This window comes from Rhodoglobus aureus (assembly GCF_039527955.1).
Classification (GTDB): domain Bacteria; phylum Actinomycetota; class Actinomycetes; order Actinomycetales; family Microbacteriaceae; genus Rhodoglobus; species Rhodoglobus aureus.
Map to the genome: position 1 here is coordinate 1 of NZ_BAAAKW010000034.1, position 55,936 is coordinate 55,936.

Sequence of the window (55,936 nt, forward strand, 5' to 3'; positions counted from 1 at the left end):
GCTGACGACCAGCAAGAAAGGACCAGCAGCCAGACCATCCTCGCGCGCACTCTCAAATGATTCCACGAATCAATCCTCGCGCGCATCTTGACATGATTCCTCGGGCCCCCCGCGTTGCCTCACAAGAAACCCCCGCGTTGCCTCACAAGAAACCTCCGCGTAGCCCTCTGCGTTGCCGGACGCGAAAATGAGGGTTGGTGTGCACTTTGGCAGCGTGCCGGAGTGATCTGACGTCGTTGGCGGCAGGTCGTCTTTGCTGTCGGCGGTCACGTGGCTGTCGAGGCTGAGACCCGAGACCAAGTGGTGGCCGGAGGCGACCGAAAGGGCCGGAGAGAACGACGAAAGTCGCCTCCCCGGCCCCGATACTGCCCTGCGGAATACCTACTTCGCGGGCTCCGTGATGATGCTGCTCTGCAGCGTGACCGCGGTCTGGGCTAGCAGTCGGCCGTTGATCGATGCGCCTGTGTTCATGGCGATAAGGGTCTTACTCAGGATGGTGCCCTCGAAGTGGGCTGTGGTGCCGAGGGTCACGGAACCGGCGGTCTGCCAGAACACATTCTTGGCCTGAACGCCGCCCGTGAGGATCACGTTCTTGGCCGGCGCCTCGGAGATATTTCCCGCGATCTGGAAAATGAAGACGTCGTCAGGTCCACCAGCGAGTTTGACGTCGTTGGAGATAGAAACGTCGGTGCTCCACTTGTAGAGGCCGGGCTGGAGGGTGCGCCCACCGATCTCGCCGGCGCCGAGGTTGACGAAGTCGGGGTTCGAGCGCCCGGCGGCGTCGGTGTATGCGATGCCCATGTCGCCGATGGCCGTGGTGAGCATGGTGGCATCCGTCACCTTGCAGGCCGGGCCACCGGCGTCTACCGAGAAGATCGTGCCGGTCACCTCCGGGCAGGTAAGCAGGATGGCTGCACCCGTGATCGGGCTCGCCCCGACGTTGCCGGTGACGACAGATGAGGGGACATCCGTCACGCCAGTCTGCGACAGGATTGCGAACGTACCGGCAACTCCGAGCGCAACGGGCGCTTGGGGGAGCGGGCCTGCGACGGCGGATGCGCCGAAGCCGGCGGTGCCGATTCCCACGACGGCGACGGCGACGGCGGCGGCCAGGAGGCGTTTGCGCGAGGCGGATAGCTGGTGGAATTTGGTCATGGTGTGTTCCCTCCCTACGGACCCACAAGGTGCGGGTCCAGGCGGGTCCGCAGTGGGTGCGGTCGCCGATGCTACACATCGGGTTTCGGGGTGTTGGCCGGGTCCGTCCCGGCAGAGTTCACCCAAAAGAGAGAGGCCCCCCGGTCCCCCGAAAACAGACGTCCACCACGCACGAATTTGCGCGCCCCACGGGACCGGTTCCACTTAATCTAATCTGTCTACCCCAATATAGGAGGGACACTACCCTGTGTCAATGGAACGACAAGACTCCCGTAAAGTGCTCGCAAAATGGGGTGCGAGTCGGGAGATTACGAAGAAGGCAAAGTGTGCGAGGTTGGGCCCGTTGGTCGCAACGACTGGATGCTGAAACCGACCAGGAATGGTGCCCAACTTGTCGGCCTGTCGGGGACCAGGCCCGGGCCGTTGCTCCACAACTCGATTCAGGTGAGTAAGGCCGGAGATGAGCATGAGAAGACGCGCGTCTCCGACAAACCACGCACCCCTTACCAGCGAGTCCCTGCTCAGGGATCCTCACCGACACGAAAGCTGCCGAGCTGGCCCGAAAGATCAACGCGATTCAACCTCGCCTCTTGACATGAGGCACTACCCCACTTTCAAGTGGTCTACCTAGGCGTCTAGTCGTGCCAATGCTGCGCCCAAAAGCACTGCGACAGACGGCTCTGCGGCCAAGATAAATTCCTTGCCTGCCGCGTTATTCCCACGGCCTTTTACCGTCGCCCCAGCCTCTCGGGCAATGAGTGCGCCGGCTGCGTGGTCCCACGGATTCAGGCTGCGCTCGAAGTACGCGTTTACGCGCCCGGATGCCACCATGCAGAGGTCTAGTGACGCCGTGCCCATGCGGCGAATGTCGCGCACTTGGGAAAGCAGCCCTGCAATCACCTGGCCTTGCTCAACGCGCATTTCTTCTAGATAAGAGAATCCTGTGGCGACGAGGGCCTCAGAGAGGTCCACTGCTTCCGCGACCTGCAACCGCTCACCGTCGAGAAACGATCCTCCCCCGACACTCGCCGTGTAGGTCTCACGAGCGCCCGGATTCACTACCGCACCGGCAAGAGCGCGCCACGTTGCGGGGTCGGGTTCTCCCTCAACCACCGCAACACTGACGGCATAGTGCGGGATGCCGTAGAGATAGTTCACGGTGCCATCGATCGGGTCAACCACCCAGGTCAGCCCGCTCGTGCCGACGGATGCGCCACCCTCTTCTCCGAAGAAACCATCGTCGGGGCGCGCTTCGGCCAGCAAGATTCGGATGAGCTGTTCGCTTTCGCGATCGGCGTGGGTTACGACATCCACCGATGAAGTTTTGCGATCAGCGACGGCAACACCTTCGCGGCGACGGCGGGCGACCATGTCAGCGGCTTGAGTTGCAACGCTGGTGGCAAGATCAAGAAGTTCGGTGTGAGGCATGCCTTAAGCCTAGGGCGAGCCAGCGTGCGTGCGTGCCGCAACTAGGCACCCAACGCCCGAGTGGGCTACGCGGATGGCGCAGCACTGTTCCGCTGCTAGTGACGATGATGTAAGTGGTGGCGAGTGAGGGATTCGAACCCCCGAATGCGATGCAGTCTGATTTACAGTCAGATCCCTTTGGCCACTTGGGTAACTCGCCGAGACGCCTCCGGCCACATGTATTCATCTGACCGAACGCGCTGAACCAGAATACAAGGAATCCGAGCACCGTGTGACCACATCGCCAAAAGCTGGCAATGGGAGTTCTGCACGCTGCGCGGGTAACATGGGCGCATGGCTGATTCCTCGTTTGACATTGTGAGCAAAGTTGACCAAATGGAGGCGGAAAACGCCGTCAACCAGGCACAGAAGGAGCTCGCTCAGCGCTACGACTTCAAGGGCGTTGGCGCCTCGGTGGAGTGGACTGGCGAAAGCCTCCTCCTGAAAGCAAGCTCCGAAGATCGCGTAAAGGCCGTTCTTGAGGTGCTCGAAGCCAAGTTCATCAAGCGCGGAATTTCTTTGCGCAGCCTTGACGCAGGTGACCCTTTCCCCAGCGGCAAGGAGTACCGCATCGAGATCAGCCTCAAGAACGGCATCTCGTCTGAAGATGCAAAGAAGATTTCGAAGATCATCCGCGACGAGTCCCCTAAGACCGTGAAGTCGCAGATTCAGGGCGAGGAGCTGCGTGTGCAGTCCAAGAGTCGTGATGACCTTCAGGCGACGATGGCGCTACTGAAGGGCAAGGACCTCGAAGTCGCCCTCCAGTTTGTGAACTTCCGCTAACAGCCTCCCCCAGCGTGGATATCTTCCTGCTGATTTTTGCGGCAACCCTCCTGGTTGCGGTGCTCTTTTCTGCGCTCGCAGGGCGCACGGTGCTGTCAGCAGCCGTGTTGTTCTTGGTTGTGGGGTTCGTGATTGGCTCAGAGACTACGGGCATCCTGAACTTCGATTCCACCTCAGAAGAGGTCTCGACGATCGCGGAAATAGCTCTGTTCGTAGTGCTGTTCACGGATGGTATGAAGATGGGCTGGCCGGACCTGCGCAAGGCGTGGCGGCTTCCCGGTCGCGCCCTGGGTTGGGGTTTGCCGCTCACTCTCGGTATCACGGCAGTGCTGGCGCACTACCTCGTGGGTCTCGACTGGCCTTCCGCGTTGCTGATTGGCGCAATTCTGGCGCCCACTGACCCGGTATTTGCGGCGGCGCTTGTCGGCGACAAACGGGTACCTCAGCGTCTGCGCCAACTGCTCAACGTTGAGTCTGGCGTGAATGATGGTCTCGCCCTGCCATTCGTTGTGGTGTTCTTGGCGGTCAGTTCTGGTGCGGAAGATTTGCACTTGGGCGAGCTGGGGCTTGAGTTGCTCGCCGGCACCGCGATTGGCATTGCGGTGCCGTGGCTTGTAATCAAGGCATTGCACACCAAACTGTTCGCCGCCGCCGGTGTGTTCGAGCCGATCGTGCCTATCGCGATCGGGTTGCTCGTCTTTGCTCTCTCGATCACCGTGCACGCCAACCTGTTCTTGGCAGCGTTCGCCGCCGGTGTGACGGTAGCGACCGTCGGACAGAAAGAGCGCGAAGCTTTCGAGGAGTTCGGCGAGATCATTTCCGAACTGCTCAAGCTGCTTGCCCTCATGATCTTCGGCGCACTGTTGTCCTTTAAGTTTCTTGGCGAGATCGAGTGGACCGGATGGGTTTTCGCGATCCTCGCGCTTCTCGCTGCCCGGCCCGCAGCGCTCTACATCTCGTTCCTCGGCTCCGGGCTCTCTATGCGCGAGCAACTGGCCGCGATGTGGTTCGGCCCCAAGGGGTTCGCTTCGGTGGTCTACGTGCTCGTCGTCGTCACCGCGGGCATCCCTGAGGGAGATCTGATCTTCCACCTCGTCGCCCTCACCATTGCGCTGTCGATCATCGCCCATTCATCGACGGATGTGGTGGTCGCCCGGTCATTCAGTAGGCCAGATGAGACGCCGGCGTGGCAGGGGCCGCCGATCAACAACGGGTCCCCACCGTCTAGCTCCTGAGCGGGCCCTAAAGCTGGCTAGACTTCGAGCCATGGACGTCGGCGGCATCACCATCAATTTCACAACCATTGTCGCCGCTGCTCTTCTCTTGCTCGACTTCACGATTCGAGTGCTTTCACTCATCTACGTGCCCCGCAATCGCCGGCCGCAAACTGCGATGGCGTGGTTGCTGGCGATATTCTTCCTCCCGTATGTCGGCATCCTGCTGTTCCTGATGCTCGGCAGCCGCAAGTTGCCGAAGGCTCGCCGCGACAAGCAGAACGAGATCAACGACTTCATCCTCGACTCCACCGAGGGCATGGATCAGGTCAGGAGAGATCAGCCATGGCCATCGTGGCTTGAGCCTGTGGTTGAACTCAATCGCACCCTCGGCGCCATGCCGCTGGTTGGTGGAAACTCGGCCAAACTTTATTCCGAGTACCAAGAGTCACTGGACGCGATGACCAAAGCCGTCAACGAGGCCACAAATTATGTGCACGTTGAGTTCTATATTCTCAGTCTCGACTCCACCACCGCGCCATTCTTCGATGCGTTAGAGGCGGCACACAATCGCGGTGTTCGAGTTCGCGTGCTGCTCGACCATCTCGCGTCTCTGCGTGCTCCCGGCTACTTTACGACCATTCGTCGCCTGAAGCACATGGGCGTGCAATGGCAGGTAATGCTTCCCTTGCAGCCACTGAAGTGGAAGTTTCAGCGACCGGATCTGCGCAACCACCGCAAGCTGCTCGTCGTCGACAACAAGCTCGCATTTACGGGTTCGCAGAACATGGTGGATTCCGCGTATAACAAGCGTGTCAACAAGAAGCGCGGCCTCGAGTGGAAAGACCTCATGGTGCGCTTTGAGGGCCCCATCGTTGCCGGAATTCACGCGCTCTTCATCACCGACTGGTACAGCGAAACCGACGAACTATTGGTGCGCGAGGGCTCGCTAGCGCCTCCGTCGGCAACCGAAACTAACCTCGATGCTCAAGTTGTGCCGAGCGGCCCCGGCTTTGAGGGCGAGAACAACTTGCGCCTGTTTAACTCGCTGCTCTATGCCGCTCAGGAGCGCGTGATCATCACGAGTCCCTATTTTGTGCCTGACGACTCGATGCTCTACGCCATCACCACAGCAGCCCAGAGTGGTCTCGACGTGCAGTTGTTCGTTTCTGAAGTTGGCGATCAGGCTCTGGTTTACCACGCGCAGCGCAGCTACTACGAGACACTCCTGCGTGCTGGAGTAAAGATCTGGCTCTACCCGTCTCCGACAGTGCTGCATGCCAAGCACTTCACTATCGACGATCAAGTCGCAGTCATCGGATCAAGCAACATGGACATGCGCTCGTTTAGCCTCAACCTCGAGATCTCGGTCATGGTGCGCGGAGCCGAATTCATCGCAGACATGCGCGAACTCGAAGGTCAGTACCGCAGCGTCAGCCGCGAGCTCACTCTCGAGGAGTGGATGGAACGCCCGCGACGCACCAAAGTGCTCGACAACATCGCACGACTTACCGCAGCTGTTCAGTAGACCAGGTCGGCTGAATAGGCCAGCGGCGAGTCACGCCCGGCGCAGTTGAGCTAGTTGGCGCAGCGCTAGCTGCTGCCGGAAGCTATCGATGCGACAATCATCTCGTCGCGATCGACCAGCTTGATGCGCGCACGGCCCTCGGGCTCCCCCAGGGCGATTTCGCGGGCATCCAACCGCTGCCAGCCTTGCAGGTTGGTGTACTCAACGTCACGGCTCTTAAGAAGGTCGACAACGGCCTGCTCTTCTGGATGTTCGGGGCTCCACCAGTTGGCCTGGTCATTCATGACGTGCTTGATGGTTTCCATCGCGTCTGACTTGGTGTGGCCGATGAGGCCGACAGGTCCGCGCTTGATCCAACCGGTAGCGTAGACGCCGTGAACGGGCTCGTCGTTGTCGTCGATGACCTGACCTTCGCGGTTAGGAATCACACCGCGGTGGTCATCGAAGGGGATACCGTCGAGCGGCGACCCGAAGTAGCCAACAGCGCGATAAAGGCTCTGCACCGCAACCTCGCGGAACTCGCCCGTGCCGACAACCCCGCCCTGTCCGTCTGGCTTGGTGCGTTCGTAACGGAAGCCTTCAACACTGTCAGTGCCGAGGACCTCGACGGGGCCAGCGTAGAAGTGCAGGTGCAGGCGTCGTGACGCCGTGCCCTTCTCCAGGCCGCGCCACTTGGTGAAAATGCGGTCGAGCACCATAATCTGCTTGTTCGACTCGATCGCTGCTTTCGAGGCTTCGTCGTAGTCGAAGTCTTCTTCGTAAACGATCAGGTCGACGTCGTCGAGCTCGCCGAGTTCGCGCAGCTCTAGCGGGGTGAACTTCACCTGCATCGGGCCACGACGACCAAACACGTGCACGTCGGTGACGGGGCTCGATGTGAGGCCGTCGTAGACGTTGGCAGGGATCTCCGTCGGCAGAAGGTCATCTGCGTGCTTAGCGAGCATTCTGGCGACGTCGAGCGCAACGTTTCCGTTGCCGATGACCGCAACCTCTTTCGAGTCAAGTGTCCACTCGCGGGGAACATCGGGGTGCCCGTCGTACCAGCTGACGAAGTCGGCAGCACCGTGGCTGCCAGGCAGATCGATTCCGGGGATCGGCAGCGGAGCATCTTGAACCGCACCCGTCGAAAAAATCACGGCGTTGTAGTGCTTCTTGAGGTCGTCGAGCGTGATGTCGCGCCCATAAGTGACGTTGCCGAAAAGACGGATGTTGCCGGTGTCGAGCACGTCGCGCAGCGCATTGACGATGCCCTTAATGCGCGGATGATCGGGGGCAACGCCGTAGCGCACGAGACCATACGGCGCCGGCAGCTGCTCGAATAGGTCGATCGAGACCTCAAACTGTCGTTCTGCTTTCAGCAGGATGTCGGCAGCATAGATTCCGGCGGGTCCTGCACCAACAATGGCGAGTCTGAGCTTGCTCATCGGCTGTCGTTTCCGTTCTTCTCTATGCGCGCGGGCGCGGGTGGCGTACTAATTGGAGCGCTCGACGATGCTATCGGCGAAACGCGTGAGGGCCTTCTTTACGGGGCCCTCCGGCAGAGGCGCAAGAGCTTCTACGGCTTCGCGACCCCAACGACGAGCCTCTTCCAAAGTCTTCTTCGTGACCGCGTGCTCACGTAGTTCGGTCACCGCGGCATCAAGTGCAGCCTCGTCGCCCTCACCATAGAAGTTGGCGTTGACGTCGCGCTCGATGCGAGTGAGCAGGTCTACAGCATCGGTGTCGGTCACTGCGAGTTCACGGAGGTATAACAGCGGGAGCGTAGCAACGCCGCTGCGCAGGTCAGTGCCGGCCTTCTTGCCTGTCTTGTCGGTCTCGTCAGAGAGGTCGATGACATCGTCGATCAGCTGGAAGGCAACACCGATCTTCTCGCCAAAGTCGCGAACGGGCACCGTGTACTCGTCGGGGGCATCAGAGAACATGACGCCGACCTCAGCCGCCGTAGCAATGAGTGAGCCGGTCTTGTCGGCAAGAACCTGAAGGTAGTGCTCAACAGCGTTCTCGCCGGGCTTCGGGCCCAGAGTTTCGTGCAATTGGCCCAGGCACAGTCGCTCGAACGTGTTCGCTTGCAAAAGAAGCGCATCTTCGCCGAGGCCCGCAACGAGCTTGCTTGCCCGAGCGAACAGCAGATCGCCCGTAAGGATTGCCACAGAGTTGCCCCACACCGACTGAGCGCTCGGAACACCGCGGCGCAACTGCGCCTCATCCATAACGTCATCGTGGTAGAGCGAAGCCAGGTGAGTGATCTCTACTGCCTGAGCCGCCGTGACAACATCAGCGTTGTTGCCACTGCCCAACTGAGCCGTGAGCAGAGTGAGCACGGGGCGCACGCGCTTGCCGCCAGCTTCTAGCAGGTAGCGGCTCGTGGCATCCGCAATCTCGTCGGCAAAAGTCATGTGTGCAAGGAGGCCCGCCTCTACCTGCTCAAGACCCTCCTCGATGGCAGCAGCGAATCGACGCTCGTCGCTTGAGGCGAAGAGTTTTTCGCCCAGCCCCAACGAGGAACTCAGGGTGTTGCTGCGGCGAGCAGACGGAACGCTCGGGTTCACTATCAACCGATTTCTTTTGCGAAGCGCTAGGGCTTCGGTTTGGCGTTTTTGATGGTCTTGATGGGCCGGGTGGCGAGGTCTTTGCGCTTGGCAACCGACGCCAGCACCGTCTCATCGACTGGCTTGTGGCCGCGGTGCATAGCAACAATGCCCGCAGTGAGGTTTCGGTGAGCAACCCTGGTGAACCCGGCAGCCCGAATCCACTGACTTAATTCGCCCTGATCTGGCCACTCACGAATCGACTCAGCAAGATAGGTGTATGCCTCGGGGTTAGAGCTCGTGCGATCAGCAATGATCGGCATCACGCGGTTCAAGTAGGTGAAGTAGCCGGCGCGCACAATGGCAATGGGTGGCTTGGAGAATTCGGTGATCACAAGACGACCGCCCGGCTTCACAACGCGGAACATCTCCGAGAGTGCCACACGAGGGTCATTGACGTTGCGCAACCCAAAGCTGATGGTTACCGCATCGAACTCGTTGTCTCCAAACGGGAGCTTCTCAGCATCGCCCTGCACGAACTCGATCTTCTTGTGACGCTTGCGGGCCTGCTCAACCATGCCTGTGGAAAAGTCGAGCCCAACAACTCTGGCGCCATTGCGGTGAAGAGCCGCCGAACTTGTGCCGGTGCCCGAAGCAATATCGAGGATGCGCTCGCCAGCCTCTGGGGCAACAGCACGCACCGTTGCAGCCCGCCAAAGTACTGCGTTTCCCGCCGACAAAACAGTATTTGTGCGGTCGTAGTGTTTTGCGACACCATCGAACATCCCGGCCACGTCGTCCGGTCGCTTGTTCATGTCAGCCTTACCCACCCCATCAGTCTAGGGCGCTCAGAGCCGATGCTCACTTTCCTCGCCGCAACTGACAGGTACTCTGATACCTGTGAGGCACTATTGGGCTACAAAGCCGCCCGTTCCCGGCACCAAAATCGACGTTCGCGATGACTAGTCCGCGCGAACCGCTCACCGCTGTTACGCGCCCAAGCGCGTCGATTGGCAGCATCCTCGACTGGATCGCCCCCGACTATCCCCTCGCGTTCGTTCGCGACGGTGAGGGCATCGTGGGAGTCGGCGAACTGCTTCGACTCGAATTCCGAGGCGCCGACCGATTCACCAACGCCGCAGCGGTCTGGAGTGAACTCTCACGAACCGCGATCGTGCACGACAGCGTGAAACGTGCCGGCACCGGCCTCGTCGCACTCGGCAGCTTCGCGTTCGCCGACTCGTCTGCGGCTGTGAGCGTGCTCATCGTTCCGCGCCTCATCCTTGGCAGCCGCGACGGCATTCACTGGGTCACCTCAATCACCGTCGGCGAAGTCGGCAGACTCCCCACCACCACGGATGATCTCGCCACTATCCCGCGCCCAGCCCATGGTGCACCCGTGCACATTTCGTTCGCACCAGGAGAGACAAGCCCCAAAAGTTTCACCAGCACCGTCAAAGCTGCACTGCGCGAGATCTCCCAATCACACGCAGCAAAGATTGTGATCGCCAGGGATCAAGTCGCCACCCTTCCCGCAGGGACTGACCTGCGCGTGCCCATCGAAGCCCTCGCCGGCCGTTACCCCGACACCTTCACCTTCGCCGTCGACGGCCTCATCGGCTCCAGCCCCGAAACTCTCGTGCGGGTGGACAACGGCAGCGTCAGCGCCCGCGTACTCGCGGGCAGTGCAGCGCGCGGTGACGACCGAATCTCCGACGGGCGAGCCGCTGCAACCTTGGCGAGCTCACCCAAAGATCAGCAAGAACATGCGCTTGCGCTTGCCAGCGTCATGGATGCCCTGCAGCCGTTGAGCAATGAGCTGGTTGCGGCATCTGCCCCGTTTGCGCTGCAGCTGCCGAACCTGTGGCATCTCGCGACCGACATCGAGGGGCAATTGACGGAGCGCTCAAGCGCACTTGACCTCATCGAAATCCTGCACCCGACAGCGGCAGTCGCGGGCACACCCACTCCAGCAGCGATTCGGATCATCGACGAGTTCGAAGGTTTCGATCGCGGTCGCTACGCCGGGCCGGTTGGCTGGGTCGATGCAAATGGCAACGGCGAATGGGCTGTGGCTCTGCGCTGTGCCCAAGTCGACGGCACGCGCATCACCGCATATGCCGGTGCAGGCATTGTCGCGGGGTCGGATGCGCAGCGCGAGCTCGCCGAGACCGAACTGAAGTTTCGGCCCATCATCGAAGCGTTCGGCTAGCTTGCGGAATCGCGCTCGTCAGCCGAAGTCCACACATACCCATCGCGGGCGGCCTGCTCTCCGCTAGCAGCTCCCTGCGCGAGCATGACAGCACCATCAATCGGGTCTCCGACTGGGTCACGGAGTGAAGCGTCAGGAAGACTGCCCGTTAACGTCTGCTCGAAGCTTTCGCGCAGCAGTGTGCGCGCACGAAGCAATGCGCCGGTGCCGGCGACCACATGCGGAAGATCAGTCCCAAGCGCCGCGATTGTGCTGCGCGCTGCAGACACCCCAGCGGCAACGATAATTTCCCTGGCAGCACGATCTCCTCGTTCGGCGAGAGCAAGCAGGTCAGGCACAAACTCTGCGAGTACGCCCGCCCGGTCGTTGCGCGTGTAAAGCTGTGCTGGCCACATTGACGGGTCTCCGTAGCGCTGGGACGCTGCGGCCAGAATCGCCGTGCCATCATCATCAACACCGTCGTGGGCGAGGATCGCGACCGAGAGAGCGCGCATACCAATCCACGCTCCGCTACCACGATCCCCCAAGAGGTGCCCCCAGCCGTCGACTCGCCGCCAGACATCATCACTATTCGAACCGAATGCGATCGCGCCTGTACCCAATGCACAGATTGCTCCAGCCTCTCCACCCAACGCCCCCAAATGCGCGGTCACCGCATCGATCGCGATAGCAACCGCTGGAGGTTCTGGAGGTTCTGGATTGGAACTTTTCGAGCCCTGCTGCAGGTGAGTGACAACCTCACGAATGCTGCTCACCACATCCTGCGGGCGTGCGACCAGAGTTCCGAGACCGGTAGCCCCAACCCCAATGCCGCGCACGCAGACAAAATCATCGGGCCACACCGCAGCAGCGCTACCCAGCAAGGTCGCCACCAGCTCAGTTAGCGAACTCCCCGCTGAAGTCACACTGATGCGCTCCCCCGTGAGAATTCGGCGTTCCCCCGCCGCAGTGCGCAGCAGAACACGACTGCCGGAACCCCCGACATCGATGCCCAGAACTGTCGTCACTTACTCATGCCCGCTGTCAGTCCAGAAACGATCTGCTTAGTCGCAATCAGGAAAACGACGACCAGCGGAATCGTGGCGAGGGTCAGCCCAGCGAACAACGTCGCCCAATCGGTCTGATATTCGCCGAAGAAGCGGGTGATACCCACGGGAAGAGTGTATTTATCTTGGTCGCGGATGAGGATCAGAGGGTAGAAGAAGTCATTCCAGACCGGAACGAACCGGAATACGATCACCGTTGCAATCGCCGGACGCACGAGAGGCAGATGCACGCGCCAAAATGTGGCAAACGGGCCGGCCCCATCAAGACGAGCTGCCTCATCCAATTCGATCGGAAGCTGACGGAAAAAACTGGCGAGCACGAAAGTTGAGAACGGAATACCCAGTGCGCCATAGATGAAGATCAAACTCCACAGATTCGAGGTGAGACCGAGCGAATCGAGCATGAAAAACAACGGCAAAATAGCCAAATAGACGGGAAGCATCAGGCCAGACAGGAACAGTCCCTCGAGTCCCATAAAGAACTTAGATTTGGTGCGAGCGAACGCATAAGCGGCCAACAACGACACGGCGGTTGAGAGCAACACTGAGCCGACGGTCACGAACACCGAGTTGACAAAGTAGGTCTCAAACGAGGCCGTAATCCACGCTTTCTGGTAGCTCGAAAAGTCCGGAGGGAGCGGCAGCCCGAGAGGTTGGGTTGCCATGTCTTGAGTTGTGCGCAAAGAGTTCGACACCATGAGCAACAAAGGTGTGATGGAGATCGCGGCGTAAAGCCAGAGGAACGAGCTCGACGCGAGCCCCCCGAGCGTTGGGCGCCGGGGCGGTCTAGGGGCACTCGGCGGTGGCGGTGCAATAGTTTCAGTGCGATTCACGAGCACTCGAGTGAGGAGGGACATTAGAAGATCTTCCGTTCTGCGCGCCGCATGAACCAGGTAATGAACATCGCCACTCCGAAAATGAAGAGGAACAGGAGGGTTGCGATTGCCGAGCTTGTGCCAATCGCGTTCGATGATCCCGATTCGAAGGCGGTCCGGTAGAACAGCAAGCTCAGCACATCTGTGGCTCCGGCCGGGTTACCCATCGAACCACCCAGAGCGTAAGGAATAGGAAAGGCTTCCATCGCTCCAATGAATGTCAACACGCTCACTGTGCCAATTGCGGGCACGAGCATGGGAAACGTGATCGTGTAAAACCGCTGCCATGCGGTAGCGCCATCGAGCGATGCAGCTTCGTTAATCTCTTCAGGAATGCCGCCGAGGGCTGCCCCATAAAGGAGCACCGGAAACCCAACCCACTGCCATGCGGTGACGAAGACGACAACCCATATTGCTGTGCTGGGATTGCCTAACCACGGCTGGGCGGCATCGCCCAGGCCCACCGCGCGCAGCGTGGCGTTCACCGGACCAAACAGAGGTGAAAGCATGAGCGACCATAGGTACCCAATCACCAAAGGCGAAACAAGGTAAGGCATCGTGATCATGGTCTGAAAGAACCGTTTGAAGCGCTTGCGACGGTGCAACAAGGAAGCGAGTGTCAACCCAATCGTGTTCTGGAAGACCATAGCCCCAGCGAACAAGAGGATGTTGTGGAAGAAGGCATTCGGAATATCGTCGCGATACGGCAGTTTTGTGAAGAGTGTGACGTAGTTGTCAAACCATACAAACTCACCGCGGTTGATACCGGTCCACCCGAAGAATGAGTAGCTCAACGCGGTAAAGAGTGGGTAGGCAATGAATACTACAAACAGCAGTAGCGCAGGAAGGACGAAGACCATGCCCGTTCGCCGTGACAACTGAATGCCGGTGCGAGTGGGGCCTCGGCGTGGTCGTAACGTGGTCGTGGTCATGGTCTCCGTCGTTCCTGTTATCTACGCTGTGCTAGTTGTGCGACGTTATTCGCCTGGTGTGAACCACTGCGAAATACCCTCTTGAAGCGTGGCCGCAGCGCCAGCTGCATCCGTGTCGCCCAAGAACATTCTCTGCACCTGCGTGCCGAGGACTGCTGTACCAAGAGGTTCTCCGTAGCGGAAGTCAACGAGCAGCAAATACGGAGCCTGACCGGCTTCGTAGTTGGTCCACGCTTCCTGCATGACGGCGTCACCGTAGGTGACTCCCGGAATCGCGGAGAACTGGTTCAGTTCGTCGGCGACGAGTTGTCCGAATTCTGCGGTCGCGAGCCAATTGAGCAGGGTAAACGCTGCGTCCTTGTTCGTCGATGCCGAGTTGATGGCAAAGTTACCATCCGAGAATCCGGGGCTGACCGGTGTATCCGACACTGCCTGGGGAGGCAGCGGAACCTGGTAGGAGCCGAAGTCGAGATCGGGGGCTTGAGTGCGGAAAGTTCCGATCTCGAATGATCCACCAGGGAACTGCGCTGCCTGTCCAGAGGTGAACTGAATCTGGCTGTCGGTGTAGCTTACGCCCACCACATCCGGAGTCATGTACTTCTCAAGATCACTGATGATCTGCAACGAAGCGACATAGTCGGGGTCGTTGAAGTCGGTAGTACCCGCGAGCATCTTGGCCTCGAACTCAGACCCACCGTAGCGCGCGCTTCCGACGATGTCTGCGAAGATCGGCAGCATCCAGTCGTCTTTGGCACCCAGTGCCATCGGCGTGATATCTGCGGCGTTGAGCTTGTCGTTCACCGAGATGAACTCATCCCACGTCGTCGGTACTGACAGGCCTTGTTCCTTGAAAATGGCCTTGTTGTAGAACATCTGCAGCGTCTGTGTTGCTAGCGGCACCGCGTAGGTTTTTCCATCAGCTTTTCCCTGAGCTCCGGCAATCACGCTGGGGGCGATGGCATCGAGGCCATCAACCTTTCCATCGATTGGTTCGAGCTGTCCCGCTTCGATGTTGGGCTGGAGCTGCCCGTAGGCGCGCACCATGGGCACATCAGGGCCGTCGCTGCCGGCAAGACCGGTGGTCAGAATCTGATTGTATTCAGTGTTCTGGAATGCCTCGAACTCGACAGTGATTCCGGGGTTTTGTTCCTCGAAGATGTCGAAGATTCGATTGTATGCCTCGATGTCTTCGGTGCGCCACGACCATACTTTAAGAGTGGTCTCGTCGCTAGTGGTCGTGTCACCTCCCGAGCTGCTCGGTGCACATGCGCTGAGCGCCAAGGCGGTCACGGCTGCGATAGCCGCTATGGTGAGGATGCGTCGCCTCATTATCTCTCCTTTGTGATATGGGTGCTGCAGGTGTGGAATTGTGAAGAAGGGGTCGACGATCAGCGTGCGGATGCCGCAGCAAGCGCATCGCGCACAACACCGCCATTGCTGTTAAGCAGGCTGCGTGAATCATCAATAGTTGTTCCGGCAATTGCCGCGATTATTGCTGTCTTCAGTTCGCCTTCGGAATCTGCGAGCAGTTGTTGTGCTTGCTCTTCATCAAGGTCGGCAGCGTCTTGAAGGATACGGACAGTGCGATCGCGGAGCTTCTCGTTGGTGGCAACGACGTCGACCATGAGATTCGACCATGTGCGCCCCACAGCGATCATGAGGGCCGTGGAAAATCCGTTGAGAGCGAGTTTTTCGGCGGTGGCCGCTTTAAGTCGCGTTGACCCAGTGAGTACTTCTGCACCGGTATTGAGCACGACGTTCACATCGGAGAGGTGAGCCAAGCGCGCGTGGGGATTGCTGGAGATCAGCACCGTCGTCGCGCCGATTGTGCGGCCCGCAGCGAGAGCACCGCCCACGTAGGGGGTGTTTCCGCTTGCGGCAAGTCCAATCACAACGTCACCCGATGCAACCTCTGACGCGTCTAGGCGCCCTGCCTCTTCGGAGTCTTCGGCATCTTCAATCGCGTCAACGAGCGCGACATTACCGCCAGCGATGTGGGCGACGACGCGGCCCGCCTCGAGGTTGAAAGTGGGCCGGAGTTCTGCTGCGTCGAGAACCCCGAGGCGGCCCGAGGTGCCTGCGCCGAAATAGTGAACGGTACCACCAGCGCGAAAACAGGTGGCGGCGATGTCGACAACGCCCGCGATTTCGGGGAGCGCATCCGCGACCGCATCGACGGCGACCCGATCTTCGCAATTGAGCATGTGGAGTATTTCAAGGTGCGAGAGGGCATCAAGATTGCGAGAAGATTCGAGGCGCTCTTCGGTCGGTGAGAGCATGAGATCGCTGTCTCCTGGTCTTTCAATGAGCGGGGGTGATGGGGCCATTGTGCCGAGTTGTCCTTCGCTGAAACGGGGTGTCGACCCAGTATGCATAATATTGTCGCTTTTCCAAAGCTTTTCGGCTATTTTTATCAAATGACCTTCCTCCCCACCGCTTCGGTATCGCAAGTGCGCGCGCTGGAAGCCGCGGTGCTACCACTGCTCGATGATGCCCAGGCGCGCGGAATCTTCTCCGCAGCCGCTGTGGTCGTCGCGACCGACGGAATAGTAAGCGAGATCTATAGCGGAACAGTTCGAACTTGGGACACCGCAGAACGCGCGGCAGCCATCTCATGGCCCGCGACTGACTGCGATACCCGCTTCGACTTAGCCTCAGTGACAAAACCAGTCGTCGCGGCAGCCTTCCTCGTCGAATTAGAGGCACGCGGCCAATCCTCTGAGCTGCTCGTCAGTGAACTGCTGCCCGAGTTTGCAACCGGCCCTCTCGCCCGTGTGACAGTGGCAATGCTTCTCGGACATACCGCCGGGTTCTGCACCGAATGGCTGAGCCGCCACGATGGCGCGTCGATAGCGCAGTTTCGTGCCGACGAACAAGAGACAGCCGCACATCCCGGCCATCAGTACTCCTGTGTCGGCTACATCTGGGCCGGTCTTGCGCTAGAGGCACTCGCTCAGCAGTCCTTGGCTGAGGTGCTGAAAGCGCGAGTACTTGCCCCACTCGCCATGACCCACACCGGCTTCCACCCGCCGATCGAGTCGCTCGGTCAGATTGCTGCAACCGAATTTCAGGGCAACCGCGGACTCGTCCACGGCGAAGTTCACGATGAGGCGTCGTGGACTCTCGGCGGCGCGACCGGCAACGCCGGACTCTTTGGCACAGCGCGCGATGTGATGTTGTTCGCCGAAGCACTGCGCACTGGTCTCACGACGCAAGGCACCATCGCGTTCTCACCGGCGGTACTGGCCGCGCTGAGAACCCCCATCAGCACAACGACAGCGGTGGGGTTCGGGCAAGCGCTCGGTCCTCGTGTTAACGACTCTTGGTCGCGGGCGTTCGGCTCCACCGTACTCAGCCATACCGGCTTCACAGGTACCGCTTTCGCAACCCAGCTTGATGGCCGTCGTTCGGTAGTATTCTTCACAAATCGTGTCCATCCGACGCGTGCATCCACCGCAGTGCTCGAACTTCGCGAGCGCATCGCAGAGATCGCAGCCAGAATCGAGGAGCAGCCGTGAACGATGCACTAGTCACCCTTGAGCAGCGACTGCCCAGCCTGAGCAAAGCTGAACGGCGCGTCGCAGAAAGCGTTCTTGCGCGACCCGCGCTCGTCGCCGAATCCACCATCACACACCTCGCTGAACTGTGTGAAACGTCACCGGCGAGCGTCGCTCGCATGTGCCGCGCAGCCGGTTTCGCCGGTTATAAAGAGTTTCGGATCGCGGTTGCCGCGGCCCACAGTCGTGAGCAGACAACTCGCGAGTTCTTTCGGGTAGACGACGCCGAGATTTCGTTGAATGACTCGATCGCCGACCTGGTATCTAAGGTGGCATATCAAGAGACTCGCGCGATTGAGGAAACTGCTCGCGGCATCAACCTCGATGCGCTCGACCAAGTGGCCTGTGCCATCGCAGCAGCCCCGCGCATCGACATTTTCGGTGCCGGATCAAGTGGCCTGACCGCGCAAGACTTGCAACTCAAACTGCACCGCATCGGCATCCCCGGCTTCTGTTGGTCTGACGCGCACCTCGCACTCACCTCAGCCGCGCTCTCGACGCCCGGCAGTGTCGCAATCGGCATATCGCATACCGGCGCGACCCTCGAAGCGAACCAGCTTGTCGAACTTGCGCGGAGTCGAGGCGCGACTACCGTGGCGATCACCAACCACCCGAACTCTCCCCTTGCCGCCAAAGCTGATCATGTTCTGACCACCTCTGCCCGCGAATCAGGTTTTCGCACCGGAGCCATGTCGAGTCGTCTCGCTCAGATGGCAATCGTTGACTTTCTTATTGTGCTGCTTGTGCAACGCGACTTCTCGGGGACCAGCCGGCACCTGCGTCGCACCTACGACGCCATACAAGGCCACCGCATCGGTGACACTCCGGCTTCCCATCACCACTGAAAGCACTATGTTTCCCAGTACCCCATACGCAGCAAGCACGGCTCAGCCGAGCCCTCTAGGGCCCGCAGATCGCGCCCTACTGTCACCGGCAAACGAGGAACTTGCTCGTGGGCTTCGCGGAGTTATTGCAACAGCTTCCGTGACTTCCCCGGCATCAAACGTCGCCACTGGCAAGAACAAGCACTCCAGCAGCACCGCTGATGTGCGTGTTTCCGCCTTCGAGCGAATCGTTGCCAGTGTCGATGCCTCACATTTTATTCTGATTCCTGATGCGATTGTGACGGCACAATCAATCGGCGACGTCGCCGCGGTGTTCCGCTACGCGCGCGAACACCGCACGGGCGTGACGCTGCGCTCAGGGGGCACGAGCCTTTCAGGCCAAGCCAGCGGATCCGGCATACTGCTCGACACACGTTCGGCTTTTCGCCGAATCACCCCCAATGCTGATGGCACACGGGTGAGTGTCGAACCGGGCGCGACAGTTCGCCAAGTCAATGCCCGTTTGCTTCGTCGAAAGCACAAGCTCGGCCCTGATCCTGCCAGTGAGATCGCGGCGACGATCGGTGGCGTCATTGCGAATAATTCGAGCGGAATGGCGTGTGGGGCACACTCCAACAGCTACCGCACCATGAACAGTCTCACCTTTGTGTTGCCGAGCGGCACAGTCATCGACACGGCCGCGCCAGGTGCGGACGCAGCCCTCGCGCACTCCGAGCCAGAGCTTCACGCCGGACTCGCTAGTATCCAGAACCTCCTCGCCACCCGCGATGACCTGCGAGCAGAGATCGAGCGTCAGTACCGTGGCAAAAACACGATGGGTTACGGGCTCAATTCTTTTCTCGACTACACCGCACCAGTCGACATCTTGGCTCATCTCATGGTGGGATCCGAAGGCACGCTCGGGTTTGTAGCGCTCGCAGAGTTCGAAACCGTGCCGATCGCCCCGCACATCGCCACCGCGCTGGTGCTCTTTGAGACCCTCGATGCTGCCACGCGCGCCCTGCCGGCCCTCGTGGAATCAGGAGCGGCAACGCTTGAACTGATGGATGCCGCATCCCTGCGCGTAATCCAGGAAGATCCAGCCTCGAGCGACATCGTTCCCGAGATCAAAATCACGACACAAGCTGCGCTGCTGATCGAGTTTCACGCAAAAAACGACGCAGCGCTCGATGACCAACTAGTGGTGGCGTCCTTAGCTCTCAGCGCTGCGGGCGCTCCTCAGATGCTGCCAACGCGCGACCCTGCTGAGCGTGCTCGACTGTGGCACACCCGAAAAGGCCTCTACGCCACGGTCGCGGGCGCGCGACGACCGGGAACGACCGCGTTGCTCGAGGATATTGCTGTTCCCGTCGACGCTCTTGCCGAGACGTGTGCGGCGCTTCAACGGCTTTTCGCACGGTATGGCTACGACGACGCAGTGATCTTCGGTCACGCCAAGGATGGCAATATCCATTTTCTCCTGACCGAAGATTTCAGTCACGAAGCGGCAGTGCAGCGCCAGCATGATTTCACCGAGGATCTCGTGACGCTCGTTCTTGCGACTGGCGGAACGCTCAAGGCGGAGCACGGCACGGGACGAATCATGGCTCCCTTCGTTGAACGCCAATTCGGCTCGGAACTCTACGAGATCATGAAAACGGTGAAGCGGCTATGCGATCCTACCGGGATTCTCAACCCTGGAGTGCTGCTCGGATCATCTCCCAGTTCTCACCTTGAGCACCTAAAATCGACCCCCCAGGTTGAAACCGAAGTTGATCGCTGCGTTGAGTGCGGCTACTGCGAGCCCGTGTGTCCCAGCAAAGACCTCACCCTGACTCCTCGACAGCGCATCGCAGTTCGTCGAGCACGATTAGCCGCCCGAAACCGCGGTGACAACGCGCTTGATCTCGAACTCGGGGTGGCCGAAGAATACTCATCGATAGAGACCTGTGCCGCCGACGGCATGTGTCAGACTGCCTGCCCCGTGCTGATCAATACCGGCGATCTCGTGCGCCGACTCCGCCAAGAAAGCGCTCCCCGCCCGCACCGCACTATCGCCGCTCGGGTCGCTCGGGCGTGGGGTCCCATCACTCGCGGCGCATCAATCGCGCTTTCGATCGCCAAACTCTTGCCCACGCCAGCAATCACTGCGGTGACCCGCATCGGTCGGAACCTGCTCGGACGCGATACGGTCCCGCTCTACACGTCAGACCTTCCTGCCGGTGGCCTTCGCCGTAAAAGTGCCACCAGCGAAGAACCACAAGCAGTGTTTTTTTCGGCGTGCGTTGGATCGATGTTCGGCAGCCAAACCAACGGTGCCGACTCGGCCGGGGGCGCCGCCGCAGCGTTCCGAGCGCTCAGCGCACGAGCAGGAATCGCCTTGGCCACTCCGGCACCCATCGAGGGGCTGTGCTGCGGTACACCGTGGAAGTCAAAAGGGTACGCGGACGGTTACACGACGGCGATTACCCGCACGGTCGACGCTCTTGTTGCAGCCTCCGACCATGGACGCTTACCGATCGTTTGCGACAACTCCTCCTGCACAGAAGGGCTAATGCTTGCCGTGCGCACTCGCGCTGCAGAGCTCGGAGCCACCGCCCTCACAATCGTCGATTCCGTCGACTTTGTCGCAGAGCAGCTACTGCCCCATCTGACAGTCGCCGCGCCACTAGAGTCGATCGCGCTGCACCCCACGTGTTCCAGCACACAACTGGGTTCCAACCCGAGCCTCATGGCAATCGCCGCAACCATCTCACCCCAAGCAATTGTTCCTGATGCGTGGGGGTGTTGTGGATTTGCCGGAGATCGAGGCATGCTGCACCCCGAACTGACCGCCTCCGCGACAGCGGATGAAGCGGCCGAGATCGCGCTCAATACGTACGAGGCGTACGCATCCTGCAACCGGGCCTGCGAGATCGGCATGACTCGAGCTACCGGACACGACTATGTGCACATCATCGAACTGCTGGAAAAAGCAACAAGACCTGGCAGCTCCCCCGCAGAAGACGGCAACAATTAACCAGCAGCCACTAACTCTCTGCTAAGCGCCCCTTCTCCGCCTCAACGTCATAGTCGGCCGCGGGCCACTGCGGATCGATCTCCTCGAGCGCCTCCAGCAGAAGCTGCTGAACGGCCCAGCGCGCATACCATTTGTGGTTTGCAGGAATCACATACCATGGCGCATTTTCGGTGGTGGTGCGACGAAGGGCGATCTCATACGCCTTCTGGTATTCGCCCCACAGCAGTCGCTCATCCACATCGCCCGGGTTGTATTTCCAGTGCTTATCCGGGCGATCGAGCCGTTCGGCTAACCGCTCCTTTTGCTCGTCGGCGCTGATGTGGAGCATGACCTTGATGATCGTGGTGCCCTGCGCTACGAGCTCTTTCTCGAACTCTTGGATGGTGCCGTAGCGCTCTTCGACAGTCTCGGGGGTAGAGAATCCACGCACCCGATGAATCAGCACATCCTCGTAGTGCGATCGGTCGAAGACACCGATGTTGCCAGCCTTGGGAAGCTCTTTTCGGATGCGCCACAAGAAATCATGCGACTTCTCTTCGTCGGTCGGCGCTTTGAACGCATGAATCTGCACGCCCTGCGGATCCACTCCGCCAATGACGTGACGCAGGATCCCGCCCTTGCCCGCCGTGTCCATCGCCTGCAATACCAACAGCACTCGGCGCTCGCCTCCGAACTTGCTCTCGGCGAAGAGCCGCTCTTGCAGCTCGGCCAAGCGCTCGGCATTCTTAGCGAGCGCCTTTTCGGAATCTTTCTTGTCGCCATCGAATGCAGGAGTCGACGACGGATCAATGTCTGCAAGCTCAAAATCGGCGGTGACAGGGGTGAGTGTGCTCATGCGCACAAGGGTACCCGGCGAATCTAGCGGCTCAGGGGAACCTCAATGATGGTTGGTTCTGGATGCGCCGAGAGCGCCTGATCGAGTTCGCCGCGCGTCGCCGCTGAGATGTAACGCCAGCCATACGCGACAGCAAGTGCCTCAATGGATGCGTTCTGTTGCGTCAAGAGCACACGGTCGAAGCTGTCACCGGCTTGGCCAGCAACCTCGAGCACGTCGAAGATCGTGCCGCCACCGTCGTTGCCGACAATGACCTGGATGCGTGGCCGCGGCTCTCCAACACCAAACATCAGCGCGCCGACATCGTGGAAGATCGCAAGGTCGCCGAGCAGCACCCGCGTGACGCCTTCGTTGCCTGGCTCTGCCTGACTGGCGAGCGCGATGCCGAGCGCGGTAGAGATCGTTCCGTCAATTCCTGCGAGGCCACGGTTGGCGTGCACCGGAATTTTTTTGCCCGGCACTACGCGGTCCACTTCGCGGATCAAGCGTGACGCGCCAAGCACCAGCCGGTCGTGCGGCCAAGTCGCTCGCCAGACAGCTTCGGCAAGCATGCGGCGGTCGACGGGCGTGCGCACAATCGCCAGTTCTGATTTGGCGTGAGTGCGAGCATCCGCATCAATATCAGGGGAAATGCTTTTGGTTTCGAGAAGCTGGCGACTCGAGCTAACCCAACGGCCGAGCCATGCGCGGTCGGTGGCCTCTCCAGACACCGAAACTTCATCGACGAAGAGTCGAACGCAACGACCGGGGTTGTAGTCGTCGGCAGACGGATGCCGCACCACGATGGTCTGAACTCCGGGTCGCTGAATCAGCGCCGGAATCTCGCGACTCAAGGTTGGATGCCCGAAGACGATCACGCGCGCCACCCGATCACCGAAGTTGGCGGCGTTGAGGAGCTCGCGGTAGGCGACAACGAGATTGGGTCCGAAGTGCGCTCCACTGGCAACCTCGGCGATGAGGGGGGCACCGAGTTCGCGAGCAACCTGCTCAGCACGCGGCCCAGCACCGGTGCCTGCGACGACAACAGTGGCAGGGGCCGGGCTGAGCGCGATTTTCTTTGGCGCTCCCGGCGATCGCTGGGTGGTGACTTCTACGACCGGATCGAGATCACTGAAGAGGTCGGGAAAGGCGGGTTCGCGTGCGACTGCAGGTTCAGGAGCGATATCGCGAAGCGAGGGCTGCCACGTGAATGGCGCTGAGAGCGGTTCGTCGAACGAGAGGTTGAGGTGCACGGGCCCGTTGACTGCCGCAACGGCTTCGCGGGCAAGTAGCGCTGCGGCATCCATCTCGCCTGCGGCACCGGTTGGCGCTTCGACATCCCAGGTTTTGTGCACAGCGGTGCCAAAAATTCCTGGCTGCTGGGTGGTCTGATTTGAGCCGATGCCGCGCAATGAGTCTGGGCGGTCGGCACTGATAATGATGAGGGGAACAGCAGAATGATGCGCCTCAAGAACCGCAGGGTGCAGGTTGGCCACAGCCGTGCCCGAGGTCGTGACAACCAGCACCGGTGAACTGGTTTCGACAGCAAGTCCTAGGGCAAGAAAGGCTCCGACTCGTTCGTCAATGCGCACGCGCAAGCGCAACAGGCCTTGCTTCTCGAATTCGGCGGCGGCAAGCGCAAGTGCCTGCGAGCGCGAGCCAGGGCTCACCACAATGTCTCGAACGCCGAGACGAACGAACTCTTCGAGAAGGGCTACCGAGAAATTAGTTGCCGGAGAGCTAGTTGGTCTTATCGTCATCGTCGAGATCTGCTAGTTCCTGTTCAAGGCGGCGGATGCGTTCATCTTGTTCTTCTTTGACGCGCATCTTGCGCAAGAAGTCGGGGTCGTCGTCTGGAGCTACCGTACGCGTGCGCCCGACACCGGCACTACGTGCCTTGCCGAGCATGAACCACAGCACAACACCGATAACGGGAAGAAGCAGAATCACCAGCACCCACAACACCTTGGGCATTGCGCGCACCCGGCTGCGATCGATGAGGATCACGTCTACAACAGCGAACACGTCTACCGCGACGAGCGCGAAAGCAAGAACGACCAGTAGACGAGGCATCTGTCTATTCTACGCTTGCAGGCTGCGTGCGTCATGCGAGCCTAGACTGTTGCCGTGAAACCTTGGATCCTCTACTCAGTATTGCGGCTCGGAATCTTCGCTGCGGTGTTTGCTCTGTTGATGGTCGCGCAGGTCGACTGGTGGCTTTCGGCCATCATCGCCGCAATCGTGGGATTCGCGATTTCGTATATCTTTTTCGACAAGCTTCGGGATGCCGTAGCGCTCGATATTGTGGTGCGACGCTCAGGCCCCAGCCACGACCCCGACCGCGACGCGGAAGATGCTGGGGCAGACCTCAGCGCCGAAAGCCGCGACCTAGAAGACGATCGCTGAGGCTAGCCCGAGGCCAAACAGCAGTGCCGTGAGCCCGGTGAGGCGCAGCGCCAAGATCAGCTCTGACGCTGCCTTTGCAGTCAGCGCAATCACGCACGCTGGCAACGCTACGAGCAGCACGAAGTACACCAGATAGGCGTTGACGTAGAGCAGCGTGTAGACGCCCAGGATGCCAAAGGGCACGAGCATCGCGACAACGTAGAAGATGCGCGATGGCAGGTTGCCGATCATGACGGCCAGCGTGCGTTTGCCCGCAATCTTGTCTTGCTCAATATCGCGGATGTTGTTGACCATGAGGGTCGCAACGGCAAACAGGCCGACGGCAACGGCAGCCAACCACGACTCGAGGGTCACGGTGTCGGCGAGCACATACGTGGTGCCTGCGGTGGCGACGAGCCCGAAGAAGATGAAGACGAAGACTTCACCAAGGCCGAGGTAGCCATAAGGGCGTTTGCCTCCGGTGTAGAAATACGCGGCCAGAATTGCGAGGGCACCGACGGCGAGCAGCCACCAGTGTTCGCTGCGGATCACGATGATGAGCCCCGCAACGGCGGCGATGCCAAACCAGACAAACGCAACCGTGATGACGGTGCGCGGGCGCGCGGCGCCCGAGCCGGTGAGGCGGCGGGGGCCGACGCGGTTCTTGTCTGTGCCACGCACTCCGTCGGAGTAGTCGTTGGCGAAGTTCACGCCGATCTGAAGCGACACGGCAACGATCAGGCAGAGTAGGGCACGCAACCAGTGCCAGCCGGCACCATCTTCTTCGTGCGGGAGTACATAGGCGGCAGCCGTTCCTAGCGCTACGGGCGCAAAGGCGAGTGGCAGCGTCTGAATGCGAGCGCCACCAATCCAGTCGCGCGCGGTCGCTTTCGCGATCTTTGGCGCTTTAGGTGGGCGACCACCGGGGCGGCCACTCTTGATTTTCACCGAATTGCTGCTGGATTTCGGTGCGACGGTTTTGGGGTCAATGCGTTGCTGTTTAGGAGAGGCCACGGTGGGATTCTACTTAAGCACGAGTGACGCGAGCGCCAGCCGGTCTGGTTTCCCCGCCGCCAACATCGGAATCTCATCGATGAGCATCACCCTTGCCGGTGCGGCTGCCGCCGAAAGTTGAGCAGCAACTGCCCCCCGAAGGGCATCCAGCTCGATTGCGGACGTCGTGATCACAATGGGCGCTTCACCCCATTCAGGGTGCGGCACGGCAACAACCACGGCTGCGCTCTGGCCGGGCAACGTGCGCACGACTGTCTCCACTTCAGCGAGCGAGACTTTCACCCCGCCAGAGATGATCATGTCGTCTGCGCGACCACGAACCCGCAGCACTCCGTCAACGATTTCACCGATATCGTCGGTGCGATACCAGCGGATGCCGTCGTGCTCGCGGAAGGTAAAGGCGCTGCGGCGCGGGTCGTCGAGGTAGCCCTCGGCCAGCATGGGGCCAGCAAGTTCGATGCGATCATCCACAAGCCGCAGCTGAGCCGTAGGCAGGGGTGTGCCGTCCCACACGCAGCCGCCGCTGGTTTCACTCGACCCGTACGTTGTCGTGACCGCGAGGCCGCGAGCGCGCGCTGCCGCAAGAAGCGCGATCGGGGTTGACTGCCCGCCGACCAGAATCCGAGCAAAGGATGCCAACGCGGCGACAGCATCCTCAGATTCGAGCAGTCGCGCCAACTGCACTGGCACGAGCGAGGTGAACCGGCGCTCGGCCTTGAGCTCGGCGACGGCCGCCACGAAGGTTTCCGCAGAGAACCCGGTCGGCTTCATCATCACCGGCACGGTTGCCGAAAAATGCGAACGCGCCAGCACATTGATTCCCGCGATGTAGTGAGCGGGCACAGCCAGAAGCCAATGCCCCGATCCACCCAACAGCTCATCGGATGCCGTGGCGCTAGCCTTCAGCGCGGCGGCGCTCAGCATCACGCGCTTGGGTCGGCCTGTCGATCCGCTCGTCTCGACGACTACGGCAACGTTCTCGGGCACGGTCTCTGGCAGCCCAGAGGGGGAGGCCGGGTGCGGCAGAATCGCGGCGCCCGTTCCCTCGAGTGCTGGCACCAGCGCTGCCCAAACCTTGCGCGGATCGCGCGCGTCAATCGACCAGAGTTCTCGTGTCATCGCAAATGCTCCGTTGCTTGGTTGCTCTGTTACCTAGTACTGCCAGGGGAACGGCGACCAGTCTGGTGCACGCTTCTCAAGGAATGAGTCGCGGCCTTCGACTGCTTCATCAGTTCCGTAGGCCAATCGGGTGGCTTCTCCCGCAAACACTTGCTGGCCGACGAGGCCATCGTCTACAGCGTTGAGCGCAAACTTCACCATGCGGATGGCGGTCGGCGACTTGGTCATGATCGTCTGCGCCCACTCGTAGGCTGTGGCCTCGAGCTCGGCGTGCGGTACTGCGGCGTTGATTGCTCCGGCGTCGAGGGCGCGCTGAGCGTCATACTCACGGGCCAGGAAGAACACTTCTCGGGCAAACTTTTGGCCGACTTGGCGGGCGAAGTATGCGCTTCCGTAGCCTGCATCGAACGAGCCGACGTCAACATCCGTCTGCTTGAAGCGGGCATGTTCTGCGCTGGCGATCGTGAGGTCGCAGACGACGTGCAGCGAGTGCCCGCCGCCGGCAGCCCAGCCGGGAACCACAGCAATGACGACCTTGGGCATGAAACGGATGAGGCGCTGCACCTCAAGAATGTGCAGGCGCCCGGCGGCGGCCCGACGTGCTCCAGCCGCCGCCGCAGCGTCAGCCGCGGAAACCTCAGCCTCCTCGGCGGCGCTTGCTGCTGTGGGGTTCGTTGCGCCGGCTTGACCCTCATACTCGTAGCCTGCACGGCCACGGATGCGCTGATCGCCGCCCGAACAGAACGCCCAGCCGCCATCTTTCTCGCTTGGGCCGTTTCCGGTGAGAAGTACGACACCGATGCGGGGATTTTGGCGGGCATCGTCGAGGGTTTGATACAGCTCGTCGACGGTGTGCGGGCGGAACGCGTTGCGCACTTCAGGGCGATCGAAGGCGATACGCGCGATCGTGCCGGTCACATCCTGGTGATAGGTGACATCCGTGAGGTCATCGAATCCGGCGACTGATCGCCACAACTTTTCGTCAAAAATTTCTGAAACCAGCGCCATGGCTCCACCCTAACCACCGAAGAGCTGTACTTAGCCTTCGAAGGAGCGAAACACCGTGACGAGCACGAGCGGGTTGGCAAGAATCGCCATGGCGAGACCGAATGCTGCCCACCGACGCTGGTAGCCAAGAACGAGGCAGATGACGGCAGTTATCACGGCTGAGATCGACACAACAATGGTGACGTAGCTGAGAATGGTGCCCGCCGGAAAGTCTCCGCCTGTGGCGATGAGCATTGCGACGATGAGAAGTACGAAAGTTGCCAAACCCAGTGTTGCCGCGATAAAGCCGAGCCAGGTCGGGCGCGGTCGACGAACAGAGTAGCTGTCGGGGGCCACACTCTCAGGGTTGACAGTGTTGGGCTCGGGCTGTTCGGTCGAAACCTCCGGCTCGTCCTCGACGACGCCAACGACGTAGTACGGCACGACTTTGGTGCCGACACGCTCAATATCCCCCGGATTAGTCACGCAATAACCCTAACTGACGGTGGAACTTGTCAGACTAGAGACATGTTCCCTTCAGTGAACGAAATTCTCGACACCGCGCGTGTGGTGTCCCTTCCCATGACCTCCCGCTTTCGCGGCATCGATCAGCGTGAAGCGCTGCTCTTTCGCGGCCCCCAAGGCTGGAGCGAGTTCTCCCCTTTCGTGGAGTACGACGATGCCGAGGCGGCCACCTGGCTTCTGGCCGCAATCGATTACGCCTGGAACGAGACTCCCCCACTCGTGCGCGACCACATTGTTGTGAATGCAACGGTTCCTGCGGTGGAAGCCGAATTTGTTGAAGCCGTGCTCGAACGATTTGATGGCTGCCGAACGGCCAAGGTCAAAGTCGCTGAGCCCGGCCATACCCTCGCGGATGACGTTGCCCGCGTGGCTGAGGTGCGTCGCGTGATGGGGCCAGCAGGTCGCATCCGCGTTGATGCGAATGGGGCTTGGACGGTTGATGAGGCTGAACGTGCCGTTCACGCCTTTGCAAAGTTCGACCTCGAGTATGTGGAACAGCCGTGTGCCAGCGTTGAGGAGCTTGGCGAATTGCGCGGTCGCATCGCCTACATGGGTATCCCGGTCGCTGCAGACGAGAGCGTGCGCAAGGCAGAGGATCCCCTGGCTGTTGCGCGCTCGGGCGCCGCCGATCTGCTCGTCATCAAGGCTCAGCCTTCCGGGGGCATTTCTCGCGCCCTCAGCGTTGTTGAGCAGGCGGGACTGCCCGTGGTGGTCTCCAGTGCTCTCGAGACGTCAGTGGGTCTCGCAATGGGTGCACACTTAGCTGCCGCAATCGATCCCCTCGACTACGACTGCGGATTAGCTACGGCATCCCTGCTCGCCGCAGATGTCACCTCATCTCCGCTGCGGGCGCGTGGTGGGCGCATCGAGGTGCGACGAGTGGATGCTGACGAAGCACTACTCACTCGCTGGGCTGCCAATCCGGAGCGCACCCAGTGGTGGCTCTCGCGTCTTGAGCGCTGCCATGAACTAGGTAAAAACTACTCACAGTAGTAAGTTTCGCTCTCACTATGCTTGGCACAGTTAACCGCTTGCCGAGGAGTGAAGATGATTGTCCTATCGCGTCGCGCGCCCGCCCCTGCCGCAGTGGGCCTGCTTGGGGTGGGCTTGTTCGGGCTCAGCCTGTTGACGGCCTGCGCAACTCCGACTCCAGACCCGACAACAACAGACAGCGGAACGGATGCCACGGCCCCCGACACGAGCGACGAGCCAGCGCCAAGCGGCCCCGAGTGCCTTATCGGCGACTGGTATATCGCGGAAGACCAGATGCAGGCGTTCTACACGGCAGTTAGCGGGACGAATGATGGCCTCGATATCACCGTCGAAGGCGGCACTGGGCTTTCGTTCGACAGCGCTGGGACCTATGCCTACACGCCAGATTTCGCGATCCTGCTGCAAGTAGCCGGGGCCGAAGGCGAAGGCACCATCTCGGGTAACGTCACCGGTGACTACTCGGCAAGCGAGACCGAGATCACGACCTCGCATGACGTCAGTGCGGTCACGGTGTCTGTCACGGTATCCGGGATCACGTTGGACGGCGCCGACCTCTTTGGCGACTTCATGTCGAGTGCCCCCATCAACTCGGCGCCGTATGAGTGCGCGGACGACGGGCCGATCATCCAATTCGACACGGGTGAAGGCAATCCGCGCGTACCGATCCAATTGACTCGTGCCAGCTAGCGCGAGTCCCCGGAGCCATAACGGCTCTCCTTAACCAACGCTGGGGTGCTGCTCGGTGCGCCCCAGCGTTTTTCACGTTGCGGTTGCGAGGTTAGGCGAGGTGCGTGCTTACAGTCCTGAGTAGGAGTGGAGCCCCTTGAAGAACAGGTTGACGATCGTGAAGTTGAAGATGATCGCGGCGAAGCCCACGATGGCGAGCCACGCTGAACGCGAGCCGCGCCATCCGCGGGTTGCACGGGCGTGAATGTAACCGGCATAGATGGTCCAGATGATGAAGGTCCACACCTCTTTGGTGTCCCAACCCCAATAGCGGCCCCATGCCCGTTCAGCCCAAACCGCACCAGCGATAAGGGTGAAGGTCCACATCACGAAGCCAACAACCGTGAGTCGGTAGGCGAGAGTCTCGAGCCGTTCGGCCCCAGGAAGAGTGTCGAGGAAGCGCAGCTTCACAGCCTTGCCTGCCTCACGACGTGCCTGCATGAGCTGCACGATCGACAGGCCTGCTGCGAGTGCAAAGAAGCCAGTGCTCAGGCTCGCGACGAAGACATGGATAACCAACCAGGCCGACTGCAATGCTGGCGGCAGTGGCACGACATCCACATAGAAGCTTGACGTGCCGACCCCCAGCGCGAGCAGTGCGAAACCGGTAATGAATGACCCGAGGAAGCGCAGATCTTGCCAGAACTGCACCACCAGAAATACGCCAACGATGAGCGCTGTGGCGGTGAGCGTGAACTCAAACATGTTGGCCCACGGCACTCGGTTCGCAGCAACGCCACGGAAGACAACAGCGCCAACATGAAGCACCCAAGCGATTACGGTGAGCGCCATTGCCAAGCGCAGGTACTTGGGTGAGGCGGGGCGGTCGGCTTCGGTGCCGGTGCGCGGTGCACCGTCGCGGGTCAGCGTGGTGGTTGCAGCAGAGGTCGTACTCGCTGAGGACGCCATCACACCAATGCGGCTCGACGACGCAGCACTCAGCCCCGTGGCATCCGCTGCAGCAGCATCGCTCGACTCGGCAGAACGGCGCGCCAAATCGATGGCGAACATCACGAACGCCAAGGTATAAATCGCCATCGCTGAATAGACAGCGATCAAGGAATACGACACAAAGGTCTCAGTCACGAATCCACCCTAACCGTCAGTTGCTGGGAATGTTTATCGGCGAACTCAGCGACCGCCGCTTCAAGATTGGGGTCGTCTCCCCGCGCCAGCGCCGCGTACTCGATTGTGGTCGTTCCCGACGAGTCTGTCTTGACCGAAATCCACATGCGCCGACGCGGCACAAACAGGCTTGTTATCAGACCGGCAACCACCAGGATTGCGAACAGCAGCACCGGTCCCTGAGAGGGATCGTGGTGCACATCAAGGGAGGCAAAGCGCGGGATGCTCGCCAGCTCAACGCTGCCCAAGCCGTTGGGGAGATCGACCCGGTCACCAGGAGTCAGCCGAATGGTGTCTGCCTCAGAGGTGCGGCCAGCGACCTGCTCAAGTGAGTCTGTGTTTAGTGCGTAGGCGTTGGATCCTTGCCCGTTGTCGAGGCCAAGATCACCCTCATACACCTCGAGGGTGAGCGTGGGTGAGATGAGGTCGGGATACACGGAGACGAGAGCGCCCGAGCTAAGCGTGCCGGTTGTGGGGTACAGGAAGCCGAGCATTCCGATCTGCTGCTCTAGGCCATCCGGAATCTTGATCACGCAGGTGCTGCCCAGGTTGGAGTCAAAGGGAAGGCACGCAGTGGGCTGCGACCAAATAACCTTGTTCTCGGCATCCCTCACCGTAAGCACTGGTGCGTAGCCATTGCCCAACAGGTAGACATTCGTGCCGCCGACACTCAGCGGCTCGTTGACTTTGATTCGCGCGGTCTGTGAGCTTTCGCCGCGCATCGTGGTTGTCACGTTTGCGGTGAAATCAACAGCCTGGCCGAGCGCCTGACGGTTTGACTGTTCGTACACGGGCTCGAACGAGTCGAGCCCGACGGTGAACGGTTCGAGTGCCTCGTCAGTGAAGAAGCGCCCTGGATTGAATGAGTCATAGCTGGCGAGAGAATTACTGAAGGCATAGCCCTCGACAACAACGCGCTGACCCGTGTAGCCGAAGCCGCCGCCGAGTCCCACCGAGAGAAGCACACCAATCAAGGCAACGTGAAATACGAGGTTGCCAGTCTCACGCAGGTAGCCACGCTCGGCGCTGACCGAGTCACCGTAGAGCTCGGTGCGGTAGCGCTGCGACCGCAGGAGGCGACGCGCAGTCTCGATTGCCGTTGAGGCATCCGCTCCGGTCGTTCGCGAAGTAAAGCCCTCAAGCCGAGAAAGCCGAGCAGGGGTCTTGGGTGGGCGAGCACGAAGCGCATCGAAATGATGCTTTGTGCGCGGCAGTACACAACCAACGAGCGAGATGAACAGCAGCAGATAGATTGCCGAGAACCACACCGAGGTGAAGGTGTTGAAAACCTGGAAGAAATCGAGAATCGCTGCGGTGTCTGGGTTGTTCCGGCGGTAGGCGATTACACCATTGGGGTCAGAACTAACCTGCGGAACCAACGATCCTGGGATTGCGGCGACCGCCAACAGCAACAGCAAGAACAGCGCCGTGCGCATGCTCGTGAGTTGTCGCCAAAAGAACCGCGCGTAGCCGGCGAAATCCAGTTTCGGCTGCTGAATTTTGCTCTGCTGTGGTGCATCCATGTGGTCACTGGGACGCGTTGCGTCACCACCGGTCACTGAATCAGAGGATTGTGTCGAAGCCACCGATCACCGCCCCCAAACTTGTCACGATTGCACGCCACACGCCGGTGACCATGAGTACACCGATCAATACGAGCAATCCGCCGCCAATCAAGTTAATAATGCGGATGTGGCGGCGCATCCAGTCCACAGAATTGCTTGCCCAGTTCAATCCGAGGGCCACAAGGAGGAACGGGATCCCGAGACCGAGGCTGTAGGCGACACCGACGAGCGCTGCTCGGCCAGGGTCTCCCCCATCGAGAACCATGCTGCCGACAGCGATGAGCGTTGGGCCAACGCAGGGCGTCCAACCTAGAGCAAAAACAATGCCAAGCAGTGGGGCACCAGCGAGGCCGGTCGCGACCTTCATCCGAGGGCGGATGGTGCGCTGAGCAAAAGTGACCTGCCCGATGAAGACAAGACCCATCACAATGACGAGCGCGCCAGCAATGCGCGTGATGAGGTCAAGCCACGGCCGCAGTAGTAGGCCCGCGGTGCCAAACAGCACAGTAAAGGCTACGAAAACGATCGTGAAACCGAGGATGAACAGGCCGACGCCCAAGACTAGGCGCTTCGTGCTGCCCTTATCTTCGGCACTCGTGAACCCACCGATGTAGCCCAGATAGCCAGGAACCAGCGGCAACACACACGGAGACGCAAACGACACGAGACCGGCAAGCAGAGCAATCGGAATCACGACAAAGAGGTTGCCGCCGAGAATAAGCTCCCCGATTGGGCTCGACACTACTGGTCCTCAGCGATGACAGAGTCCATCATCGCCGCGAGGATGCTTGGGTCACGCACAAGTCCGCTGATACGAGCCGCAACCCGGCCCTTGCTGTCAACCACGAGAGTGGTTGGCACCGCGTTGGGAGGCACGGAACCGGCGAACGCGAGCTGCACGCCTGCGGTTTTGGCATCCACAACTGAGGCGTAAGGGACAGCGAAATCGCTGGCGAAGGTGCGGGAGGTTTCTGCAGTGTCTGAGACGTTGACACCGAGAAACGGAACGTCGGGGTATTCGACGCTAAGCGCCGCAAGGTCGGGAGCCTCAAGTCGGCACGGTGGGCAACTCGAGTACCAAAAGTTCACAACGTAGACCGAGCCGTCAAAGTCGCTGCTCGAGACGGTCTCGCCGGTGTCGAGCGTTGCTTCGTAAGTCACGGGTTCGTCGCGGTTACTCACAGGAATCTCGACGGTCGAACCGTCGCCAGAGATGTAACCCTCTTCTGAGCCGTTTTGGTACTGCTCTGCAAGCGATTCGTTAGGGGTCGAGCACGACACAGTGACAAGGGCAAGGCCCGCCACAACAGCGGCGATGAGACGGCGGTTCACACTGCTCCTAGATCGGTGGATGCTGCGAGCAAGTCTCCCGCAGGTTCCTGATAGTCAACCTCGACGAACTTGTCACCCTCGCGGGCGAGCGTTGTGATGCTCGACAGGGTGCAACGACGACGGCGCGGATCGTGCGCGAGCCGCATTTTCTTCACGGAGCGAGCAACCATCACTATGGGCATTTGGTGGCTGGCCATGACGATTTCGCCGCCATCGGCTGCGGCCCACGCCTCATCGATAGCTTCGAGCATCCGCGCTTCAACGCTGAGGAAGGCTTCGCCCCAACTCGGCTTGAGGGGGTTGATCAGTTGTGGCCAGGCGCGCGGGTTGCCCAGCACCTGAGGAAACTGAAAACGACTGCCTTCGAACCAGTTGACCGGCTCGATAATGCGCTCTTCGGTGACGATCGGCAGGTTGTAGCGCTCCGACCAGGGCTGCGCCGATTCTTGGGCGCGCTGCAGGGGGCTCGCGTAGAGCGCCGTAAGCGGCCGATCGGCAAGGCTTGCGGCGGCAACATCTGCCATCTGGTGCCCAAGTTCACTGAGGTGATAGCCCGGAAGCCGACCATAAAGAATGCGGTCAGGATTGTGCACTTCACCATGGCGGACGAGATGGATGAGGTCTGCTGGCACGGCAATCAGTCTACGTCGACCGGCTTCCGCACTTTCTCCCCCTCTATCCCCGGTAAACTTAGGTGTGTGACTACACGCACCCTTATTAAGAACTTGGCCGCAGCATGCGATGGAGCAACCTCCGTTTCGGGTTGGGTCGATACTGTTAGAGATCAAAAGAAGGTGCAGTTTGTTGTGCTGCGCGATGAGTCGGGTGCGGTGCAGCTTGTTCACCCCCGCTCGTTCAATGAAGACGGCACACCTGCTGAGGATGCTCTCGCCGACACCATTTCTGGCCTCGCTCAGGGCACCTTCCTCACCGCGACCGGTGAGTTGAAGCACGACGAGCGCGTAAAGCTTGGCGGCGTTGAGATCAAGCTTGACGGCCTAGAGATCGCCGCTGAGGCCATCCCCGAGACGCCGATCGCTGAAGACTCGAGCGTCGACAAGCGCATGGATTGGCGCTTCCTCGACCTGCGCGTGCCGCGCAATAGCCTCATCTTCCGCATCCAGACCACGCTCGAGCACGCGTGGCGCACCTACTGGGTCGAGAACGACTTCATTGAGGTTCACACCCCCAAGCTCATGGCCAGCGCCAGTGAGTCAAACGCTGAGCTCTTTGAGGTCGAGTATTTCGACACCAAGGCCTACCTCGCGCAGAGCCCCCAGTTCTTCAAGCAGATGGCTCAGGCGGCCGGCTTCGGCAAGATCTTCGAGATCGCCCCCAGCTTTCGTGCCGACCCCAGCTTCACTTCACGTCACGCCACCGAGTTCACGATGGTCGACAACGAGATCAGCTGGATCGATAGCCACGAAGACGTCATGGAGCTGCACGAGAAGCTCATGGTTGTTGGCTTCCAAGCCGTAAAAGACAAGCACGGCGAGGAGATCGAGAAACTGTTCGGCATTGAGCTGACGGTTCCGACCACACCGTTTCCCCGTATCCCGCTGGCTGAGGCCAAGCAGATCGTCAGCGACCGCGGCTACACGGTGCCTCGTGCCGACGCCGACATGGACCCCGAGGGTGAGCGCCAGATCGCGGCGTACGTGAAAGAAACGTACGATCACGACTTCGTGTTCTTGACCGACTACGCCTCCAGCATCCGCCCGTTTTATCACATGCGTCATGCGGATGATGCTGGCCTCACCAACAGCTATGACCTCGTCTACAACGGCGTCGAGATTTCTACTGGCGCCCAGCGCGAGCACCGCGTTGACGTGTTGGAGGCGCAGATTCGCGACAAGGGCATGGACCCCGCCGAGCTCGACTTCTACCTCGACTTCTTCCGCTACGGCGTACCCCCGCACGGCGGATTCGGCATGGGCCTTGGCCGCGTGCTGATGCTGATGCTTGGCCTGCCGAACCTGCGCGAAGCTACGTACCTGTTCCGCGGACCGACGCGCCTCACCCCGTAGCTGCTGCTGCCCAAACAATCCGACACACCTCCCCATAGCCAGCACGCAACCCGTTAAGGCAGGATGACGACATGTCAAAGAAAATTGATGCCGCGCTCAAGGATCTGAAGAAAGCGCTCAACAAGCATGCCGAAGTAGTGGGCAGCAAGCCGGTTTCGCTCAAGAAGGCGCAACGAGCTACCGCCCAGGTTGCCGCAGCAGCAACTAACTATGCCGAGATTGTGCACGCCAAGAGTGGAATGGGTAACCCGTTCGACGACATGCTGCAGCCCGGCCTCGACAGCGGAACGCTCGCGTCATTGGCCGCCGAGCGTGACTCGATCAAGAACAACATAACGGGCCCGATCCCCATCAAGCGGTAGGGCAACGGCGCACGCTAGACCTCGAAGTCAACGCAGACACGTTCGCGCGTGTTCGCCTTGACGACTGCGCCGGCGGTAACGTGCAGCGGATGCGTGTAGTAGACCGTGAGCGCCTCAACCGAGCAGTGGTCAGACTCGAGGATGGCGTGCCAGTTCGACTCTGCTTTGGCAACATTGCGGCGCACCGTGAGGCTTTCGAGACCCTCGATTTGACCGACGAGGGGTTCAAGGGCAGCAGCCATGTCATCCACTGCACTCTGCTGAGCTTCAGGATCTTCGGCGTTGAGCTTCCACATAACTACGTGACGGATCATTCGGATTCCTTCTGCAGTGCGGCAGAGAGCCGCGCGGGGTCGACACGCCAAATGGTGTGTACGCGGTCATTGATGAGCACTACCGGAATTTCGTCTCGATACTGTGTGTGAAGTTCTTCGTCATCGAGAATCGACTGCTCCGAGAGCTCGACCGAGAACTCCGGGGGTAGTTCGGCGATAACGCCGATGATCGTATCCCGGGCATCGTCACATAAATGACAACCGGGTTTGCCGATTAATGCAAGACGTTTCGTAGGCACGACCCTAGAATAATGCGGATGCCCGAGGTAACGTCGCACCAGTCAAGTCAGAACGCAGTTCTGGCCTTCTTCGACGTGGACAATACCCTGATGCGCGGGGCGAGTGTCTACTACCTCGCCAAGGAAGCATGGCACCGCGGAATCGTTGGCTGGCGCGATATCGCCCGCTTTGCCTGGCAACAATTTCGCTTCATTTCGGTTGGCGAGAATCACAAACACATGGCGAGCGCACGGGAACGTGCCCTCGCAATTGTTGGCGGGCACTCCGAAAAGACACTGTTCGAGCTGGCCGAGCAGATCTATGAACGCGATATTCTGCCCAACCTTTGGCCTGAGACCGTCGACCTCGCTAAAGAGCACCTCGCGAAGGGCCACGAAGTGTGGTTGGTTACGGCGACCCCGCAATTCGTTGCCGAGGTTATCGCCGCACGGCTCGGGCTCACTGGGGCGCTCGGAACGCGTGTGCACGCCAAAGACGGCGTTCTCACGGGAGAACTCGATGGCCACGTGCTGCACGGACCTGAAAAGGCTGCTGTCGCCACAGAACTCGCTGAGCGACTCGGGGCCGACCTCGCTGAGTGCTGGGCGTACTCCGATTCCAGCAACGACATTCCGCTGCTGACTGCAGTCGGAAACCGTGTTGCGGTGAACGCAGATGCGAAACTAACGAATCATGCCCAAAAACTAGGATGGCAAATTCTGCCGCTCAACCGCGCCAGCCTGAAAGAGGCGAGAAGACGGGTTAAGCGGCAGGCCAAGACTGTGCGAAAGCGCGGTCGGCAATAACGAACACCGAACCGTGCAAAAGCGCGGTCGTTGAGACTATCTACTTCTTGTTGCGACGCTGGTGGCGCGTCTTGCGAAGCAGCTTGCGGTGCTTCTTCTTGGCCATACGCTTGCGACGCTTTTTGATGACTGAACCCATAGGGACCTCACTGATTTCTGAACGAACCGACCCGGTCCGATTCAGAACCGCGGAAAGACATACCGGAGGAGTTTACCGCACCGGGCGGGTTTTGAATATTCGATGGCCGGGGAACGAACCCAGTCTGAATGCAGGCTGTTAACCGACCTCGGAGATCGAGGGCGCAACCGCGCTTGCTACAGCCGATTCTGGGATACGAAAAGAGCGACCGAAACGAACCGCAGGCAGCTCACCAGAGTGAACAAGTCTGTACACGGTCATGTTTGAGACACGCATCATGTCGGCCACTTCGGCGACGGTGAGAAAGCGCATCTCAGTAAGATCCCGTGACATTGGACTAGCCCCTTTGGCTCACAGACGGCTGCAGAACACACTCAGCATGTGACTGAAGTGCTAATCGGTAACAATAGGGGCTGGTGTGACTCGCTGTCCAGCCCTAATCCACTATTTGCGGCGCGCCTGCGGACTAATCTTTGCCAAAGATGCGAGTGCGCACATTGCGCGGTAGGTGTTTGGCTGCCTCCGTTACATCGTGCAGCGCAGAGCGAGCCTGATGGGTGCGCTCGGCAACCTGGCGACCGAAGTTGTCTCCGACATCCGCCCCCGACCAGGCAGCAAATGCACCAGACGAGGCGCGAACCTCGTCGTCGAGGTCGTCATGGAAGTCAGCGCTCAAGAACGGAATCAACCAGTCTTCGACCTCCTCAAGCGGAGAAGAATCGAGGCGGTAATAGCGGTGTTGGCCGTCTTCACGAACCGATACCAACCCGTGATCGCGCAGCACCTTCAGGTGCTTGGAGACAGTCGGTTGGCTCAATTCGAGCTTCTCAACAATCTCGCTAACGCTGAGCTCGCCGCTGGGAGAATCAGAGGCAATGTACTGCTCGAGCAGCACTGTGAGAAGACTACGCCGAGTTGAATCGGCTACTACGTCAAAGATGTCGGCCATTACATAAGGGTAGTCGGGCTTGCTGGGGAGTACCATGGCCTCCTGTGCGTGGGGAGAGAAAACTTATGAGTCCGCGGGCATCCATGCGTGCACACACTCGAGATCGCAGCATCGCCGGTCGAGTACGTGACCTGATCGATCGTTTCGCGGCCGCAGCCCCGGCCCGCTTCGCGATCGCCATCTTCTCCGCGCTCGTGATCGTGCTCACCACGCTGCTTGTTTTGCCGATTTCGGCACGCGACGGGCAGGCCACTCCCCTAGCCGACGCCCTGTTCACCGCAGTTTCTGCAATCTGCGTGACAGGCCTCACGACGGTTGACATGGCCACTCACTGGTCTGCGTTCGGCAACACCGCAATCCTGATCGGGCTGCAGGTCGGCGGAATTGGCGTGCTCACCCTTGCCAGCATGCTCGGCCTCGTCGTGTCTCGTCGTCTCGGACTTCGCCAACGCCTCATCGCGGCCAGCGACTCCAACCCCTCGCGAATTCACGTTGGCCCCGTCTCAGAGTCACAAGCAATTCGCTTGGGAGAAATTGGTGGGCTCCTTGCGACGGTCGCCATCAGCACACTGGCAATTGAGCTGGTGTTGGCTCTGGCGATCATCCCACGGCTGCTGGTTGAAGGACTCGATGTCTGGCCCGCCATTTGGCAGGGATTCTACTTTGCGGCATCCGCCTTCACAAACACTGGCTTCGTGCCCACGGTTGGCGGCATGGAAGCTTTTGCCCAAGACCCGTGGATGCTCGGAGCTATCGGCACCGGCGTGTTCCTGGGTAGCCTCGGCTTTCCCGTCATCTTCGCCGTCGTGCGCAAGCTCAAGGCCGGGGCCCGCCTTTCAGTGCACGCTCGCCTCACGCTCACGACGACCGTTTTGCTCATCATTGTCGGGGCGATTGCCGTCATCGTGCTCGAGTGGAACAACACCAACACCCTCGGCGGTCAAAGCATCATGTCTCGGCCACTGACCGCGACATTCCTGTCAACGATGACCCGCTCAGGCGGCTTCTCAACCATCGACATCAATGAACTCAATGGGTCGACACTGCTGGTGTTCGACATGCTGATGTTTGTGGGCGGTGGTTCGGCATCCACCGCTGGCGGTATCAAAGTCACCACTCTTGCGGTGCTCTTCTTGGCTGCTCTCGCTGAGGCCCGCGGCGACAATGACATGCACGCTTTCGAGCGCCGCATCCCCACCGATGTGCTGCGATTGGCGGTGAGTGTCACGCTGTGGGGAGCAACAATCGTTGCGATCTCCACCATCGCGATCCTGCAGATCACTAAAGAACCGCTCGACCGGGTGCTCTTTGATGTGATCTCTGCCTTTGCCACCTGTGGGCTCTCGACCGGGCTCACAGAGTCACTGCCCGATAGTGGCAAGTACATCGTTGCCGCCACAATGTGGGCAGGGCGAGTGGGAACAGTTACTCTGGCGGCAGCCCTTGCGGCCAGTCAGCGCCGTCAGTTGTTCACGAGAGCAGAAGAGAGGCCCATCGTTGGTTGACAAGATTCCGCACAATGCGCCGGTGCTAGTGATCGGCCTCGGTCGCTTCGGTGCGGCCACCGCCGGTCAACTTCAGCGCCTCGACCGCGAAGTTCTCGCGATCGACGAAGACCTCGGCCTCGTGCAAAAGTGGTCAGAGCGTGTGACCCACGCTGTGCAGACGGATGCTCGCAGCATCGATGCTCTTCGCCAGATCGGTGCCGAAGACTTTTCTATCGCGGTCGTTGCCGTCGGTTCGTCAATCGAGGCGAGCGTACTCATCACCGCAAACCTGGTTGACCTCAAGATTCCGCAGATTTGGGCCAAGGCCATCAGCCGCTCGCACGGCAAGATCTTGAACCGCATCGGTGCCAACCACGTGATCTACCCCGAGGCTGAGGCCGGAGAACGTGTTGCCCACTTGGTGTCTGGCCGGATGCTCGACTTCATCGAGTTCGATGATGACTTCGCCATCGTGAAGATGTACCCGCCGAAGCCGATTCGTGGAGTGCCGCTCAGCGAATCGCAAGTGCGACGCAAGTACGGAATCACCGTGGTCGGCGTGAAGGCGCCAGGCAAGGAATTCACGTATGCGACTCCCGAAACAGTGATCTCGAATCACGATCTCGTGATCGTCAGTGGCAACTCAGAGAACATCGAGAAGTTCGCGACACTAGCGAGTTAGCCCCGTTCGTGGACTAATTTTCTAGCGCTGCCTACCTGTATCTTGAATCCGTGAGCAAAATACGGGCGACCCCAGGGTCGCAATCTTCGCTCCGCGAAGCGAACCGCGCTCGCATCGTCGACGCGGTCAAGCATCACGGCGGGCTCACGCAGATCGAACTAGCTGGCGTCACAGGCCTCTCTCCTGCCACTGTCTCCAACATTGTCAAGGAACTTGCTGCTGCCGGGGTGTTGGCCACAAACCCGAGCACGCGCAGCGGCAGGCGCGCGCATCAGGTAACGCTCGCTCGCGCGTTGGGTCTTGTTGCCGGAGTACATTTTTCTGAACGCCACATGCGGGTAGCGCTGTCTGACGTGGCTCACACCGTTGTTGCCGAACAACACATGCCGCTGGCTAAAGACCACCGCGCAGACAACGAGCTCAATCGCGCTGCACAGCTCATCACCGACATGCTTGAGTCGGTTGACGCCACCCACGACGAGATTCTCGCCGTGGGTCTAGCGATGCCGGCCCCTATGGATCTGACCAGCGGCCTCATCACAAGAACCGGCATAATGCGCGGCTGGGATGGCGTGCCCGTCGCCGAGTCTTTGGGCATCAGGCTCAACAGCCCGGTGTATGTCGACAACAACGCCAACATGGGTGCTCTGGCTGAGTACCGCACGGGAGCGTTGCGCGGCAAGCCAAATTCTCTCTACATCAGCGTCGACGAAGGCATCGGTGCCGGCCTCATCCTGAACGGCACAGTATTTCGCGGCCACAACGGCACCGCTGGTGAGTTCGGGCACATGGTGCTCAATGAAGACGGTGCCCTGTGCCGCTGCGGAAATCGCGGATGTCTCGAAACGCTGGTCGGAGGACAAGCCATTATCGAGTCGGTGCGTGCCGGTCGCCGCGGGCTCAAGCTGCACGATGTTGTCGTGAAAGCGATTGGGGGTGATGCTGCGTGCATCCGCGCGATTGCCGATGCCGGACGTCATTTAGGGATTGCTGCAGCAAACCTGTGCAACGTTTTTGATCCTGAGCGCATTGCGGTGGGTGGCGAGTTGTCGCAGGCTGGCGAACTGTTGCTCGGGCCAATGCGGCATGCCCTGGAACGCGGAGTCATCGTTGGGCCGGAGCGAGCAGCCGATCTGGTGCAAAGCCAGCTTGGCGCGCGAACTGAGCTGTTGGGAGCGATTGCTTTCGCCATCGACCAGCTCACCATTGGTGCAGACTCGGCGACGCCCTCGACCCCCTCGGCTGTATCGGCTGTATCGGCTGTATCGGCTGTATCGTCATGAGGGCGACACGGTCAAAGAGGCTGGCCAGAGTCATCGTCTCGCTGATGTTTGTCGCGATGTTCCTCGGTGGGTGCACCGTCATCGGAGCGAACGGCGCTGGTGCGGAGTACAGGATTGCTCTGCTTTTGCCCGAGTCAAAGACGGCTCGCTACGAAGCCTACGATCGCCCATTCTTTGAGGCGAAGGTTGCCGAGCTGTGCCCACAGTGTGAGGTCGTCTATGCCAACGCCGACCAGGATCCGGTAAAGCAGCAGCAGCAGGCTGAGTCGGCTTTCGCTCAGGGAATCAGTGTTCTTGTGCTCGACCCCGTGGATTCGTCTGCGGCGGTGACTATTGTTGCTTCAGCACAGCGACATAAGGTTCCCGTCATCTCATACGACCGGCTAATCGGCAGCCCCGAGCTAGCGTTCTGGGTGTCGTTCGATGGCGAGAAAGTTGGCTCGCTTCAGGGCAAAGCGCTCGTCGAAAAGCTGGCAGACCAGGGGCTCTCTTCTGGCAACATCGTGATGATCAACGGGTCGCCAACCGACAACAATTCGCGTCTTTTCAAGAAGAGCGCGCACAGCGTGATCGACGGCAGCGCGTATACCGTCATCGCGGAGTTCGACACCCCCGACTGGAGTCCAGATAAGGCCCAAGAGTGGATGGCGGGCCAAGTCACGCAATACGGTGACAGCCTCGTCGGCGTCTACGCCGCAAATGATGCAACCGCGGGCGGGGCTATTGCTGCGCTCAAGGCTGGCGGGGTGAGCCCGCTTCCTCCTGTCACCGGTCAGGATGCTGAGCTCACCGCCATCCAACGCATTGTGAATGGCGACCAGTACATGACGATTTACAAGGATTTCCAGCGTGAGGCAGAAATCGCGGCCACTCACGCGGTCGCCCTTCTCAAGGGCAAGACGCTTGTCGGTCAGAGTGAGGAAACCAATGGCATCCCGACGACGCTGTTGACGCCGGTGATCGTGACGATCGACAACATCATGGAGACCGTCGTCGCTGATGGTTTCTACACCGTCGAGCAGATCTGTACCCCTGAATATGCGCAGGCGTGCGCGGCTGCGGGGATTCGGTAATGGCACACGAAGCCACAGCTGATGTGAGCCAAGAGGATTTGAGCACGGAGATTTCGAGCACGGAAGAGAGCACCTCATGACCGCAGTCACACCGACTACTTCAGACGATGAGCCAATCCTTTCGCTGCGCGGAATCAACAAGTCGTTTGGTGCGATTCAGGCGTTGGCCGATGTTTCGCTCGACATTTATCCCGGCGAGGTTGTGGCGATCGTTGGCGACAACGGTGCTGGCAAGTCAACGCTGGTGAAGATTCTGGCTGGCGTGCATCCGGCTACCTCCGGCACGATCACTCACTACGGCGATGAGGTTAATCTCGCTAACCCGACAGACTCTCGCGATCTCGGCATCGCTACCGTCTTTCAAGATTTGGCGCTGTGCGACAACCTTGATGTGGTCTCCAACTTATTTCTCGGGAGAGAGCTCGGAACGCGCGCCCTCGATGAGGTCGAAATGGAGCAACGCACCTGGGAACTGCTTCGCCAGCTTTCAGCCAAGATCCCGTCGGTGCGCACGCCCGTAGCCGGACTTTCTGGCGGGCAACGACAAACTGTCGCCATTGCGCGTTCGCTCATCGGTAACCCTTCGATTGTTGTGCTCGACGAGCCGACGGCAGCCCTCGGCGTTGCGCAGACGGCTGAAGTGCTGAACCTCATCGAGCACCTCCGCGAGCGCGGGCACGGCATCGTTTTGGTGAGCCACAACATGGCCGACGTGCAGGCAGTCGCCGACCGGGTGGTCGTGTTGCGTCTCGGGCGAAACAATGGTGACTTTGCTGTTGCCGATGTGACCTATGAAGACATCATCGCGGCGATCACCGGGGCAACAGACAATGCGGTGACCCGTCGCGCAACCCTGCAGGGTGCGGTATTCACTCGCGCTCAGGAAGGACTCAGTTCATGAGCACCTCCACACCCCGACCGCCAAACAACAGCACCCCTACGGCCGAACTAGCGCCACCAGCCGGAATCGCAGAGACGCTAGCGGCGTTCCGTGCTCGTGTGAGCGGCGGCGATCTAGGTGCGATTCCCGTGGTTGTCGGGCTTGCGATTATCTGGACCGTCTTTCAGATCCTGAATCCGACGTTCCTCTCGAGCGCCAACCTCGTCAATCTTGCGATGCAGAGTGCAGCTCTCGGCACCATCGCTCTCGGGGTTGTGCTTGTGCTGCTTCTCGCCCAGATTGACCTCTCGGTTGGATCGCTTTCGGGTCTTGCGGCAGCAATTCTGGCGGTAACTTTCACGCAATTGAACTGGCCGCTACCGTTCGCGATCCTCGCCGCTCTGGCCGCTGGTGCACTCTTCGGCTGGTTCTATGGCTTTCTACTCACTCGCTTCGGTGTACCCAGCTTCGTGATCACCCTGGCTGGCCTTCTCGGGGTGCTCGGCCTGCAACTGTGGGTGCTCGGTCGTTTGGGTTCCATCAACATTCCGTTCGACTCCTGGATCGTGCAGTTCGCCCAGCTAATGTTCCTGCCCGCTTGGCTCTCGTACGTGCTCGTCGCGCTCGCAACGCTCGTGTACGTCGGCTCGCACCTCTCCCTCGCCAACCGACGCCTGCGCGCTGGACTGCTGCCGGAGTCGCGCACGGCGATTCTCCTCCGTGGCGGCCTGATGCTCGTTGCCCTGATGCTCGGCGCTTGGTATCTCAACACCGACCGCGGCGTCGGGCTCATGTTCCTGCTGTTTGTGGTGCTCGTCATCGGCGTCGACTTTGCGCTCACGCGCACGCGCTGGGGTCGGTCAATCTATGCGGTCGGCGGCAACGTTGAAGCAGCCCGGCGGGCCGGCATCCGAGTTGATCGGGTCTACATTTCGGTGTTCATGGTCAGTGCGACCCTCGCGACCCTCGGCGGAGTTCTCGCCGCGTCACGTTTGGCAGCGGCCAACCAGAGCAGCGGTGGCGGCGACACCAACCTCACCGCAATAGCCGCAGCCGTCATCGGCGGGGCGAGCCTGTTTGGCGGTCGCGGAAGCGCGTGGTCTGCCCTGCTCGGCATCGTCGTAATTCAGTCGATCTCCAGCGGCCTCACGCTGCTGAGTCTCGACTCGTCGGTTCGCTACATGGTCACCGGGGCTGTGCTGCTGCTCGCCGTGATCATCGACTCGCTCTCACGCCGCTCACGGGCTCTGCACGGCCGCTTCTAGAAGCGGATGCAGAGCCCGCGCGAACGGGTTGCGGAGACTATCCAGCCGCGAGTTCCTTCGCCCGCACCAGTGCAGCAGCGGTCGCTTTGTCGAAGATCGACTTGAGGTCCGCTGCCTGAAGCTGCTCAACAGCGCGCTCGGTGGTGCCCTTGGGGCTCGTAACCTTCTTGCGCAATTCTTCGGGCGAACTATCGGATGCCGCAAGCAGCGCCAACGAACCCTCAAATGTTCCCGCCACCAGGGTCAACGCCTGCTCGGGCGTGAACCCCATGTCAACAGCGGTGCGGGAGAACTCTTCGAGAATCAAGAACACGTAGGCGGGGCCAGACCCCGAGATCGTGCTGAGTGCATCAATCTGCGACTCTGGCGTCTCAACAACGGTGCCGACAGTCTCGAACACGGCCCGGCCGATCGCGAGGTCTTCGTCAGTGGCCCGCGACCCGGCACTAAGCCCGGTCACGGCCTTGCCGACAATAGCGGGAGTGTTGGGCATGGCACGCAACACAACGTTGTCGACGATGGCTTCCATCCGCGCGGTTGTCACACCAGCGGCAACACTGACGACGATGGCGTCAGCTTCGAGGAACGGGGCAAGCTCGGCGAGGGTGTCAGGAATCATGTGGGGTTTGACGCCAAGCATGACGACCTTGGCGCCCTTCACTGCGCGAGCATTTGCGTCTGGGGTGTTCTCCAAAGCAAACGACTCGACGCCCTCAGAACGCACCGCAGCAGCCTTCGCTGCGGTGCGATTCGTAACACGGATGCCCCCGGTTACTGTCACCGAAGGGTCAAGTAAACCCTGCAGGATGGCACCCCCCATTGATCCGGCGCCGACAATTGCAATGCTAGGAAGAGAAGTAGTCACGTGAACATCCTAGGATTGATCACATGAGCGCGTCAGGCGGAAATAAGGCAATCATCGCGGCACTGTTGGCAAACAGCGGTATCGCCGTCACAAAATTTATTGCATTCGTGATCTCAGGCTCGAGCGCAATGCTTGCCGAAAGTGTTCACTCGGTCGCAGACGCCGGCAATCAGGGGCTGCTGCTGCTGGGTGGCAGGCAGGCGAAAAAGCAGGCGGATGCCGAGCATCCATTCGGCTACGGTCGCGAACGCTACGTGTATGCCTTCGTCGTCTCGATCGTCCTGTTCTCGGTCGGTGGCATGTTCTCGCTCTATGAGGGCATCAATAAGCTGCAAGAGCCGCACCCCCTCAAACAAGCGTGGTTGCCAATCACCGTTCTGCTCATTGCAATCGTGCTTGAGTCGTTCTCGCTGCGCACCGCCGTGCGTGAGTCGAATCTGGTTCGCGGCAAGCAAAGCTGGATCGCCTTCATCCGTCACGCCAAAGCTCCTGAACTGCCCGTCGTGCTGCTCGAAGACGTCGCCGCTCTGCTGGGTCTTGTGCTCGCCCTCTTCGGTGTTGGTCTCACGATCGTTACAGGCGACTCGATGTGGGATGCCATCGGCACCATCGCCATCGGAATCCTGCTGGTGCTCGTTGCCATCGTTCTCGGCATCGAAACCAAGAGCCTGCTCGTCGGCGAGGGTGCAACGGTGAAACAGCGCAACCTCATCCGCGACGCCATTAACGCGCACCCCGACGTGCGCTCACTCATCCACATGAAGACGCTCTACCTCGGCCCAGAAGAATTGCTCGTTGGCGCCAAGATCGACTTCGGTGCCCAAACTCGGGTTTCGGATGTCGCAGCCAGCATCGACAGTGTGGAGCGTGCGATTCGTGCGGCCGAGCCCATGGCGCGCGTAATCTACATTGAGCCCGACGTCTACCGCCGCCCCACCGAAGCAGCCCCACCCACTGATGCGATCGTCATCAAAGGCAACGACTAAAGAAAGCACCCGAAACCATGAATGTTGAACCAATTATTCTCACGCTGCTCGTTTTCCACTTCATCGGGCTGGCGTTGATCATCGGATCATTCGCCCTCCAACTGCGCCGCAAGCAGGGTTTCGAGTTCGGCACCATGCTTATCGGTGCAATCACCCAGCTTGTGACCGGTCTTGCCCTGGTCGGCGTGCTTCAGATGGGTGGCGAAGACATCAACAACGCCAAAATCGCTGTGAAACTGATCTTCGCGGTTGTCGTGTTGATTGCTGTGCTCGCTGCTCGCGCACGGCAGCGCAAGGCATTGGCTGCCGGAACAAGCGAAAAGAAGGCCGCGCTGCCCTTCCTGCACCTCGCCGGAATGGGCGCACTGATCAACGTGTTCGTTGCGGTGCTCTGGCACTAAAAACCGCCGGAGGGTTGAGCAAGCTCGCTAGCGGCGGGCCTCAAAAAAATCAGTGAGCAGCGCAGCACACTCTGCCTCTTGGATACCGGCAACAACCTCAACCTTGTGAGGCAAACGCCGGTCACGAAGCAGATCATTCACGCTGCCTGAAGCCCCCGCTTTTTCATCCCACGCACCAAAAACCACGCGAGGGATGCGCGCCTGCAAGATCGCGCCAGCACACATCGTGCACGGCTCAAGCGTGACCACGAGAGTCATCGTGTCGAGCCGCCACGAGCCTGTTGCCGCCGCCGCAGCCCGGATTGCCACAACCTCGGCGTGCGCCGTGGGGTCGCCCGTCAGCTCCCGCTCATTGCGCCCAACGCTGACGAGATTGTCGTGCTCATCGAAGACGAGAGCGGCGACCGGAACGTCAGCAGAATCAGCCGTGAGCTTGGCCTCGGCGATGGCCCGCGTCATCCACTGATCGAACTTTGTCACGATCGGTTCTCCTGTTGGTCCAGACCTCAAGTAGATTTAGCCTATGCGAGTTCACGTTGCCGACCACCCTCTCATCACGCACAAGCTCACCGTGCTGCGAGACAAGAACACTGCAGCCCCCACTTTTCGGGCGCTGACAGAAGAACTTGTTACCCTGCTGGCCTACGAGGCCACCCGCTCAGTGCGCGTCGAGGCGGTCGACATTGAGACCCCCGTGACCAAGACCACCGGTGTTGCGATCAGCTCACCTAAACCCTTGGTGGTTCCCATCTTGCGTGCTGGACTCGGGATGCTCGAAGGCATGGTCAAGCTTGTTCCCACCGCTGAGGTTGGGTTCTTGGGCATGGTGCGCAACGAAGAAACTCTGCAACCAGACACCTATGCCGAGCGCCTGCCCGATGACCTGTCGAACCGCCAATGCTTCGTGCTCGACCCCATGCTTGCCACCGGTGGTTCGCTCATCGCCGCCATTCAGTACCTGCTTGACCGCGGCGCAACGGATGTCACGGCCGTCTGCATCCTCGGTGCCCCTGAGGGCCTTGCCGCTGTAGAGAAGGCGATGGAGGGCCGCGACGTCACCATCGTGCTCGGCGCCCTCGACGAGCGCCTCAACGAGCACGGCTACATCGTGCCGGGGCTTGGCGACGCTGGCGACCGACTTTACGGTCTCGTCTAGCCCCACATTTTTCGCGCGCAACTTGACAGACGCGCGCTGCATGAAACATAGTTGCAACCATGACTGTACAAACTCGCGACCTGACCGCCCTCGTGGCTTCCAGGACCGCCGGCTCGATGCCTACGGGCACAGCGCTGGTGAGCACTGCGCTTGTAAGTGCGTCTTCGTGTTGTCGAATGTGTGCCTAGTCGGCCAACCTGCGCCGGGCATTCTCACCAGAATGGATGCCCCCAGATTTACGTCCTCATAACGGCGTCTATCTAGCTCGACACACTTAATTTTTTCCGAAGGATCACACCCTCATCATCAGAGGCCCTTCACCCCTTATCCAAGGATTTCTGGACCCATGTCTCTCGCAACCATCGAACGTACCCCCCGCACCCCTTTCGCTCCGGCAGCCCCGGCCCGCGAACTGTCGCTGGCCGTGCAGCCCGCACGCGACACTCGCCCAGCAGTAACACCAGCACCGGCGGTTCCTACCGCACCCGCGGCTGAAGCGCCTCGCCTTCGCGCCGTGCCTCAGGGCACCGAAGCTCGTGGCTTCGTGCTCTACGTCGGCATCGATGAGCTCAAGGCCGCAGCCGCTGGCACTGATCTGAGCGCGATCGTCGAACAGCTCAAGCATCTCGCCCAGCAACTTGTTCCCACGGCCGAAACCCACGCGGCTGTCGCCCTCGCACCGGTTGGTGCCGGCGGCCGCGACGTCGACGTAGTGCGTCTCGCGCTGCAGGATCCCTCGGCTCTCGCGAAGCACCGCCAGGGAGAAGAACCAGAAGAAAAGGCTGCAAGCGGAGTGATCGTCGATCTCTCTCGCAAGCGCGTACTCATCGATGACGCGCCAGCAGCACTCACCTACAAAGAGTTCGAGCTGCTGCAGTTTCTCATCCTGCGCGAATCGCAAACCATCGCCCGCGCCCAGCTCATCTCCACCCTGTGGTCTGCCGAAGACGACGCAGCACCCAACGAGCGCACCATCGACGTGCACATCCGCCGCCTGCGCTCCAAGCTCGGCGCGTATGAAGACGTCGTGCGCACCGTTCGTGGCATCGGCTACCGCTACGACCGTCATCCGGATGTCTCGGTACGCTTTGCTTCAACGCCGAGCCCCGACTTCATCTAAGGTACGGGCACGCCGCCTAGATGCCCCGTCCGCACGCCGACATGCCACACTGACCGGGTGAGTAAAACGAGCGCTACCCGGATGCCTGAGTTGATGACCAAGAATCGTGACGTGCTGAATGCGCTCCTCGATTCCACGATCATCGGTCACGTTGCCTATGTTGACGAGGACGGTGCCCCCGGGGTGCTACCGACAGCAGTGGCCCGCTTCGGGGGTTCCCTCATCGTTCACGGGTCAACCGGCTCGCGGTGGATGCGCTTGGTTTCTGGAGCGCCCGCAGCGGTGTCGGTAACTTCGGTTGACGGGATTGTGGTGGCCCGTTCGGCTTTCGAGTCGTCGTTGATCTACCGAAGCGCTGTGCTTTTCGGATCCTTTCGGGTCTTGGAGAGCACCGAGAAAGCCGACGCGCTCGACGCCCTGACGGAGAAGTTGATTCCCGGTCGCCTCAGCGAGGTTCGCCAGAACACGAAGAAGGAACTCGCTGCCACGCTGGTTCTCTCCATGCCCATCGACGAGTGGTCCGCGCGTGTCTCGGACGGGTGGCCTGAAGACGCCACCGACGACATCGCTGGAGACGCCTGGGCTGGCCAAGTGCGCTTCGGCAAGCAACCAGCGACAGTTCTTGATGCGCCCGACCTGAGGCGCGGCATCCCCACTCCGGATTCGGTCAACGCGCTGCGCGGCACCGACTGACCGCCGGTGATACTGGATCGCTGTGCGGGCATCCAATCCGCAAAGAAAAGGGCGCCATCCCCGAAGGAATGGCGCCCGACCAGATCACCCGAATGACCCGGTCTTAGAGGTTAAGCGTTTGTTTCCGCAGTCGGGGCAGCAGCCTCTTTCGCTGCCGCCTTTTCGGCTGCCTTCTCAGCTTCAGCTTTCTCAGCCTCGCTAGCAAGCCACGCATCGCGCTTCGCTCCCGGCAGCCAACCCTTGTTGACAACGCGGATCTGGAAGATGGATGCGACGACCACGAGAACGACCGCAATCAGTACCGTCAAGATCGCTCCGATCGCCGGCACACCACTCAGCAGGCTGACACCGATGAGCGTTCCGAACCAACCGAAGTCGGCATCGCCGAAGGTGCTGTTGGCGAATCCAAGCTCGCCGAGCACGAGTAGCAGAATCGCGGGCAGGATCGTGATGAGCACACCGTTGACGAAACCACCGACGACGGCACCCCTTCGTCCACCGGTTGCGTTGCCGTAGACGCCAGCACCACCACCAGTGAAGAAGTGGGGAACCATGCCGGGCAGGATCAGCGCGAGACCGAAGACTGGGCCGAGCCAGACCGCGAGCAATGCAAGCGAAACGAGTCCACCAAGGAACGATGCGAGGAATCCGATCAGCACCGCGTTAGCGGCGAAGGGGAATACCAGCGGGATGTCGAGGGCCGGCTTGGCACCGGGTACGACCTTTTCGGCGATCCCCTGGAAGGCAGGAACGAGCTCACCGAGGATGGTGCGCACACCGTAAAGGATGATCGCGACACCGACACCGAACTGCAGCGCCTGAGCGAATGCGGCCATGATGTAGGCGCCGACATCCGCGGATCCGAAGATGCCGAGTGCTTCCTGCTGGGGCAATGCGATGAGGCCCCAGATGGCGAAGACCATGTAAATGAGCACCATCGAGATTGCCGTGGCGACCATCGAGTCACGCAAGAACTTAAGGCCCTGGGGGAAGTCGATCTTTTCGGTGGAGTGGCTCTTCTGGCCGGTTGCCTGACCTGCAGCACCGGCGGCGATGTAGCCGAGGGTTCCGAAGTGGCCGATGGCGATGGTGTCGTCCCCGGTGATCTTCTTGGTCCACGGATGCGCGAATGCGGGCATCACGACCATGATCACGCCGAGCAGCAGAGCACCGATCAGTACGACAAGCCAGTTGAGGTCGGGGCCGAAGCCAACCGAAAGCACAACGCTGAGCAGCAGAGCCATGAACACCATGTGGTGGCCGGTGAGGAACACGTACTTGAGCGGCGTGAACCGAGCAAGCGCGAGCATCACGAGGAAGCCGAGGGTGAGAACGTAGGCGCTGGTGGCACCGTACTCAACCGAGGCGAGGGCCGTGATGACCTCGTTGGTGGGGATGACGCCCTGGGCACCGGTGACCAGAAGGATCAGGTTGCCGAGCGGGGTCAGTGAGCCGACGACAACGCCAGCTCCGGCACCCAAGATCAGGAAGCCGAGCGCTGCCTTGAGGCCGCCGCCGATAACGGCTCCGGCTGGTCGCTTGAGAGCGATGAGGCCGACTGCCGTGATGATTCCGACGAGATAGGCCGGGACGTTGAGAATCTGTTGTCCGATGAAATTCAGGACTACAACAAGCCACTCCATTGTGTTCTCCCTTGAGTTGGTTGGTTATGCGAAAAGGTGACGCGTTATTCGGGCAGCGCTGCCTTGAGCTTTGCCGTGATTTCTTCGAGGTCGAAGAAGTTGTCGATGACAATGACGTTTGCGGGAACGTCGCCAATCTCCGGGGCGAGTTCTTCGGAGGTCAACACGATCTGAGCGTCGCGTGCCATACCGCGGGCGACTCCGATATCGGCAGCCTCGACGTCGGCGTCAACTCCGAGCGCGCGAAGAACCTTTTCTGCATTCATTTTCAGGAGAACGGATGTACCGATTCCCATTCCACAAACCGCAACGATTTTCATGTGTTTGCCTTTCGATGTCGCAGTGGGCTACTGCGTGTTCTCTCGAATGAGTGCCCGGAGTTGTTCAGGGGTTGTCGCCTCAAGGAGGCGGTCGATGTCGCCGCTGAGTACGCCGGCAAGATTCGACATGGTGGCGAGGTGAGAGTCGTGGTCGACGGCCGCTAGTCCGACGACGAGTCGAACGGGGTCGTTGGCTGAGTGGCCGAATTCGACGGGGCTGGCCAAGCTGACCCAGCTGATCCCGGTCTTGAGCACGGCGGGCGATGGCCGGGAGTGCGCTAGTGCAATGGACGGCGCAATGACAATGTACGGGCCGAGATTTTCGACCGCGCGAATCATTTCGGCGGTGTATTCGTCGGTTGTCGACCCGGTTGCGGTGAGCGCATCTCCGGCGAGGCGAACGGCGGAACGCCAGTCGCTGGCCTCGGCGCGCAAGATAATCGCGTCATCGCTGAGTTCGTCTGCCAAGGTTTCGCTCATTGAATCCTGCTCTCTCGCCGGTCGCTCGCACCGTCACAAGTTACTGCGCTGGCGCTTGCGAGCCTAGTCCAAAAACGAGACTTATGTCTACGAATAGCCCTAAGTGGCTACTTCTCGCCGTATTTCTCGAGAGATGCGTCATCTTCGCGAGTCAACCGACTGATCCGGTCGGGCTCAAACAACGCGTCTTGAGCAATAAGAGACGCACCAATGATGCCCGCCTGGTGCCCTAGTCGTGCCGGAATCACCACGAGATCACGGCGAGAGAACTCGGTAGCGTCACGCAGCAGGCGCTCGCGAATGGGATCGAGGAACACAGCCCCTGCCTCAGCGATGTTGCCGCCGATCACCACCGCAGACGGATTCAAGAGCGCAACCGGATCGAGCAGAGCCTCAGCGATGTGATTACCGGCATCCGCCAGCACTTTCGCAACACCTTCATGGCCGGTGGCGGCGAGCTCCACAATGTCGGCACTCGTACGCACCGTTGCGCCGAGCGCGTGCAGTTCACGTTCGATCGCACGGCCGCTGGCGACCGTGTCGAGGCATCCGATACGTCCACACAGGCAAACCTCGGTGCCGCCCGAAGGCGAGTGCGCCAGGTCTCCCGCGCCGCCACGGTCGCCGTGGTAAACGCGGCCATCGAACACGAGACCGCAGCCGATTCCCATTCCGACCTTCAACACAATCGCGTCCCGGTATTCGGGCCAGCCCAGACGATGCTCCCCCACCGCGAGAATGTTCACGTCGCGATCGACGGCGAACACCGCTCGGTAGTCGCCGGGAAAGTAATCCTTGACCACAACATCCGCCCACTGAGCGTTTAATTGTGGGGATGCGATTCGGCCGCGGGCAGGGTCAACTGGGCCGGGCACACCTACACCGATGCCCCGAACATCGGAGTGCGATTTGCCGAGATTGGCGAGCAAGTGGTCGAACACTTGGCAGCTCCAGTCGAAGATGTCGTCTGGGCCATGCCCGAGCCCGATGTCTGCTTCGTCTTCGAGGAGGATGTTCGACACGAGGTCGGTGATGGCGAGGCGCGAGTGCGAACCGCCGATATCCATGGCGAGCAACAGACCGGCGTCTTTGTTGACGACAAACTCTTCTGGCGGGCGGCCGCCTCGAGAGTCGGACTGGCCGGCGCTCACGATGATGTTGGCGTTCAGCAGCTCATCGAGCCGGCGGGCGAGAGTGATTCGCGACCAGCCAAGCTGCGAGATGAGATCGGAACGGGTGGTCGCCTGACCGGAACGGATGAGATCGAGCACAACTCCAGAACCCGTTGAGATCACGTGCGCCATAGCTTTGTCCTCCGCATTGTGACCAGCCCTGAGGGGAAGTCTACTTCGTGACTGCGCAGATCTTTCTGCACACGTTGACTTTAGTACACATGTAGACCAAAGTGTCAGGTATGTCAGAAAACGGCCTCCCCTTCTCCGGAAACATCACGCCTGCTGAGGCGGACTCCGTGCGCGCAGCCATCGCCATCCCCGCCCACGTCGTGCAAGCCAAAGGCCACGGTCACGGCGGAACCGCCATGGCGCTTGCCCCCCTCGCCCACGTGCTCTACCAACGGATTCTGCGCCACAACCCCAACAACCCCCACTGGCTCGGCCGTGACCGACTCGTTCTCTCCGCCGGGCACGCCAGTCTGCTGCTGTATGTACAGCTGTTTCTGACGGGCTACGGGCTGGAACTCGACGAATTGGCCAAGAGTCGCACCCTCGATAGCCGCACCCCCGGGCATCCGGAACTCGGCCACACCCCCGGCATCGAAATGAGCACCGGACCGCTCGGGCAGGGCGTCGCGTCTGCGGTGGGAATGGCTCTGGCTGCACGCCACGGGCGAGCACTCTTCGCGCCCAACCTCCCCCGGCTCGACAGCACCACCTGGGTAATCGCCGGCGACGGCTGCATGCAAGAGGGCGTGAGCGGTGAAGCGTCGAGCCTTGCCGGCACCCTCGGTCTCGATAATCTGGTCGTAATTTGGGACGACAACAACGTCACGATCGACTCGACAGGCGAAGCAGCGTTCAGCGAGGATGTGCGCGCTCGTTACGCCGCCTACGGCTGGCGAGTACTAGAGATCGACGATGCAAGCGACCTAGACGAAATCGAACGAGTGCTCACCGAAGCGAAGTCGCGCGATGGTCGGCCCACCTTTGTTGCTCTGCGCAGCGTGATTGGCGCACCATCAGCCGAATTCTCCGGCAAGCCCGCCGCTCACTCCGGCGGATTCGGCGACGATGAACTTGCGGCGATCAAGACCTCACTCGGGTTTGCCCCGGATGCTCCGCTCGAAGCTCTCGTGACCGATGACGCTCTCAGCTTTGCGCGGGGCGCTCTCACCCGTGGTCAGACCCTTGAAGATGAATGGAACGCGGCGCTCGCGACCTGGAAGGCTGCGGAGCCTGAGGCTGCGAGCACGTGGCATGCCTTCCGGAATCCAGATGGCTCGGCAGCCCTTGGCGCGCTCGAATCAATCGAGCTGCCCGCTGTCGGCACTCCGTCAGCAACCCGCAAGCTCAACAGCGTCGCGATCAAGGCGCTGCAGAACGTGTCATCGCTCTGGGGCGGCTCAGCAGACCTCGCCGGGTCGACTGGCGTAGAGGTGCCCGGCTCCGCCGTGACCGCGAGTAACCCTGGTGGCGAATTCATCCGCTTCGGGATTCGGGAGCACGCCATGGCAGCGATACTCAACGGCATCGCCATTCAGGGACCATGGCGACCGTTTGCGTCGACTTACCTGGTGTTCAGCGACTACATGCGGCCGAGCATCCGCCTCGCTGCTCTCATGCAGTTGCCGGTGATCTACGTCTTCACCCACGACAGTGTTGCTGTTGGCGAGGATGGACCGACGCATCAACCGGTCGAACAGATCGCCTCCCTGCGCACGGTGCCGGGCCTCGATGTAGTGCGACCCGCGGATGCCGCCGAGGTTGTGTCGGTGTGGAAGCGACTGATCGCCCAGCCTGCTGGCCCCACGGCGCTGATCTTCTCGCGTCAGCATGTTCCCGTTCTTCACGAGCGTGACGAC

At 60.5% G+C, this 55,936-nt stretch carries 58 protein-coding genes and 1 tRNA gene (1 of these 59 cut by a window edge); 25 read left to right on the forward strand and 34 right to left on the reverse strand.

Annotated elements, in window-relative coordinates; translation table 11 throughout:
• Window positions 1-381: 381 nt before the first annotated feature.
• The 3 genes from ABD112_RS10390 to ABD112_RS10400 all read right to left on the reverse strand — a co-directional run bounded on the left by ABD112_RS10390 (window position 382) and on the right by ABD112_RS10400 (window position 2,782).
• Window positions 382-1,155: an ice-binding family protein gene (locus ABD112_RS10390; protein WP_343925620.1), complete on the reverse strand. Its 774-nt coding sequence runs from the start codon at window positions 1,153-1,155 to the stop codon at window positions 382-384.
• A 627-nt stretch (window positions 1,156-1,782) separates the two neighbouring features.
• A complete protein-coding gene (locus ABD112_RS10395) occupies window positions 1,783-2,583 on the reverse strand; it encodes an inositol monophosphatase family protein (protein WP_343925622.1) in 801 nt (266 codons plus the stop codon).
• Window positions 2,584-2,697: 114 nt separating this feature from the next.
• A tRNA-Tyr gene (locus tag ABD112_RS10400) sits at window positions 2,698-2,782 on the reverse strand.
• A 134-nt stretch (window positions 2,783-2,916) separates the two neighbouring features.
• On the opposite strand from ABD112_RS10400, the gene ABD112_RS10405 reads away from it, so the two are divergent.
• The 3 genes from ABD112_RS10405 to cls are packed head-to-tail and all read left to right on the forward strand — an operon-like array spanning window position 2,917 to window position 6,147.
• Window positions 2,917-3,405, forward strand: a complete 489-nt coding sequence (locus tag ABD112_RS10405; RefSeq protein WP_343925624.1) for a YajQ family cyclic di-GMP-binding protein — start codon at window positions 2,917-2,919, stop codon at window positions 3,403-3,405.
• Window positions 3,406-3,419: 14 nt separating this feature from the next.
• Window positions 3,420-4,640 (forward strand): cation:proton antiporter, encoded by a 1,221-nt coding sequence (locus tag ABD112_RS10410; RefSeq protein ID WP_343925626.1) that lies wholly within the window; start codon window positions 3,420-3,422, stop codon window positions 4,638-4,640.
• Between the two features lie 31 nt (window positions 4,641-4,671).
• Window positions 4,672-6,147: a cardiolipin synthase gene (cls, locus tag ABD112_RS10415; protein ID WP_343925628.1), complete on the forward strand. Its 1,476-nt coding sequence runs from the start codon at window positions 4,672-4,674 to the stop codon at window positions 6,145-6,147.
• A 65-nt stretch (window positions 6,148-6,212) separates the two neighbouring features.
• On the opposite strand, the gene ABD112_RS10420 is transcribed toward cls, so the two are convergent.
• Genes ABD112_RS10420 through ubiE form a run of 3 tightly spaced genes read right to left on the reverse strand, consistent with a single transcriptional unit; the run spans window position 6,213 to window position 9,490 of the window.
• Window positions 6,213-7,571 carry an FAD-dependent oxidoreductase gene (locus ABD112_RS10420; RefSeq protein ID WP_343925630.1) on the reverse strand — a complete coding sequence of 453 codons (1,359 nt, stop codon included), beginning with the start codon at window positions 7,569-7,571 and terminating at the stop codon, window positions 6,213-6,215.
• A 48-nt stretch (window positions 7,572-7,619) separates the two neighbouring features.
• Entirely contained in the window at window positions 7,620-8,696 is a 1,077-nt protein-coding gene (locus ABD112_RS10425) for a polyprenyl synthetase family protein (protein ID WP_343925632.1), read from the reverse strand.
• A gap of 26 nt (window positions 8,697-8,722) precedes the next feature.
• The gene (gene ubiE / locus ABD112_RS10430) at window positions 8,723-9,490 is read right to left on the reverse strand and encodes a bifunctional demethylmenaquinone methyltransferase/2-methoxy-6-polyprenyl-1,4-benzoquinol methylase UbiE (protein WP_343925843.1); all 768 of its coding nucleotides are present in this window, start codon (window positions 9,488-9,490) and stop codon (window positions 8,723-8,725) included.
• Between the two features lie 143 nt (window positions 9,491-9,633).
• Here ubiE and ABD112_RS10435 point away from each other — a divergent pair, with 143 nt between their 5' ends.
• Window positions 9,634-10,887: an isochorismate synthase gene (locus ABD112_RS10435; RefSeq protein WP_343925634.1), complete on the forward strand. Its 1,254-nt coding sequence runs from the start codon at window positions 9,634-9,636 to the stop codon at window positions 10,885-10,887.
• On the opposite strand, the gene ABD112_RS10440 is transcribed toward ABD112_RS10435, so the two are convergent.
• The 5 genes from ABD112_RS10440 to ABD112_RS10460 are packed head-to-tail and all read right to left on the reverse strand — an operon-like array spanning window position 10,884 to window position 16,067.
• Complete coding sequence (locus tag ABD112_RS10440; protein WP_343925636.1) at window positions 10,884-11,894, reverse strand: N-acetylglucosamine kinase; 1,011 nt, start codon at window positions 11,892-11,894, stop codon at window positions 10,884-10,886. The two genes, ABD112_RS10435 and ABD112_RS10440, sit on opposite strands and share 4 nt — an antisense overlap.
• On the reverse strand, window positions 11,891-12,790 hold the full coding sequence (locus ABD112_RS10445; protein ID WP_343925638.1) for a carbohydrate ABC transporter permease: 900 nt from the start codon (window positions 12,788-12,790) through the stop codon (window positions 11,891-11,893). The genes ABD112_RS10440 and ABD112_RS10445 overlap by 4 nt, the downstream gene beginning before the upstream one ends.
• Entirely contained in the window at window positions 12,790-13,740 is a 951-nt protein-coding gene (locus tag ABD112_RS10450; RefSeq protein WP_343925640.1) for a carbohydrate ABC transporter permease, read from the reverse strand. Before ABD112_RS10450 ends, ABD112_RS10445 begins: the two co-directional genes overlap by 1 nt.
• A gap of 45 nt (window positions 13,741-13,785) precedes the next feature.
• Window positions 13,786-15,069 (reverse strand): ABC transporter substrate-binding protein, encoded by a 1,284-nt coding sequence (locus ABD112_RS10455; RefSeq protein WP_343925642.1) that lies wholly within the window; start codon window positions 15,067-15,069, stop codon window positions 13,786-13,788.
• A 59-nt stretch (window positions 15,070-15,128) separates the two neighbouring features.
• A complete protein-coding gene (locus ABD112_RS10460) occupies window positions 15,129-16,067 on the reverse strand; it encodes an N-acetylmuramic acid 6-phosphate etherase (protein ID WP_343925643.1) in 939 nt (312 codons plus the stop codon).
• A gap of 90 nt (window positions 16,068-16,157) precedes the next feature.
• Between ABD112_RS10460 and ABD112_RS10465 the strand changes: the two genes are divergently transcribed.
• The 3 genes from ABD112_RS10465 (at window position 16,158) to ABD112_RS10475 (ending at window position 21,140) form a co-directional block, all read left to right on the forward strand.
• Complete coding sequence (locus ABD112_RS10465) at window positions 16,158-17,258, forward strand: serine hydrolase domain-containing protein (RefSeq protein ID WP_343925644.1); 1,101 nt, start codon at window positions 16,158-16,160, stop codon at window positions 17,256-17,258.
• Window positions 17,255-18,142 (forward strand): MurR/RpiR family transcriptional regulator, encoded by an 888-nt coding sequence (locus ABD112_RS10470; RefSeq protein WP_343925645.1) that lies wholly within the window; start codon window positions 17,255-17,257, stop codon window positions 18,140-18,142. Before ABD112_RS10465 ends, ABD112_RS10470 begins: the two co-directional genes overlap by 4 nt.
• A 139-nt stretch (window positions 18,143-18,281) precedes the next feature.
• Entirely contained in the window at window positions 18,282-21,140 is a 2,859-nt protein-coding gene (locus ABD112_RS10475; RefSeq protein ID WP_343925647.1) for an FAD-binding and (Fe-S)-binding domain-containing protein, read from the forward strand.
• Between the two features lie 10 nt (window positions 21,141-21,150).
• On the opposite strand, the gene ABD112_RS10480 is transcribed toward ABD112_RS10475, so the two are convergent.
• From ABD112_RS10480 to ABD112_RS10490, 3 genes are read right to left on the reverse strand one after another with little or no spacing between them, the layout of a single operon-like run.
• Window positions 21,151-21,975 carry a polyphosphate kinase 2 family protein gene (locus ABD112_RS10480; protein ID WP_343925648.1) on the reverse strand — a complete coding sequence of 275 codons (825 nt, stop codon included), beginning with the start codon at window positions 21,973-21,975 and terminating at the stop codon, window positions 21,151-21,153.
• A 23-nt stretch (window positions 21,976-21,998) separates the two neighbouring features.
• Window positions 21,999-23,714 (reverse strand): 2-succinyl-5-enolpyruvyl-6-hydroxy-3-cyclohexene-1-carboxylic-acid synthase, encoded by a 1,716-nt coding sequence (gene menD, locus ABD112_RS10485; protein WP_343925650.1) that lies wholly within the window; start codon window positions 23,712-23,714, stop codon window positions 21,999-22,001.
• Window positions 23,695-24,027, reverse strand: a complete 333-nt coding sequence (locus ABD112_RS10490; RefSeq protein ID WP_343925652.1) for a PLDc N-terminal domain-containing protein — start codon at window positions 24,025-24,027, stop codon at window positions 23,695-23,697. The genes menD and ABD112_RS10490 overlap by 20 nt, the downstream gene beginning before the upstream one ends.
• A 54-nt stretch (window positions 24,028-24,081) precedes the next feature.
• Here ABD112_RS10490 and ABD112_RS10495 point away from each other — a divergent pair, with 54 nt between their 5' ends.
• The gene (locus tag ABD112_RS10495) at window positions 24,082-24,360 is read left to right on the forward strand and encodes a DUF4229 domain-containing protein (RefSeq protein ID WP_343925654.1); all 279 of its coding nucleotides are present in this window, start codon (window positions 24,082-24,084) and stop codon (window positions 24,358-24,360) included.
• Here ABD112_RS10495 and ABD112_RS10500 read toward each other — a convergent pair.
• Genes ABD112_RS10500 through ABD112_RS10515 form a run of 4 tightly spaced genes read right to left on the reverse strand, consistent with a single transcriptional unit; the run spans window position 24,343 to window position 27,945 of the window.
• Window positions 24,343-25,353: a 1,4-dihydroxy-2-naphthoate polyprenyltransferase gene (locus ABD112_RS10500; RefSeq protein ID WP_343925656.1), complete on the reverse strand. Its 1,011-nt coding sequence runs from the start codon at window positions 25,351-25,353 to the stop codon at window positions 24,343-24,345. The genes ABD112_RS10495 and ABD112_RS10500 overlap by 18 nt on opposite strands.
• 9 nt (window positions 25,354-25,362) lie before the next feature.
• On the reverse strand, window positions 25,363-26,472 hold the full coding sequence (locus ABD112_RS10505) for an AMP-binding protein (protein WP_343925658.1): 1,110 nt from the start codon (window positions 26,470-26,472) through the stop codon (window positions 25,363-25,365).
• A 33-nt stretch (window positions 26,473-26,505) separates the two neighbouring features.
• Window positions 26,506-27,480, reverse strand: a complete 975-nt coding sequence (locus ABD112_RS10510) for a 1,4-dihydroxy-2-naphthoyl-CoA synthase (protein WP_343925660.1) — start codon at window positions 27,478-27,480, stop codon at window positions 26,506-26,508.
• Between the two features lie 30 nt (window positions 27,481-27,510).
• A complete protein-coding gene (locus ABD112_RS10515) occupies window positions 27,511-27,945 on the reverse strand; it encodes a 1,4-dihydroxy-6-naphthoate synthase (protein WP_343925662.1) in 435 nt (144 codons plus the stop codon).
• 42 nt (window positions 27,946-27,987) lie between these two features.
• Between ABD112_RS10515 and ABD112_RS10520 the strand changes: the two genes are divergently transcribed.
• Complete coding sequence (locus tag ABD112_RS10520; RefSeq protein WP_343925664.1) at window positions 27,988-28,977, forward strand: o-succinylbenzoate synthase; 990 nt, start codon at window positions 27,988-27,990, stop codon at window positions 28,975-28,977.
• Window positions 28,978-29,031: 54 nt separating this feature from the next.
• Entirely contained in the window at window positions 29,032-29,664 is a 633-nt protein-coding gene (locus tag ABD112_RS10525; protein WP_343925666.1) for a hypothetical protein, read from the forward strand.
• A 108-nt stretch (window positions 29,665-29,772) separates the two neighbouring features.
• On the opposite strand, the gene ccsB is transcribed toward ABD112_RS10525, so the two are convergent.
• The 5 genes from ccsB to ABD112_RS10550 are packed head-to-tail and all read right to left on the reverse strand — an operon-like array spanning window position 29,773 to window position 34,357.
• Entirely contained in the window at window positions 29,773-30,789 is a 1,017-nt protein-coding gene (ccsB, locus tag ABD112_RS10530) for a c-type cytochrome biogenesis protein CcsB (RefSeq protein WP_343925668.1), read from the reverse strand.
• Complete coding sequence (gene resB, locus ABD112_RS10535) at window positions 30,786-32,414, reverse strand: cytochrome c biogenesis protein ResB (protein WP_343925670.1); 1,629 nt, start codon at window positions 32,412-32,414, stop codon at window positions 30,786-30,788. The genes ccsB and resB overlap by 4 nt, the downstream gene beginning before the upstream one ends.
• Complete coding sequence (locus ABD112_RS10540; RefSeq protein ID WP_343925672.1) at window positions 32,392-33,135, reverse strand: cytochrome c biogenesis CcdA family protein; 744 nt, start codon at window positions 33,133-33,135, stop codon at window positions 32,392-32,394. Before ABD112_RS10540 ends, resB begins: the two co-directional genes overlap by 23 nt.
• The gene (locus ABD112_RS10545) at window positions 33,135-33,725 is read right to left on the reverse strand and encodes a TlpA family protein disulfide reductase (RefSeq protein WP_343925674.1); all 591 of its coding nucleotides are present in this window, start codon (window positions 33,723-33,725) and stop codon (window positions 33,135-33,137) included. Before ABD112_RS10545 ends, ABD112_RS10540 begins: the two co-directional genes overlap by 1 nt.
• Window positions 33,722-34,357, reverse strand: a complete 636-nt coding sequence (locus ABD112_RS10550; protein WP_343925676.1) for a histidine phosphatase family protein — start codon at window positions 34,355-34,357, stop codon at window positions 33,722-33,724. The genes ABD112_RS10545 and ABD112_RS10550 overlap by 4 nt, the downstream gene beginning before the upstream one ends.
• Before the next feature lie 66 nt (window positions 34,358-34,423).
• Between ABD112_RS10550 and aspS the strand changes: the two genes are divergently transcribed.
• Window positions 34,424-35,752, forward strand: coding sequence for an aspartate--tRNA(Asn) ligase (aspS, locus tag ABD112_RS10555; RefSeq protein ID WP_343925678.1), 1,329 nt, complete (start codon window positions 34,424-34,426; stop codon window positions 35,750-35,752).
• A gap of 71 nt (window positions 35,753-35,823) precedes the next feature.
• On the forward strand, window positions 35,824-36,114 hold the full coding sequence (locus ABD112_RS10560) for a hypothetical protein (protein WP_343925680.1): 291 nt from the start codon (window positions 35,824-35,826) through the stop codon (window positions 36,112-36,114).
• A 14-nt stretch (window positions 36,115-36,128) separates the two neighbouring features.
• On the opposite strand, the gene ABD112_RS10565 is transcribed toward ABD112_RS10560, so the two are convergent.
• Both ABD112_RS10565 and ABD112_RS10570 read right to left on the reverse strand, forming a co-directional pair.
• Window positions 36,129-36,428, reverse strand: coding sequence for a Dabb family protein (locus ABD112_RS10565; RefSeq protein WP_343925681.1), 300 nt, complete (start codon window positions 36,426-36,428; stop codon window positions 36,129-36,131).
• Window positions 36,425-36,688, reverse strand: coding sequence for a glutaredoxin family protein (locus tag ABD112_RS10570; RefSeq protein ID WP_343925683.1), 264 nt, complete (start codon window positions 36,686-36,688; stop codon window positions 36,425-36,427). The genes ABD112_RS10565 and ABD112_RS10570 overlap by 4 nt, the downstream gene beginning before the upstream one ends.
• An 18-nt stretch (window positions 36,689-36,706) precedes the next feature.
• Between ABD112_RS10570 and ABD112_RS10575 the strand changes: the two genes are divergently transcribed.
• The gene (locus ABD112_RS10575; protein ID WP_343925685.1) at window positions 36,707-37,474 is read left to right on the forward strand and encodes an HAD family hydrolase; all 768 of its coding nucleotides are present in this window, start codon (window positions 36,707-36,709) and stop codon (window positions 37,472-37,474) included.
• Between the two features lie 40 nt (window positions 37,475-37,514).
• On the opposite strand, the gene ABD112_RS10580 is transcribed toward ABD112_RS10575, so the two are convergent.
• The 3 genes from ABD112_RS10580 to ABD112_RS10590 form a co-directional block, all read right to left on the reverse strand.
• The gene (locus ABD112_RS10580; RefSeq protein WP_003792170.1) at window positions 37,515-37,613 is read right to left on the reverse strand and encodes a 30S ribosomal protein bS22; all 99 of its coding nucleotides are present in this window, start codon (window positions 37,611-37,613) and stop codon (window positions 37,515-37,517) included.
• A 138-nt stretch (window positions 37,614-37,751) separates the two neighbouring features.
• The gene (locus tag ABD112_RS10585; protein WP_341953740.1) at window positions 37,752-37,946 is read right to left on the reverse strand and encodes a helix-turn-helix domain-containing protein; all 195 of its coding nucleotides are present in this window, start codon (window positions 37,944-37,946) and stop codon (window positions 37,752-37,754) included.
• Between the two features lie 133 nt (window positions 37,947-38,079).
• Window positions 38,080-38,562, reverse strand: coding sequence for an ArsR/SmtB family transcription factor (locus ABD112_RS10590; protein ID WP_343925689.1), 483 nt, complete (start codon window positions 38,560-38,562; stop codon window positions 38,080-38,082).
• Between the two features lie 65 nt (window positions 38,563-38,627).
• Here ABD112_RS10590 and ABD112_RS10595 point away from each other — a divergent pair, with 65 nt between their 5' ends.
• From ABD112_RS10595 to ABD112_RS10620, 6 genes are all read left to right on the forward strand, one after another.
• Window positions 38,628-40,067 carry a TrkH family potassium uptake protein gene (locus ABD112_RS10595; protein WP_343925691.1) on the forward strand — a complete coding sequence of 480 codons (1,440 nt, stop codon included), beginning with the start codon at window positions 38,628-38,630 and terminating at the stop codon, window positions 40,065-40,067.
• A complete protein-coding gene (locus ABD112_RS10600) occupies window positions 40,060-40,731 on the forward strand; it encodes a potassium channel family protein (protein WP_343925693.1) in 672 nt (223 codons plus the stop codon). Before ABD112_RS10595 ends, ABD112_RS10600 begins: the two co-directional genes overlap by 8 nt.
• Window positions 40,732-40,781: 50 nt before the next feature.
• Complete coding sequence (locus tag ABD112_RS10605) at window positions 40,782-42,014, forward strand: ROK family transcriptional regulator (RefSeq protein WP_343925695.1); 1,233 nt, start codon at window positions 40,782-40,784, stop codon at window positions 42,012-42,014.
• Window positions 42,011-43,087 (forward strand): ABC transporter substrate-binding protein, encoded by a 1,077-nt coding sequence (locus ABD112_RS10610; RefSeq protein WP_343925697.1) that lies wholly within the window; start codon window positions 42,011-42,013, stop codon window positions 43,085-43,087. The genes ABD112_RS10605 and ABD112_RS10610 overlap by 4 nt, the downstream gene beginning before the upstream one ends.
• A 76-nt stretch (window positions 43,088-43,163) precedes the next feature.
• The gene (locus tag ABD112_RS10615; protein WP_343925699.1) at window positions 43,164-43,988 is read left to right on the forward strand and encodes an ATP-binding cassette domain-containing protein; all 825 of its coding nucleotides are present in this window, start codon (window positions 43,164-43,166) and stop codon (window positions 43,986-43,988) included.
• A complete protein-coding gene (locus tag ABD112_RS10620) occupies window positions 43,985-45,232 on the forward strand; it encodes a sugar ABC transporter permease (protein ID WP_343925701.1) in 1,248 nt (415 codons plus the stop codon). Before ABD112_RS10615 ends, ABD112_RS10620 begins: the two co-directional genes overlap by 4 nt.
• 37 nt (window positions 45,233-45,269) lie before the next feature.
• On the opposite strand, the gene proC is transcribed toward ABD112_RS10620, so the two are convergent.
• On the reverse strand, window positions 45,270-46,097 hold the full coding sequence (gene proC / locus ABD112_RS10625) for a pyrroline-5-carboxylate reductase (RefSeq protein WP_343925703.1): 828 nt from the start codon (window positions 46,095-46,097) through the stop codon (window positions 45,270-45,272).
• Window positions 46,098-46,120: 23 nt separating this feature from the next.
• On the opposite strand from proC, the gene ABD112_RS10630 reads away from it, so the two are divergent.
• The gene (locus ABD112_RS10630) at window positions 46,121-47,083 is read left to right on the forward strand and encodes a cation diffusion facilitator family transporter (protein ID WP_343925705.1); all 963 of its coding nucleotides are present in this window, start codon (window positions 46,121-46,123) and stop codon (window positions 47,081-47,083) included.
• A 17-nt stretch (window positions 47,084-47,100) separates the two neighbouring features.
• A complete protein-coding gene (locus tag ABD112_RS10635; protein ID WP_343925707.1) occupies window positions 47,101-47,484 on the forward strand; it encodes a hypothetical protein in 384 nt (127 codons plus the stop codon).
• 27 nt (window positions 47,485-47,511) lie between these two features.
• On the opposite strand, the gene ABD112_RS10640 is transcribed toward ABD112_RS10635, so the two are convergent.
• Window positions 47,512-47,943, reverse strand: a complete 432-nt coding sequence (locus ABD112_RS10640; RefSeq protein ID WP_343925845.1) for a nucleoside deaminase — start codon at window positions 47,941-47,943, stop codon at window positions 47,512-47,514.
• 64 nt (window positions 47,944-48,007) lie between these two features.
• Between ABD112_RS10640 and upp the strand changes: the two genes are divergently transcribed.
• The 3 genes from upp (at window position 48,008) to ABD112_RS10655 (ending at window position 50,453) form a co-directional block, all read left to right on the forward strand.
• Window positions 48,008-48,640, forward strand: a complete 633-nt coding sequence (upp, locus tag ABD112_RS10645) for a uracil phosphoribosyltransferase (RefSeq protein WP_009773869.1) — start codon at window positions 48,008-48,010, stop codon at window positions 48,638-48,640.
• A gap of 346 nt (window positions 48,641-48,986) precedes the next feature.
• A complete protein-coding gene (locus tag ABD112_RS10650) occupies window positions 48,987-49,760 on the forward strand; it encodes a winged helix-turn-helix domain-containing protein (RefSeq protein WP_343925710.1) in 774 nt (257 codons plus the stop codon).
• Window positions 49,761-49,817: 57 nt separating this feature from the next.
• Window positions 49,818-50,453, forward strand: coding sequence for a pyridoxamine 5'-phosphate oxidase family protein (locus ABD112_RS10655; protein WP_343925712.1), 636 nt, complete (start codon window positions 49,818-49,820; stop codon window positions 50,451-50,453).
• A gap of 110 nt (window positions 50,454-50,563) precedes the next feature.
• Here ABD112_RS10655 and ulaA read toward each other — a convergent pair whose 3' ends face one another.
• The 4 genes from ulaA to ABD112_RS10675 all read right to left on the reverse strand — a co-directional run bounded on the left by ulaA (window position 50,564) and on the right by ABD112_RS10675 (window position 54,200).
• Window positions 50,564-52,096, reverse strand: coding sequence for a PTS ascorbate transporter subunit IIC (gene ulaA, locus ABD112_RS10660; protein WP_343925713.1), 1,533 nt, complete (start codon window positions 52,094-52,096; stop codon window positions 50,564-50,566).
• A gap of 44 nt (window positions 52,097-52,140) precedes the next feature.
• Window positions 52,141-52,416, reverse strand: coding sequence for a PTS sugar transporter subunit IIB (locus tag ABD112_RS10665; RefSeq protein ID WP_343925714.1), 276 nt, complete (start codon window positions 52,414-52,416; stop codon window positions 52,141-52,143).
• Window positions 52,417-52,443: 27 nt separating this feature from the next.
• Complete coding sequence (locus ABD112_RS10670; RefSeq protein WP_343925716.1) at window positions 52,444-52,896, reverse strand: PTS sugar transporter subunit IIA; 453 nt, start codon at window positions 52,894-52,896, stop codon at window positions 52,444-52,446.
• A gap of 107 nt (window positions 52,897-53,003) precedes the next feature.
• Window positions 53,004-54,200 carry an ROK family protein gene (locus ABD112_RS10675; protein ID WP_343925717.1) on the reverse strand — a complete coding sequence of 399 codons (1,197 nt, stop codon included), beginning with the start codon at window positions 54,198-54,200 and terminating at the stop codon, window positions 53,004-53,006.
• Window positions 54,201-54,310: 110 nt separating this feature from the next.
• Here ABD112_RS10675 and ABD112_RS10680 point away from each other — a divergent pair, with 110 nt between their 5' ends.
• A protein-coding gene (locus ABD112_RS10680) for a transketolase family protein (RefSeq protein WP_343925718.1) crosses the window boundary here: on the forward strand, window positions 54,311-55,936 show its 5' portion. Its footprint extends 405 nt past the window's final position; the window shows 1,626 of its 2,031 coding nt (coding positions 1-1,626); its start codon is at window positions 54,311-54,313; the stop codon falls past the right edge of the window.

Bases quoted from the DNA above. Each gene is read 5' to 3' on its own strand.
- ABD112_RS10390 (WP_343925620.1), bottom strand. From the start codon at position 1,155: ATGACCAAATTCCACCAGCTATCCGCCTCGCGCAAACGCCTCCTGGCC.
- ABD112_RS10395 (WP_343925622.1), bottom strand. From the start codon at position 2,583: ATGCCTCACACCGAACTTCTTGATCTTGCCACCAGCGTTGCAACTCAA.
- ABD112_RS10405 (WP_343925624.1), top strand. From the start codon at position 2,917: ATGGCTGATTCCTCGTTTGACATTGTGAGCAAAGTTGACCAAATGGAG.
- cls (WP_343925628.1), top strand. From the start codon at position 4,672: ATGGACGTCGGCGGCATCACCATCAATTTCACAACCATTGTCGCCGCT.
- ABD112_RS10420 (WP_343925630.1), bottom strand. From the start codon at position 7,571: ATGAGCAAGCTCAGACTCGCCATTGTTGGTGCAGGACCCGCCGGAATC.
- ubiE (WP_343925843.1), bottom strand. From the start codon at position 9,490: ATGAACAAGCGACCGGACGACGTGGCCGGGATGTTCGATGGTGTCGCA.
- ABD112_RS10435 (WP_343925634.1), top strand. From the start codon at position 9,634: ATGACTAGTCCGCGCGAACCGCTCACCGCTGTTACGCGCCCAAGCGCG.
- ABD112_RS10445 (WP_343925638.1), bottom strand. From the start codon at position 12,790: ATGTCCCTCCTCACTCGAGTGCTCGTGAATCGCACTGAAACTATTGCA.
- ABD112_RS10450 (WP_343925640.1), bottom strand. From the start codon at position 13,740: ATGACCACGACCACGTTACGACCACGCCGAGGCCCCACTCGCACCGGC.
- ABD112_RS10455 (WP_343925642.1), bottom strand. From the start codon at position 15,069: ATGAGGCGACGCATCCTCACCATAGCGGCTATCGCAGCCGTGACCGCC.
- ABD112_RS10460 (WP_343925643.1), bottom strand. From the start codon at position 16,067: ATGGCCCCATCACCCCCGCTCATTGAAAGACCAGGAGACAGCGATCTC.
- ABD112_RS10465 (WP_343925644.1), top strand. From the start codon at position 16,158: ATGACCTTCCTCCCCACCGCTTCGGTATCGCAAGTGCGCGCGCTGGAA.
- ABD112_RS10480 (WP_343925648.1), bottom strand. From the start codon at position 21,975: ATGAGCACACTCACCCCTGTCACCGCCGATTTTGAGCTTGCAGACATT.
- menD (WP_343925650.1), bottom strand. From the start codon at position 23,714: ATGACGATAAGACCAACTAGCTCTCCGGCAACTAATTTCTCGGTAGCC.
- ABD112_RS10490 (WP_343925652.1), bottom strand. From the start codon at position 24,027: ATGCCTCGTCTACTGGTCGTTCTTGCTTTCGCGCTCGTCGCGGTAGAC.
- ABD112_RS10505 (WP_343925658.1), bottom strand. From the start codon at position 26,472: ATGACACGAGAACTCTGGTCGATTGACGCGCGCGATCCGCGCAAGGTT.
- ABD112_RS10510 (WP_343925660.1), bottom strand. From the start codon at position 27,480: ATGGCGCTGGTTTCAGAAATTTTTGACGAAAAGTTGTGGCGATCAGTC.
- ABD112_RS10520 (WP_343925664.1), top strand. From the start codon at position 27,988: ATGTTCCCTTCAGTGAACGAAATTCTCGACACCGCGCGTGTGGTGTCC.
- ABD112_RS10525 (WP_343925666.1), top strand. From the start codon at position 29,032: ATGATTGTCCTATCGCGTCGCGCGCCCGCCCCTGCCGCAGTGGGCCTG.
- ABD112_RS10560 (WP_343925680.1), top strand. From the start codon at position 35,824: ATGTCAAAGAAAATTGATGCCGCGCTCAAGGATCTGAAGAAAGCGCTC.
- ABD112_RS10565 (WP_343925681.1), bottom strand. From the start codon at position 36,428: ATGATCCGTCACGTAGTTATGTGGAAGCTCAACGCCGAAGATCCTGAA.
- ABD112_RS10575 (WP_343925685.1), top strand. From the start codon at position 36,707: ATGCCCGAGGTAACGTCGCACCAGTCAAGTCAGAACGCAGTTCTGGCC.
- ABD112_RS10580 (WP_003792170.1), bottom strand. From the start codon at position 37,613: ATGGGTTCAGTCATCAAAAAGCGTCGCAAGCGTATGGCCAAGAAGAAG.
- ABD112_RS10585 (WP_341953740.1), bottom strand. From the start codon at position 37,946: ATGTCACGGGATCTTACTGAGATGCGCTTTCTCACCGTCGCCGAAGTG.
- ABD112_RS10590 (WP_343925689.1), bottom strand. From the start codon at position 38,562: ATGGCCGACATCTTTGACGTAGTAGCCGATTCAACTCGGCGTAGTCTT.
- ABD112_RS10595 (WP_343925691.1), top strand. From the start codon at position 38,628: ATGAGTCCGCGGGCATCCATGCGTGCACACACTCGAGATCGCAGCATC.
- ABD112_RS10610 (WP_343925697.1), top strand. From the start codon at position 42,011: ATGAGGGCGACACGGTCAAAGAGGCTGGCCAGAGTCATCGTCTCGCTG.
- ABD112_RS10615 (WP_343925699.1), top strand. From the start codon at position 43,164: ATGACCGCAGTCACACCGACTACTTCAGACGATGAGCCAATCCTTTCG.
- ABD112_RS10620 (WP_343925701.1), top strand. From the start codon at position 43,985: ATGAGCACCTCCACACCCCGACCGCCAAACAACAGCACCCCTACGGCC.
- ABD112_RS10630 (WP_343925705.1), top strand. From the start codon at position 46,121: ATGAGCGCGTCAGGCGGAAATAAGGCAATCATCGCGGCACTGTTGGCA.
- ABD112_RS10635 (WP_343925707.1), top strand. From the start codon at position 47,101: ATGAATGTTGAACCAATTATTCTCACGCTGCTCGTTTTCCACTTCATC.
- ABD112_RS10640 (WP_343925845.1), bottom strand. From the start codon at position 47,943: ATGACGCGGGCCATCGCCGAGGCCAAGCTCACGGCTGATTCTGCTGAC.
- upp (WP_009773869.1), top strand. From the start codon at position 48,008: ATGCGAGTTCACGTTGCCGACCACCCTCTCATCACGCACAAGCTCACC.
- ABD112_RS10650 (WP_343925710.1), top strand. From the start codon at position 48,987: ATGTCTCTCGCAACCATCGAACGTACCCCCCGCACCCCTTTCGCTCCG.
- ulaA (WP_343925713.1), bottom strand. From the start codon at position 52,096: ATGGAGTGGCTTGTTGTAGTCCTGAATTTCATCGGACAACAGATTCTC.
- ABD112_RS10665 (WP_343925714.1), bottom strand. From the start codon at position 52,416: ATGAAAATCGTTGCGGTTTGTGGAATGGGAATCGGTACATCCGTTCTC.
- ABD112_RS10670 (WP_343925716.1), bottom strand. From the start codon at position 52,896: ATGAGCGAAACCTTGGCAGACGAACTCAGCGATGACGCGATTATCTTG.
- ABD112_RS10675 (WP_343925717.1), bottom strand. From the start codon at position 54,200: ATGGCGCACGTGATCTCAACGGGTTCTGGAGTTGTGCTCGATCTCATC.